The sequence below is a fragment of the Ruegeria sp. AB7 genome (assembly GCF_056542625.1).
This window is the reverse complement of sequence record NZ_JBQGAC010000001.1, coordinates 1-54,106: the sequence shown is the minus strand read 5'-3', so window position 1 is coordinate 54,106 and position 54,106 is coordinate 1. Positions and strand designations below refer to the sequence as shown.

Sequence of the window (54,106 nt, the reverse complement as noted above, 5' to 3'; positions counted from 1 at the left end):
ATCAGTTCTGCGCTATTACCTCGATCACGTGCCCGGCGCGTCCGAAAGCCATGTCGAGGATTTCCTGCTGACCGCCGCCGCCATCGGTGGTCTGGTCAAGTTCAACGCTTCGATCTCGGGCGCCGAAGCGGGCTGTCAGGCCGAGGTTGGCAGCGCGTCAGCCATGGCTGCGGCAGGCATGTGCGCCGTGATGGGCGGTACGCCTGAGCAGGTTGAAAACGCCGCCGAGATCGCGTTGGAACATCACCTTGGCATGACCTGCGACCCAGTCGCGGGCCTTGTGCAGGTGCCGTGTATCGAGCGCAACGGATTGGGCGCGATCAAGGCCGTTTCAGCCGCATCGCTGGCGCTTCGCGGCGACGGCAAGCACTTTATGCCTTTGGACGCGGCCATTGAAACGATGCGCCAGACCGGCGAGGATATGCACGAGAAATACAAAGAAACATCTTTGGGCGGGTTGGCCGTCAACGTGCCGAACTGCTGATCTGACAGCAAGAACAAGTGGGGTGACATGCGCGGACATTGCCTGTGCGGCAAGATTGGATACGAGGTTGACCCTCCGGTTCTGTCCTGTGTCACATGCCATTGCGACAGCTGCCGTCGCCAATGCGCCGCTCCGATGACCACCTATTTCGGCGTGCGCGACGGCAATTGGCGCTGGACCGGTGAGCAGCCGAAACGCTTCAATTCCTCACCTGGAGTCGAGCGCAGTTTCTGCCCCCATTGCGGCACGCCGATTTCCTTCCGGTCCACGGTGATGTCGGATGTGATGCACCTCTACGTCGCGACACTGGAAAATCCCGAAGTACTCAGCCCGACCTTGCATGTCGCGCACGAGGAAAAGCTTAGCTGGCTGCAGCTTGGTGACGGCCTGCCCACCTGCATCGGCCCGGATTACACCAAAGTCCAACCCCTGCCCGACACCTGAGATCAGAGCTTCCCCCTCTGCCGCGAAACCGCTAGCGTCGCGCACATGACTCAGGATCGCCCCGTTCTCGGCATCATATTGATGCTCGGTTTTTGCGTGCTCGCACCGCTTGGTGACGGGATGGCAAAGCTGTTGGGTGAAACCACAGCTTTGGGACTGCTGGTACTGGTTCGGTTTGCTGTTCAGGCGATGATCTTGATCCCACTGATCGCGATGACCGGCAAGCCATGGAAGATGACGCCGCGCGTTTTGCGCCTGACGATGATCCGCACCCTTCTGCACATCATTGGGATCGCAGCTATGTTCACAGCGCTGCAATATATGCCGCTGGCCGATACCGTGGCCATCGCCTTTGTAATGCCCTTCATCATGCTGCTTTTGGGCAAATACGTTCTGGGCGAACAGGTCGGCCCCCGACGTCTGGTCGCCTGTGTCGTAGGATTCATCGGCACCTTGCTGGTCATCCAACCCAGCTTTGCACAAGTGGGCGCGCCTGCCTTGTTGCCCTTGATCGTCGCAGTGGTCTTCGCCCTGTTCATGCTGGTTACGCGGCAGATCGCCAAGGAAACAGACCCGGTTGCACTGCAGGCGGTATCGGGGGCCATGGCTACCGTCTTTTTGCTTCCGATTGTCCTGCTGGGTTCCCAGATCGGCCTGCCAGCAATGTCCCTGACGATGCCCACGGCCGAGACGCTCTGGCTGCTACTGGGGATCGGTGTGCTGGGCACCGTGGCGCATCTACTTATGACATGGTCTCTGCGCTATGCGCCGTCTGCGACTCTGGCCCCGATGCAATATCTAGAGATTCCGGTCGCCACCCTGATCGGCTGGCTGATCTTCCACGATCTGCCAAACGGGCTGGCCGCGCTGGGCATCGGCATCACCATCGCCGCCGGGCTCTACGTTATCCTGCACGAGCGGGCCAACGCTCGGTCCGGCCCGACTGAAACGCCTGCATGACCTGATCCAACGCCGCGCGCGGCAGGATCGTCAGCAACCCGGGTCCATCGACCTCAAGCGTTAGCGCGCCTAGCGCTCGGTTTGAGGTTCCGACCTGCCCGTCCGGTTCTAGCACCAGATCATCAATCGGCCATTCCAGCCCCTCGCTGCGCCCGGTCACCCGCCGCAGCGGAAACAATGAAACCGTGTCTCCTGCTGTGAGCTCCAGACTGATCCTGGGTGGCGCATGAAAGACAATTTCTCGTGCGCCCAACAGGACACAAGGCCGATCCTGCAACCGAACCAGAGTATTGAACGCCACCAACTGATGATCCACCCGCGCGCCCAGAAATCCTGCTGCCAGCACCACAGGCGCATCCATATTGCGCAGCGCCTTGTCAAAATCGGTGCTGTTCTGCTCGGATATCCGGAACAACTGATCCTTGGGAATCCGGGCCCGATATTCTGCCGTAATCGAGTCCAAATCGCCGATCACTGCGTCCGGCATCCGTCCCGAATCAATCAACGCAGCCGCACCGCCATCCGCCGCAACGGCAGAATTGACGCGATTTAGCACCAGATTCACATCCTCTGAACAGATTTCGCCCCCACCAAACAGCCCGATTGGCCCGCCAGAGCGAACAATTGCCCCATTTTCCACAAGATTGACCATATTTTCCAGTTTTGGACATAATGAAACCACAAAATGATAGCTTCATGGCTAGAGTTTCGAGTCGGTTGCCCCTGCTGTGTCTGGTAATCGACCTGGTAGTTTGTAAAGGACATGCGTCTGATGGTACAGAACAACAAGGTACTCACCGTTTCATACGGCACCTTCTCGTGCACCCTCGAAGGCTTTGACGATTCATTTGAAACAATGAAGGCGATCGCCGAGTATTTCCGGGACCTTGCAGCGGATGACCGATACTTCGGATCGGAACCTCCTCAGCCTGACGCCGAGATGCTGACCCGGATCGCACAGCGGGACGCCGCACAGAAGGTTGAAGCCAGCCAGAACGAGACCGGCCTGTTGCTGCGCGCAACGGAAACCGCCCCGGTTGCAGCACCGACCCCCGCTGCAATTGCGCCAGCCACAGCACCTGAACCTGTTCAGCCTGTCGCGGATGTTGTTCCCCCTGCTCCGTCTGCTCCGCAATCCGAAGATGCTCCCGCCGCTGACAGCATCGCAGCCAAGCTGCAGCGAATCCGGGCTGTTGTTTCGCATTCCGATGCTGCCCCTGCCGGATACTCTGAAGACGAAGACGTCAGCTATCTGCAGCCCGTGAAGCCAAAGGTAGATGCAATTTCTGCCGCTTTTGAGTCCGGCGCGCTGAGCCCGGCCGATCTGGAAGACACTGCTACGGACGACGCTCCGGCAACGGCCCCACAGGTCGAACAGCCTGCCGAACCCGAGCAAATGGCAACCATCGCCGAGCTGCCCGTTCAGGACGAAGAACCTATCGCACCTGCCACCAACGAGCAGGACGAAGTCGAAGCAGCCCCGATCATCTCACCGGCGATTACTGCCGAACTTGAAGACGAGGACGAAGCGCCCGAACAGCCGGCAGCCGATGTCACGGACAAGGACGTGTTGTTCTCGGACCTCGACGACGAATCTGAAACTGAAGACGAAGGCCCCTCAAACATCCTGAATGACCAGGACAACACCGACGAAGATGAAACAACACCGGATCTTACCGGCCTCGCCCATGGCGTCATCTCGGCCGAGGATGAGGCGCTGCTGCTTGACGAAATGGCGCTGGTAGAAACCGAGCTGGCGGCAAACACGACGGCTGAGCTGCCCGATATGACGGGTCTGGATCAGGACGTCTCGCGCCTGATGGACGAAGCGGGCGCGCATATGGATGATCCTGCCACCAGCGGCCAGCGCGAAACATATTCTCACCTGCGCACTGCCGTTGCTGCAACCGAAGCAGACCGCGAAGATGGCGCAGACAAATCTCAGACCCCCGAGGATGATTATCGCGGTGATCTGGCCTCGGTCGTCAATCCACGCCGACCCGAGATCGAGGTCACCAGTGAACGCCCCACCCCTGATGCTGCGGCACCATTGAAATTGGTGGCTGAACAGCGGGTGGATACCGAAACGGCTGACACTGGCCCGGTGACACCGCGCCGTGTCACCTCGGCGGACGAGGAATCTGCAGATGAAGAAGGTGGTTTTGCAGCCTTTGCGCAAGAACAGGGTGCCCAATCACTACTCGACCTGCTGGAAGCTGCCGCAGCTTATTTGTCCTTCATCGAAGGTCAGGAGCAGTTCTCACGTCCACAGCTGATGAACAAAGTTCGCTCGCTCAAGCAGGACTCGTTCAACCGCGAAGAAAGCTTGCGCTCATTCGGTCAGTTGCTGCGGGACGGCAAGATCGAAAAGGCCGGAGGTGGCCGTTTCGCCGCCTCAACCCAAATCGGGTTCCGCCCGAACGACGACGAGCGTGCCGCTGGCTGACACCAAGATTCCCCAATACCCCCTCAAGACAAAATTGGGCCAGAGGAAACTCTGGCCCTTTTTCGTTCCGTGGCTGGCAGCCAAAAAGCCAATCAAGTTCAGAAGTTGAACGCCAGCGCCACGTAAGGGCCGGTCAGGATCAGATCAATCACATCGCGCCCGTCTTCAAACTCAACATCCAGATGGCGATACCCGCCCGCAACGTTGATATTCTCACGCCACTTCCAACTAGCCTGCACCAGCGCCTCCCACTGGAATTCCGAGCCATAACCGAAGCCGCCGATATTGCCCATCGCTGTGAGGCTCCAGCGGTCATTCAGCGCGTAGTTATAGCGTGCGCCGATCAACGGGTCGGTCCAGCTTTGATCTGTGCTGAAGGTGCGATCCAGCACGGTGGTCGAAACATCCAGGTCCCAATGGCGCAGCCCGGCCAACGCTTCCAACCGTGACTGATCATCCTGATAGACCGCATAGCTGGCCGCCAGTGAGACCATCGTGCCCTCAAGATCCCAACTGGCTGCATCGTCGAACCGACCGACCGAGACATCGTCACCCAAATTGAGATAATTGAACTCACCACCAATGGTCCAACGCCCATTTCGGGCCTGACCAGCGATCAGGAACGCGCCCTTCAGAATGTCGAAGATCGAGGTATCCCCGTTCACCGGCGGGTTTGGTCCCACGTCCAGTGAGGTTCTGAATTCCGGCCCCCAGAAATAAGGCGCAATGGTATAGCGCCAATCATCGGCCTGAGCGCTGCTCGCGATACATGTTGTGGTAACCGCCGCTAATACCCGGTTTTTCATGCCCTATCTGCCTCTGGTTGCCGCGAAAGAAAGTCGCAAACATCGTGCCACGCAGAAGACACCAAGACAATCGGGCGGCTTAGCTTTGATCTTGATCCGGGTCCTCTTTGCCCACCCCGCGGAAGACAAATTTGAACGGCAACGCCCAGACAATGCCAAGCGCGACATATACCAGAAGTTCCAGCCAGATCGGCGGGCGATCCAGCCAGTTCACGATTGTCACAACCGCAACGATATAGACGGGGAGCCCGATCAGCAGCAGCACCAATGACCACCGCCGACGTGCCTTATAGCTGAGGCCGGGTTTGTCGTTGCTGCTCATCAATCTGCAAACGGGTCGGTCACAAGAATGGTGTCCTCCCGCTCCGGGCTGGTGGACAAAAGGGCGACCGGACATTCGATCAATTCCTCGACGCGGCGCACGTATTTGATCGCGTTCGCAGGCAAGTCTGCCCAACTGCGCGCGCCTTCGGTGGATTCGCTCCAGCCCGGCATCTCTTCGTAAATCGGCGTGCAACGTGCTTGCTGGTCGGCGGCGGTCGGCAGATAGTCCAGACGATTGCCATCCAGCTCATACCCGACACAAATTTTCAGCGTCTCGAACCCGTCCAACACATCCAGCTTGGTCAGGGAGATGCCGTTCACACCGCTGGTCGCGCAGGTTTGGCGTACCAGACAGGCATCGAACCAACCACAACGGCGTTTGCGCCCCGTCGTGGTGCCGAACTCATGCCCCCGTTCGCCCAGGCGTTGGCCATCTTCGTCGTCTAATTCGGTTGGGAAAGGCCCCTCACCCACGCGGGTCGTGTACGCCTTGACGATGCCCAAAACGAAGTCGATCGAACCCGGTCCAATCCCAACGCCTGTCGAGGCCTGGCCCGCAATCACATTCGACGATGTCACAAACGGATAGGTCCCGAAATCGATATCCAGCAGCGCACCCTGTGCGCCTTCGAACAGGATTCGCTTGCCTGCCTTGCGCTTCTCGTTCAGCACCTTCCACACCGGTGCTGCGAAAGGCAAAATCTGCGGCGCGATCTCTTTCAACTGCGCGATCAACGCATCCCGGTCAATCGGCTCAAGCCCCAAACCATTGCGCAGCGCATTGTGATGGACCAAGGCCCGATCGACCCGCAGCGCCAGCGTCGCATCATCAGCCAGATCAGCCACCCGGATTACACGCCGACCAACCTTGTCTTCATAGCATGGACCGATCCCGCGACCGGTCGTGCCGATCTTGGCCACCGAGTTCTGGCTTTCGCGCGCACGATCCAGCTCGCCATGGAACGGTAGGATCAGCGGGGTGTTCTCGGCAATCATCAGCGTCTCGGGCGTGATATCGACACCCTGCGCGCGGATGGTACCGATCTCTTTGATCAGGTGCCAAGGGTCCAAAACGACCCCATTGCCGATCACGCTCAGCTTTCCACCGCGTACGACGCCCGAAGGTAGCGCATGCAGTTTGTAAACCTCACCCTCAATGACCAGCGTGTGCCCGGCATTATGTCCACCCTGAAAACGCGCGATCACATCCGCTCGCTCACTGAGCCAGTCGACGATCTTGCCTTTTCCTTCGTCGCCCCACTGGGCGCCGACAACAACCACGTTGGCCATATCCGGTCCTTTTGCGCTGAATATTCAAACCCGGCTCATATAGCCGGGCACAGACGGCAGGGAAACCGATATTTCGCCGCAGATACAAATCGTGCCGCTCGCGATGCCTCCGGCGGAGGTGTTTTTGGCCTGATGAAGAGCGGATCCCCTGCTTCATCTGGCCAAAAGTACCTCGGGGGAGTCGCCCGGACGGGCGGCGGGGGCAGCGCCCCCTCTGCTTTTAGCGCAAGTGTACGGGATGACCGTGGGGTGTTGTTAGGTAAGCCTCTTCCCATGCATTGCGAAGATCCTGGACATCATCAGTGGGCGCTTCCCCCTGCTCAGCCAGCAGCGCCTCCAAGGTCTCCAACCAAGCGTGAAAGTAATCGTCCCCACCATCCAGATCTTTTTTGAGGCCGTTCCGTTTCAAAGTATTGGAAAACCGTTCCGCCCAGTCCGGCCAATCAAACCGGCCCGCTTCGTTCAAGGCCACTGTGACCGCAAAAACCTGCGCGTGCCAGGGCTCGGCAAAAACCGGCTCGGGGGCCGAGTGAGTGATACAATCGCTCATGCGGGCTCCAAATAAGACTGCCAGAGGTCCAGCACGACTTCATCCGCCGGGTGCTCGGGGTTTGCCCAAAGTTCTGAGGCGGGAAACACGACCGCATATAGCGGCTCGGGGGCTTCACCCAACCCATGGGCGTTGGAATCCGGCAGGACATGAGTGCCATGCAGCCTGAGGATGCGACCCGTTGCACCCGCGGCATAGATCGGCAACCGGGTGTGGCCGCCATCAACCAGTCGATTGGCGCTGTGGCCCAGGGTTCGGACGGCCTGTCCAGCCTGAAACCGAACTTCGACGTTCGACGGGCGATCTGCGGGTCCACCTTTGGCCAAAGCGCCTGCGACGGCGTCAGCCATCAGGGTACGCTCAGTCAGAGGATGAACACCATCCCCGTCAACACCGCGCAAATCATCAAGCGTCAGGACACCCTTTTCGACCAGAAGATCAGCCAGACCAGACATCCATTTCTCATAGTAAGAAAACCGCGCGTAGTCCGTAGGAGACAACCTTTCCCGCGCGTGACGTGAGACATCGATATTCCATTGCCCCAGAAACCCCGCAGCGAGCGTTATCGCCAGCGCCCGACCGTGCCAGTCTTCGGCAAACACCGGCGCGTCTGCGGGTTCCGGGATTACCGGACCATCACCAAAGCGCCCTCCCATATCATGTACGCGCGTCATGACGGCACCTTGGGTAGCCCAGTGCCGATCATGCTGTCGCGGGTGACCAGCGTGGCCAGTTCATCCGCGTCCAATCCTTCTGTGCCCTCTGGGCGCATCGGCAGGACGAGGTAACGAATTTCGGCTGTCGAATCCCAGACGCGGACCGAAGCGCCTTCCGGCAGTGTCACTCCAAATTCGGCAAGAACCTTGCGCGGTTCGCGCACTGCGCGGGCGCGGTAGGCATCGGATTTGTACCAACCTGGCGGAATACCCAGCAGTGGCCACGGGTAACAACTGCACAAGGTGCAGACGACCATATTATGCTGTTCAGGCGTGTTCTCGACGACCACCATATGCTCGCCCTGACGACCGTAATAGCCCAGATCCGCCACGACTGATGTGGCGTCTGCCAGCAGTGAGGCTTTGAAATCGGGATCACTCCAAGCCTTTGCAACAACATGCGCGCCGTTCTGTGGCCCTATCTTGTTCTGATAGGTATCGATGATTTCATCCAGCGCTGCAGGATCAATCAGACCCTTGCGGGTCAGAATCGTCTCAAGCGCTTTGACGCGCAGCGCGGGTTCGGGAGGCAACAGAGCATGCGGGTGGTCGTGATCATCATGTGGCATGAGGCGCAGCCTGCGCGACAGAACAGCGCTCTGTCCAGTCTCTTTGGTGTGATATGAAACATCACCGCACGTGATGCCAACTCGTGACTTGCCCCCGCTGGCAAACTTGCATAAGTACCACGCGATACACGCCACGCTGTACAGGACCACCATGGAAAACGTCGTTCTCATCATCCACCTTCTTCTGGCCTTGGGCCTGATTGTCGTTGTGCTGATGCAACGTTCCGAAGGCGGCGGCCTTGGGATGGGTGGCGGTGGCGGCGGGGCCATGACGGGCCGCGCGGCAGCAACGGCGTTGGGAAAGCTGACATGGATCCTGGCCGCGTGCTTTATCGTCACCTCGATCACGCTGACGATTCTGGCGGCCCAGAAATCTTCTGGCAGCTCGGTGATTGACCGTTTGGGCGTGCCTGCCCCGGCCCCGGCTGAGGAAAGCGCTCCGGCAGTCCCATCGGCAGATGATTTGTTGCCGCCGGCGCAAGGCGACAATGCTCCGCTGATCCCGCAGGCGGCCGACTAAGCCACAAAACCTAGAAAATCATAAGGGAACTGCAACAGCATCTTGCGGTTCTCTTGCGCTATGTGCGCGAATCCTTTATACGTGAAGTCCCGTGATGCAGCGGTTTTTTCGAACCGCCGGGCAGCTAATAATGACGTCTCACGGGAGCAGCCGAAAAACATGGCGCGTTTTATTTTCATCACTGGTGGTGTGGTTTCGTCCTTGGGCAAAGGACTGGCTTCGGCGGCGTTGGGATCGCTGTTGCAGGCCCGGGGATATTCGGTGCGTCTGCGCAAGCTGGACCCCTATCTAAACGTCGATCCGGGCACCATGTCGCCCTTCGAACATGGCGAAGTATTCGTCACCGATGACGGCGCTGAAACCGATCTGGACCTTGGTCATTACGAACGCTTCACCGGTGTGGCGGCACGCAAGACCGACTCGGTCAGCTCGGGGCGGATTTATTCCAATGTGCTGGAGAAAGAGCGCCGTGGAGATTACCTCGGCAAAACCATTCAGGTGATCCCGCACGTCACCAATGAGATCAAGGATTTCATCGCGATTGGCGAGGATGAAGTTGATTTCATGCTCTGTGAAATCGGCGGCACCGTAGGTGATATTGAGGGCCTGCCCTTCTTTGAAGCGATCCGCCAGTTCAGTCAGGACAAGCCGCGCGGTCAGTGTATCTTCATGCACCTGACGTTGCTGCCCTATATCAAAGCCTCGGGCGAGTTGAAAACCAAGCCGACCCAGCATTCGGTGAAAGAGTTGCGCTCGATCGGTCTAGCCCCCGACATTCTGGTCTGCCGGTCCGAGGGACCGATTCCAACCAAAGAACGCGAAAAGCTGGCCCTTTTCTGCAATGTCCGCCCTGACAGCGTGATTGCCGCACAAGACCTCAGCACCATCTACGACGCCCCGCTGGCCTATCACCGTGAAGGTCTGGATCAGGCGGTTCTGGACGCATTCCAGATCAGCCCGGCCCCCAAGCCCGATCTGGCCAAATGGGAAGACGTCAGCGACCGCATCCACAACGCCGAAGGCGAAGTGAAAGTAGCCATCGTCGGCAAATACACCCAGCTTGAAGATGCCTACAAGTCAATTGCCGAGGCCCTGACCCATGGCGGCATGGCCAACCGCGTCCGCGTCAAGATCGAGTGGGTCGATGCCGAGGTGTTTGACAACGAAGACGCCGCACCTCATCTGGAAGGCTTCCACGCCATCCTGGTCCCCGGCGGCTTTGGCGAGCGTGGGACAGAAGGCAAGATCAAGGCCGCTCAATATGCGCGTGAACACAAAGTGCCCTATCTGGGCATCTGTCTGGGCATGCAGATGGCCGTGATCGAAGCCGCACGCAACGCGGCGGGAATCACCGAAGCCGGGTCCGAGGAATTCGACCACGAGGCTGGCAAAAAGCGTTTTGAACCCGTTGTTTACCACCTGAAAGAATGGGTGCAGGGCAACCACAAGGTCGAACGCAAAGTCGGAGACGACAAGGGCGGCACCATGCGTTTGGGCGCCTATAATGCGGTTCTGGCCGAAGGCTCGAAGGTCGCGGAAGTCTATGGCGGCACCCAGATTGAGGAACGCCACCGTCACCGCTACGAGGTCGACATCAAGTACCGCGACAAACTGGAAAAGGCAGGCCTGAATTTCTCGGGCATGTCCCCGGATGGTCGCCTGCCGGAAATCGTCGAATGGTCGGATCACCCATGGTTTATTGGTGTTCAGTATCACCCGGAACTGAAATCCAAACCCTTCGACCCGCACCCCCTGTTCCGCGAATTCGTGCGCGCCGCGAAAGACACCTCGCGACTGGTCTGATCACGGGCCGATAACAGATTTGTACCAGTCGGCGCGAAATATCTTTACGCGCCGGCGGTTTGCACGGTTAACTGCCGCCATAGCAGCGACAGGAGACCGGCCATGACCGATCAGATTACCCAAGCAGAAACATTTGCCGCCCTGCACAAGAAGGGTGATCCGGTCATCCTCTATAACATTTGGGACCCCGGCAGCGCCGTCGCTGTACGCGATGCAGGGGCCAAAGCGCTGGCGACTGGCAGTGCTCCGGTCGCGATGGCGCAGGGGTTTTCGGACGGCCAGAACATCCCGTTTGAGTTGGCGTTAGACAACGCTCGCCGCATTGTCGAGGCGGTTGATATACCGGTCACCATGGACCTCGAAGGCGCTTATGCCGAGGATACTTTTGGCATATCGGCCAATGTCAAACGCGCGCTGGAAACCGGTGTAATCGGCTTTAACTTCGAAGATCAGGTCGTTGGAACTAAAGATCTTTATGACATCGAAACACAGGCAGCGCGTGTCGCTGCGATGCGCGAAAGCTGTGACGTTGCCGGTGTTCCCGCCTTCATCAACGCCCGCACTGACATCTTCCTCAAAGCCGCTCCGGACACGCATGATCAAGCGATGCTGGATGACGCCATGGCCCGCGCGGCCGCCTACGCCGATGCCGGAGCCAGCGGGTTCTTCGCGCCGGGCCTGAAAGACGAATCCATGATCGGCCAGCTTTGCGCGGCCACCGACCTGCCGGTCAACATCATCGCCCTGCCCGGCACGCCTGACACGCCGACGCTGGCGAAACTCGGCGTGGCCCGGATCAGCTATGGCCCGGTTCCCTATCGGCAAATGACCGCTTGGTTACAGGATTCAGCACGCGCCGCGCTGCAATCCGGTGGATGATCCACTTTTAGGGGATTGCATTTCAACCTGTTCCTCCGCACCTTGCATCCGATACCAGCGGAGGACACCTTGTGGCCAAAGGATACTGGGTTGCCCATGTCGATGTAGACGACATTGAAACCTACAAATCTTACATTGCTGCCAATGCGGCCCCATTCGCCGATTACGGGGCCAAGTTTCTTGTACGCGGCGGCGAGAGGAGCGAGCCCGAAGGCAAGGCTCGCGCCCGCACAGTTGTCATCGAATTTCCCAGCTATGAACAGGCGCTGGCCTGCTATGAAAGCGATGCCTATCAAGCCGCCAAGTCCTTGCGCGATCCGGTTTCGACCGGCGATCTTGTGATTATTCAGGGCTATGAGGGCTAGCACCGCTTGGCGCGCCTCGAATTACGGAATATCCTGCCGATATGTTGAAAAAATTCTTCCAGGCCTTTCGGCCGCCGCAACATGACAAACTGCCCGATCCCGATGCCGAACTGGCCCTGGGGGCATTGCTGGTACGTGTCGCGCAGGCCGACCGCGACTACAAGCTGGAAGAGATCAGCCTGATCGACCGCATTCTTGCGCGACTTTACCAGCACAATGCGATCGAGGCCGCCAAGGTCCGCGCCACCTGCGAAAAATTGCACGCAGCTGCTCCGGAAACAGATACATTCGGCAAACTGATCCGCGAAACCACCGATCTTCAGGAACGCTTGGCCGCGCTTGACGCCCTGTGGGAGGTCGTGCTGGCCGATGGCAACTCGGACGAGGGCGAGGTCAAGATCGTCGAAGAAGCCCGCATTGCCATGGGCCTCAGCTTCAACGACAGCAAAGCGGCACGCGAGCGGATACAAAGCCGCTTGGAAGCGACCTAGGCTATCTCTATATAAACGCTTATGTTCAGTGATTTCCTGTCCCGGCTCACACAGCCGCAGCCCGACCCGCTTGTCGAAGATGATGCCCGTCTGGCCCTCACCGCCCTGTTGGTGCGTATCGCGCGGTCCGACAATGACTATGCCGATACCGAGATGGCCCGAATCGACCGCATCTCGGCCGAACGCTACGGCCTGTCGCCATTTGAGGCCGCAGCCCTGCGCGCCCGAGCCGAAGACCTTGAAGCCGAGGCGCCCGACACCGTCCGCTTTACTCGCGCCATCAAAGAGGCCATCGCCTATGACGACCGCCTGGCCGTTGTGCAGGCCATGTGGTCGGTCGCACTGGCGGATGGGCACCGCAGCGGTGAAGAGGATTCTCTGCTACGCCTTGTCGTCAGCCTGCTCGGCGTGAGCGATGTGGATTCGGCGCTTGCAAGACAAAAGGCGGCGAAGGTCTGATCAACCGGCAAGCCTTTGGGCGTTGTCAGCGCTATGAATCGCTGCCTTCAAGCTCATTCAGAAACTTGTAGTCTGTCGGCGGATCGTCACAGATGCCGGGCCCACACTCCAAAAGCGCCGAACCAGCGTTCGCGACGGCCAATGCCAAAATCAGGAAAAACGCTGTTTTGGCCAATGTACTTCCTCCGAAGCGTTCGGTTGCCCGAACGTCCGACGCAAGATCATACTGCTTCTCGAATACCAGCATGATTGCGGTGCCAAGGATGATCAAACCAAAGGCAACTCCCGCCCAGGTATAGAAGTGTAGGCCCAGAACCGGGGAGCCGTAGTGCCCTGTTCCGGGCACGATATGCAGCAGAATCTGCCGGATCGAAACACTGATCCCAAAGATCGCCGCCACCAGCACGATGCCATAGTTTCTGGCGCGCGTACCCCATAACAGGTTCAGAGCAAGCCCGAACCCAACGGCCACGAATCCCACGCGTTGGAGCAAACATAACGGACAGGGCAGTTCGTAAAGGACAAGCTGAAAGTAGAAGGCAAGCACCAGAACCAGGCAAACCGCCAGTGCACCAATCGCATTCATGTTACGAGCAAATTCAGGTGACATTGGACGACCTCACAGTTGAATCGTTAAGGGGGTCGTGGCGTGAAACTTCAGCCAGTAGGCACTCGCCAAAAGCGTCAGCACGAACAATGCGTATGAAATTCTGACCAGCTTAAAGTATGCCAGCACCATCGTGCCGGCGAACAATGCAAATAATAGCGCGATCACAAGAAGCCCCTTACGTGAATTGAATTCGTATATTTCAATCTTTAACTCAAAACGAATTATTCCCAAATTCAAACAGTTTTGGTGATTGGATCAAGCCAGTTCAATAAATTTGGTTTCGCTGAGGATCACCTCGGTTGATCCGGAATCCTGTGACCTGAATCTCTGGGCCGCAATCAAGAGATTGATCTGGCTGACCTGTCGATAATGGTGCATCGAGTCACAGAATGCGCCCAACAAACTGACAGTTTAGACAGCGCGACCGCCCGATTTGGCAATTTCGCTGCGTGAACTTGTCAATTGCGCATTGCATTAGCCCGATTTTTCAGCCCTATTACCGCACCAACACCAATCATATCTGGACTGCCCGTGACAGACGCCGCTCCCGTCATTGAGATCAAGAACCTGCACAAAAGCTTTGGCCAACTCGAGGTGCTCAAGGGCGTGGACATCACCGCGCATCGCGGCGACGTCGTGTCGCTGATCGGATCATCCGGTTCGGGGAAGTCTACCCTGCTGCGCTGCTGCAATCTGTTGGAAGACAGCCAAGAGGGCGAGATTCTGTTCAAAGGCGAGCCCGTCCGTTGGACTGGCAGCCACAATCATCGCCGTCCCGCCGATCCCAAGCAGGTGTTGCGCATCCGCACAAATCTGTCGATGGTGTTCCAGCAGTTCAATCTGTGGGCCCATATGACCATCCTGCAGAATGTGATGGAGGCTCCGGTCACTGTCATGGGCCGCGACAAGGCCGAGGTCGAAGACAGCGCGCGCAAATATCTGGAAAAGGTCGGCATCGGCGACAAATGCGACGTCTATCCGGCGCAACTATCGGGCGGACAGCAACAACGCGCCGCAATCGCACGTGGGCTGTGCATGGAACCTCAGGCGCTGCTGTTTGACGAACCGACCTCAGCGCTCGATCCCGAACTGGAACAGGAAGTGATCAAAGTGATCAAGGATCTGGCCGCAGAAGGCCGCACCATGATCATCGTGACCCATGACATGAAGATGGCTGCGGATATCTCCAGCCACGTTGTGTTCCTGCATCAGGGCCTGATCGAAGAAGAGGGTTCAGCCGAAGACATTTTCACTGCCCCTGAATCCGAACGGCTTCAGGGCTTTCTCTCCGCCACTCAGGCGGCTTAACCAACGGACAGAACCAATAAAGGGGAGTAACTCATGAAAAACCTGATTCTGACCACCGCAGCACTGGCGTTGACCGCCGGTATCGCAATGGCCGAAACTGTGCGCATGGGCACCGAGGGCGCCTACCCTCCGTACAACTTCATCAATGATGCTGGTGAGATCGACGGCTTCGAGCGTGAAGTCGGTGACGAGCTGTGCAAGCGCGCCGGTCTGGAGTGCGAATGGGTCAAGAATGACTGGGATTCGATTATTCCGAACCTGGTTTCGGGCAACTACGATACCATCATCGCCGGCATGTCGATCACTGACGAACGCGATGAGGTCATCGACTTTACCCAGAACTACTACCCGCCGACCGCCTCAGCTTACGTAGCTGCTTCAGATGGCGCTGACACGAAAGGTGGCATCGTCGCTGCACAGACCGCAACCATTCAGGCCGGTCACGTTGCTGAATCCGGCGCGACTCTGGTCGAATTCGCCACCCCCGAAGAAACCATCGCCGCCGTACGCAATGGCGAAGCGGATGCTGTGCTGGCTGACTATGACTTCCTGGTCCCGATTGTTGAGGAATCCGGTGGCGAGCTGGTCTTTGTCGGCGATCTTGTCCCGCTGGGCGGTGGCATCGGCATGGGCTTGCGCGAGAGCGACGCAGAACTGCGCGGCAAGTTCGATGACGCGATTTCTTCCATGAAGGCAGACGGCACGCTCAACGAGATGCTGGTCAAATGGTTTGGCGAAGGTATCGCTACATACAACACAGACGGCTCGGTCGTAACCAACTAAGCCCTCCGTCCAATTGTCCGGCGCGTGCGCGCGCCGGACCTGCCGGACCTGAGACCGGCCAGACGTTCGAAAGACGCCTTATGTTCTCCTACTGCGCTGATCCTGACACGCTGGGCACGTTCCGCTGGTTCTCGTGCTATCTGACCAATGGCGTCCACTGGTCGTTCTACTTGTCGTTCTTCAAGGTGCTGGGTCTGCTGGCCGTCACCGCCCCGGTCGCCCTGAGCTTCGGTTTTGCCGGCGCTATGGCAGCGCGATCGCATTTCCCGCCGCTTAGCTGGCTGGGTAAGGCCTATATCGCCATCGTGCGTGGCGTGCCTGATATCGCTTTCTTTCTGTTCTTCGTGATCGCTCTGGATCAGGGCTTTGAATGGCTGCGCCATAAAGTGCTCTGCCCCGAATGGACCGATCCGGTGCGGCAGGGCAACGACTTCATCGTCTGTCAGGCCGCCAAGCTGCCGCTGGGCACTGCACCCGAATGGGTGCATGAAACCTACGGCTTCTTCCTTGCCGTCGTCACATTCTCTATCGTGTTCGGCGCGTTTGCCGCCAACGTCCTGTTCGGCGGCATGCGCGCTGTACCACACGCCCAGCTTGAGACGGCCGCAGCCTACGGCATGACACGCCGCCAGACCTTTTGGCGTATCCTGGTGCCGCAAATGTGGGTCTACGCCCTACCCGGCCTATCGAACCTGTGGATGGTGCTGATCAAGGCCACGCCACTGCTTTTCTTGCTGGGCATCGAAGATATCGTCTATTGGGCGCGCGAGTTGGGTGGCACAAAAACATCCCGCTTTACCGATTACCCTCATGGCGACTGGCGCATGTGGTACTTCCTCGCCCTGCTGATCTTCTACCTCGGCATGACCCGCGTCTCGGAAATCGGGCTTGAGAAACTGATGCGCCGCCTGTCCCATGGTCAGGCCACATCGGGCGGAGAGCTTCTGCGCAAGGAGACCACCGCATGAGCTGCATCCAGACCATTCAGGACTACGGCCTCCGTTCGCTGGGCTTTGGCGAGCGCCTGCTGCCCAAAACCGATTTCACCCTGTGCGAGCACTTCACGCTGATCGGCTCGGGCATGATCTGGAATATCTATTTCGGGATCATGGCGATGGTCACGGGGTTCTTCCTCGCCACCGCGTTGGCCGTCGGCAAAGCCTCGTCGAATAAATGGCTGCGTAAACCGTCCGAGTGGTTCATCTTTTTGTTCCGCGGCTCGCCGCTGTTCATCCAGTTCTTCTTTGCCTATTTCTTCTTCCTTTCGCTGAAGAAGCCCTATCCGATGTTCGACGCCTTCACCTCGGCCTGGCTGGGGGCGCTGATCGTGCTGTTCCTGAATACTTCCGCCTATTCGGGTGAGATCTTCTATGGCGCCCTGCGTTCGATCCCCAAAGGCGATATTGAGGCGGCGGATGCCTATGGCATGTCGGGCTGGTCCCGCTTCCGACGTATCGTTTGGCCCACCATGCTGCGGCTGGCGTGGCCCGCCTATACGAACGAAGCGATCTTTGTCTTCCAGTCTACAACGTTGGTCTTCTTCTCGGCCTTCCCGGCCTGGCAACAACGCGGAGACGCGCTGTACTACGCCAGCTATTTCGCGGACAAGACGTTTAACCCCTTCATCCCCTACCCGATTCTGGCGTTCTATTTCATCCTGCTAACGCTGGTCATCGTTTGGGGCTTCGGAAGGGTCAACAAACGCCTGAACCGCCACCTGCCTGCCGAGCGGAAAGCCAAGATGCGCTTCCGACTAAATTTGGCGCGCTAAGCCCACTCCACCGGGTTCAGCCGGAACAGTTTCGAAAGCTGCTCATAGACCTCGGGCACCTCGTGCTTCAGCGCTTTCGGGCGCTCAAAGAACACTTCGACCGAGACGGCAAAGAACTCTTCATGCCCGGTTGCGCCATAGGGGTCGATAACCGTGTGCCGCCCGCTTTCAACCGCGTGAACATGCGCGTCATAGGCGGTCAGGAATACCTTTTCCCATTCGGCAAAGCTCTGCCCTTCACTCAGGATCGGTACGCCATTTGTACCCCCGGACAGATCATCGATCTGATGCGCAAATTCATGCAGCACTACGTTCTGCCCGTCGCGATCATCCAGAGCGCCCTGCTGGCTGTGTGCCCATGATAAAATGACCGGTCCGCGATCCCAGCTTTCCCCGGTCCGCACGATCTCTTTCTCGGACACGACATAGCCCGAGCGCCGCTGCTGCTTTGACTTGAACGCATTGGGATAGATCAGAATGGTCGTCAGATTGTCATACCAAATGTCGCTATTGATCACGAGCAAACAGGCCTGCGCCGCAATCGACAACTCCATCTCCTCAGTCACTTCCAACCCGTCGCAGCCGTAGAAGCTCACTTGATCCAGAAACAGGTTCACCTTGCCATCCAAGTGGCTGCGCAGCCCGGCGGGCAGCCGCCGGATGATGGGAACTTGCTGATCAATGATGTCCCGTTGATCCGAGGTCAGACGCGTCGCCAACAGCGCCGCGCGGGCCTGTCTCTTGGACCAGACGTAATAGCCGACCCCGCCTGCGATCAGTAACACTATGGTAAGAAAGATGAACATATCTGAGACTATAGGTATCGCTACGCCCGGCACAATCGGGCACCTGAATGTTGTACAACTCGGAAGACAGCGGTCTCGACCACTGTACAAGTCGGTTGATTTTCAACTTCGCGCCCCACCGGAAGCGACGCCTGCTCGTAATTTGATCAAATTTCGTGACAAGACGCTAATCCTGATTTAAACCTCTCGTGACTAGACCACGGAGCCCCCAATGGACCTGAGCGCCCTGCATACATTCCGCGTCGCCGCCTGTGACCTCAACGGTCAGATGCGTGGCAAACGCGTGCCGCCCTCATACGGTGCCAAGTTGGACAAAGGCGCCGTGCGCATGCCGTTCTCTGCGCTCAATGTCGATCTCTGGGGCGCTGATATCGAAGGCAGCCCGCTTGTCTTCGAAAGCGGTGATGCAGATGGTGTGTTGCGCCCCACCGGGCGTGATCCGGTTCCCATGCCCTGGCTTGATACACCCACCGCGCTGGTGCCCATGTGCCTGTACCACGATGACGGCACGCCTTTTGCGGGCGATCCGAGACACGCGCTTTCTGCGGTTCTAGATCGATTTTCCGAACGGGGCTGGTCGGTCATCGCCGCCACCGAACTCGAGTTCACTCTGCTTGACGCCTCAGGCGACCAACCGCAGCCTCCGATCAACCCGGTCACGCGCCGCAGGCTGCGGGACGAAGCCGTTCTGTCGATGGCCGAAATGGACGCGTTTGATGCGTTCTTCACCGACCTCTATGATGGTTGCGCCGCTATGGGTATTCCTGCTCAGACTGCAATATCTGAAAGCGGGATCGGTCAGTTCGAGATCAATCTGAACCATCAGGACGCCATGCGCTGCGCCGATGATACGTGGCTTTTCAAGACCTTGGCGCGTGGCGTGGCCCGCAAGCATGGCTTCACAGCAACCTTCATGTCCAAGCCCTATGCCGAGGATGCGGGCAACGGAATGCATGTGCATTTCTCGGTCGACGATGTCGATGGACGCAATGTCTTCGATGACGGAGGGGCCGAGGGAACCGATGAACTGCGCTCGGCGGTTGCTGGATGTCTGACCGCGATGCCCGGCTCTACGCTGATCTTCGCTCCTCATGGCAATTCTTACACGCGCCTGGTGCCTGGTGCCCACGCACCCACCGGAGCAAGCTGGGCCTATGAAAACCGCACGGCGGCCCTGCGCATTCCGGGTGGTGCCCCTGCCGCCCGACGGATCGAACATCGCGTTGCTGGCGGTGACATCAACCCCTATCTCATGCTGGCCGCAGTTCTGGGCGCGGCAATGGTTGGGATCGAGGATGGCCTGCGACCGCCCGGCCCGATTTCGGGCAATGCCTATGAGTTGACGGATCTGCCGCAACTGGCAGCCGACTGGCCGTCGGCCATCTCTGCTTTCGAAACTGACCCGGTAGTTGCGCGCATTTTCCCGGACGATCTGATCCGCAACCTGGTAATGACCAAACGGCAGGAAATTGCACGCTTCGCGTCCCACCCCCCTGACGAGCACTGGCTCAGCTATCTTGAGAGCGTTTGAACCTCTTGCCCAGCTCGCTTCGCTCCGTTAGAATAAATTTGATCAAATTTGGTGAACTATGAAAATCGGCATCCTTGTAACCGGCCACCCACCCGATGAATTGCATGAACAATTCGGGGAATATGATGGCATGTTTCGCGCATTACTGGGTGGGAACGGCTTTGAATTCCAATCTTACGCAGTGGTCGATGGTGAGTTTCCGGAAGACGCGCATCAGGCCGACGGGTGGATCATCACCGGATCTCGTCATGGCGCATACGAAGATCACGCTTGGATTCCCCCGCTTGAACAGCTGATCCGGGATATTCAGAAGACAGGGAACCCTTTGATTGGTGTTTGCTTTGGCCATCAGATCATCGCACAAGCGCTTGGTGGAAAAGTGGAAAAGTTTGATGGTGGCTGGGCTGTAGGACGCACGGAATACAGCTTTGGCGATCAGACCGTCACCTTGAATGCTTGGCATCAGGATCAAGTGACCAAACTGCCCGCAGGTGCGGTGGTCACCGGTACGAATGACTTTTGCCAAAACGCCATGGTCACCTATGGCGATACGATCTGGACCGTGCAGGCCCATCCTGAATATGGAAATGACTTCATACAGGGCTTGATGGAGACCCGAGGCAAAGGCGTGGTTCCCGATGCGTTGATGCAGGCGGCAGCGAACCGGAAAGACGCCCCGGATGATAATGCCAAAATCGGCCACCACATGGCAGAGTTCCTAAAGAAAGCGAGGGCCTGATGGCCGACTGGACAGATCAGCTGCCTGAGGCGGCGCGCACCTACTTTGAAGGCAAACGGCTGGATGAGGTTGAATGCATCATCTCTGACCTGCCCGGCATCGCCCGCGGCAAGGCGGTCCCGGCGTCAAAGTTTGCCAAGCAATCCTATTTTCACCTACCCGACAGCATTTTCTACCAGACCATCACAGGGGATTGGGGCGAAGCTGCAGGTGAGGACGGTTTCATCGAGCGGGACATGATCCTGAAACCCGATTTCTCAACTGCGTCGGCCGCTCCTTGGACGGGCGACTGGACCTTGCAGGTGATTCACGACGCGTTCGATCGAGATGGAGAGCCGATCCCTTTCAGCCCCCGCAATGTGCTCAAACGCGTTGTGAAGATGTATCACGACAAAGGTTGGAAGCCGGTTGTCGCTCCCGAGATGGAGTTTTTTCTTGTCGCGCCAAATGTAGACCCGGCGCAGGGTATCAAGCCGATGATGGGCCGCTCGGGCCGACCTGCGGCGGCGCGGCAGGCTTACTCGATGACAGCGGTGGATGAATTCGGGCCGGTGATCGACGACATCTACGACTTTGCCGAATTTCAGGGGTTTGAGATCGACGGGATCACGCAAGAAGGCGGTGCCGGACAACTAGAGATCAACCTGCGTCATGGCGATCCGGTGAAGCTGGCGGACGAGGTATTCTATTTCAAACGCCTGATCCGCGAAGCCGCGCTACGTCACAACTGCTTTGCTACGTTCATGGCAAAACCGATCGAAGATGAGCCGGGGTCGGCCATGCACATCCATCACTCGATCATCGAAAAAGAAACGGGACAGAACATCTTCTCCGGTCCACAAGGTGGCGAGACGGATGCGTTTTATCACTTCATCGCCGGCTTGCAGAATCACCTGCCCGCAGGGCTGGCGGTGATGGCACCGTATGTGAATTCTTATCGCCGCTACGTCAAAGACCATGCGGCCCCGATTAATCTGGAGTGGGCGCGCGACAATCGCACAACTGGCATTCGCGTACCTCTGTCCGGCCCCGAGGCGCGCCGGGTCGAAAACCGCATCGCAGGCATGGACTGCAACCCCTATCTGGGCATCGCATTGTCGTTGGCCTGCGGCTATTTGGGCCTGACTCAGCAAGAGCGCCCACGCCGCCAATTCTATGGCGACGCCTATGAAGGCGACGGCGACATCCCTCAGATCATGGGTGAAGCTCTGGATCTGTTTGATGAAGCCACTGCCCTGCACGAAGTTCTGGGTCCCGAGTTCGCCCGTGTCTACGGCATCGTCAAACGTGCTGAGTACGAAGAGTTCCTGCAGGTCATTTCCCCGTGGGAACGCGAGCATCTGCTGATGAACGTCTAGGGCAAAGACGCGATGAACCTGCTGTATTCTAATGACCGCAAGGCTGAGTACCCGCCAAGCTGGTATGCCGCGACGGCGCACGCCTTTGACCGCCACCCGGCGCTTGAAGGCGACCATACCGCAGACGTCTGCATTGTCGGAGGCGGATACACGGGCCTTTCGGCAGCATTGCACCTGGCTGAGGCTGGGTTCGATGTTGTCCTGCTGGAAGCTCATCGCGCGGGCTTTGGGGCTTCGGGTCGCAACGGAGGCCAACTGGGCAGCGCGCAGCGTTTGGATCAAGAGGATCTTGAACGGCTTGTCGGCGATGAAGATGCGTTAAAGCTTTGGGATCTGGCCGAAGAAGCCAAGGATCTGGTCAAATCTCTGATCTCAAAACATCAGATCGATTGCGACCTGAAGCCCGGCATTGCGGTTCTGGGCTTTAACAACTCGGAGCGCGCAGAGCTACATGATCACGCGGCGCATCTGTCGGGTAAATACAAATACGACCAAATCGAAACTTTAGATGCCGATGCCGCGCGCGGGCTTTGCCCCTCACCAGCCTATGCGGGTGGGTATCTGGACAATGGTGCCGCGCACCTACACCCGTTGAACTACGCCCTCGGCCTTGCGCGTGCCGCTGTCAGAGCCGGATTAAGACTGCATGAAGACACCGAAGTTCTTGGCATCGATCAGGGCGCTCGTGTCACTGTACGCACTGAAAAGGGCAAGATCACTGCCGATCACGTTATTCTGGCCTGCAACGGATACCTCGGAGATCTGAACCGGCAAGTTGCATCGCGCGTGATGCCCATCAACAATTTCATCGCGGCAACCGAACCTTTGGGCGCTGAAGTGCAAAAAGTTTTGGCCAAAGATATCGCCGTTGCTGACACCAAGTTCGTGATAAACTATTTCCGGCTAAGCGCCGATGGCAGGCTGCTGTTTGGGGGTGGCGAAAGTTATGGTTATCGTTTCCCCGAGGACATCGCCGCAAAAGTCCGTAAGCCGATGACCGAGATTTTTCCGCATCTGCGTGACGTCAAAATCGACTACGCATGGGGCGGAACACTGGGCATCACCATGCGGCGCATGCCCTATTTGACCCGGGTTGCGCCAAATATCCTGTCCGCCTCGGGTTATTCTGGCCACGGCGTCGGCACCGCGACCCATGCAGGGCAACTCATGGCGTTGGCGATCCAGGGGCAGGCTGAGGGGTTCGATACCATGGCCCGCGTTCCTGCAGTGCCCTTCCCGGGTGGTCCTGCTTTGCGGACGCCGTTGCTGATACTGGCCATGACTTGGTATGCGCTGCGTGACAGGCTGGGTATCTGAACACATTCTTTACGACGAATTGGTGAAATCTCGCTGACGATGCGAATTGGGACTTGGCTTGCCTGCACATCGAATTTATATTTCCCAAAGATAAAATTCGGGAAATCCAAATATGACGCTTGTACCCAACGTTCATGAAGCCGAACCCATCCCCGCAGCCGCCCGAGACGCAATCGACGCCCTGATGAAGTCAGGCGATCTGTTTCGCTATACCGCACCTCAGGATGCGCCCGTTGCTCTTCTGGAGGCAGAGTTTGCCGAACTGCTCGGCACAAAATACGCGCTGGCGGTCTCTTCCTGTTCTGCCGCGCTGTTTTTGTCGCTCAAGGCGCTTGGGTTGCCCCGCGATGCGCGGGTTCTGATCCCCGGATTTACCTTTGCCGCCGTGCCGTCATCGATTGTTCACGCGGATTGCATTCCGGTTCTGTGCGAAGTCGGGGACAATTATCGCGTCGATATGGCCGATTTCACGGCCAAGCTGGACAGCGTGCAGGCAGTGATCATCAGCCATATGCGCGGCCATACCTCGGACATGGACGCGATTATGGAGCTGTGTGAAGCTCGCGACATCCCGGTGATCGAAGACGCCGCCCACTCATTAGGCACAACCTGGCATGGGCGCAATATTGGCACCATCGGTAAGGTCGGCTGCTTCTCGTTCCAGTCCTATAAAATGATCAACGCAGGCGAAGGTGGCATTCTGGTCAGCGACGATGCGGATCTTGTGGCGCGGGCTGTCATCATGTCGGGCGCATACGAGCACAACTGGAAAAAGCACTCTGGCTCAACAGAGCTGGAACAGGCCTTTGCCAAATGGCAGAACCAGTTGCCACTGTATAACCTGCGCATGAGCAACCTCAGCGCCGCAGTCATTCGTCCGCAAATCCCCGAATTGGCACGCCGTGTCCGCGACGGGCTGGCAAACCATGACTATGTGGCTGATCGTCTGAACACATCGCCCTACATCGATGTCCCTGCCCCTCTGACACCCGAGCAGCGCGCACCGGATTCGATCCAATTCAATCTGGTTGACCTCAGCGACGATGAAATCCGCGCCTTTGCCGCCGCAGCCGAGGCACGCGGTGTCAAGGTGCAGGTCTTTGGACTGAGCCAGGATAACGCTCGTGCCTTCTGGAACTGGCAGTTCCTACCCGAACAGTTCGACCTGCCACAGACCCGTGCGATGCTGATGAAGGCCTGCGATGTACGTCTGCCCGTGCGTTTGAGGCGCGATGAACTGGACGTAATCTCGGACATCCTGCTGGCTTCTGTTGGCGAGGTTGTTGGCCCGGTGCCAGTCTACGGGACCTGATCGTCAGTACTATTGCAGATCAAGGTCATGAACTGAAAGTAACAATGCGTCGATCCCGTCAGGGGTTGGCGCGACGCGCGACAAAATCCCGGCAACGGCAAGCCCGGTTTCTGTTTGCATCAGAAACGGCGCACCGGAATCCCCCATCATGACGGGGCAGATCGCGCGCATCAGCCCTTGGCCGGCCTGTGCGGCATTACAGCTATCGGTGCGACTGAGCACGTGGGGCCGCAATCCGGGATAGCCCGCGAACGAGCCCATCTGCGGGACAGTCCGGGAAATATCGAAAAAACCAACCTGCTCTCCAATTGGCTCGGCCAACTCCAACACGGCCCAATCCAGATCGGCGCGATTGTTGAATACACCGTCGCGCCCCTGTTCCGAATCCAGCCGATAGGCCAACACATTGGACACGGCGGCAGCCTCGCCGCGCTGATACCCTGCGGCAAACCGGATACTGGCCGGAGGAATCCAGCGGTTGCGCGCGCTGTTGTACAAGCAATGTGCCGCGGTCAAAACCAGCCGCTCAGACACCAGCACGCCTGTACAATGGGACCGCTGACTGCGGCTGGCAAAATTGACCCGACCAATGGCGCGCCAGGGCGGGGTCGTTGCATCCAGAATTTCGCGCGCGCGAATCTCGTCGCAGCCCGCAGCCGTATCCCGACCCATTGTGCAGATAGGTTCCCACACGGATGTAAACTGGCCTTGGGCCTGTGCAGTCTGGGCCCAGATCAACGCGCCCAGAACAGACAGCCAGCGCATCGGTCAGGCTAGCTCAGCTTCGATAGTTTTTGCTGCAGCTCGGCAAGTTGCTTTTTGATGTCGTCCAAATCCTCTTTGGGTTCGGGCGATGTTTCTTGTTCATCATCCGGCCCCGACCAGTTTCCCGACAGACCACCGGTCATGGCTTTTAGAAAGGCCTTTTGCTGCGCCTGCATCGCCTCGAACCCCGGCATCTGGGACATTGGGTTCATGGCGTTCATGTTTTCCATCATCTTGGACTGGCTCTCGCGCAGCATGTCGAACGAGCTTTGCAGGAATTGCGGCATCATGCCCCCGCCCGGCACCATGTAGCTGCGCACCAGATCGTTCAGCACATTAATCGGCAAAACATTTTCGCCGCGGCTTTCGTGTTCGGCAATGATTTGAAGCAGATACTGACGAGTCAGGTCATCACCGGTTTTCAGGTCAATGATCTGAACCTCGCGCCCGTCGCGGATGAAACCGGCGATATCTTCAAGCGTCACGTAATCGCTGGTCTCGGTGTTATACAGCCGACGGCTGGCATAGCGCTTGATCAGCAGAGGTTTGTCTTGTTCCGACACCCTGTACCCTCCCCAAGGATGATGCGTTGCAGCGCAGGTTATGCGACTGCAGAACAAAAAGAAAGGGCAGGTCAAGCGACCTGCCCGCAGCGATTGCACCATTTGGGAGGAATGGGTGCTAAGTCGCAGTCTTATCTTACTTGGTGGTTGCTGCTTTCTTTGCTGCAGCGGTCACCTCGTTGGTGGCTTTTTTGACGGCTGCGGTTGCATCTTCTGCAGCGTCTTTGCCAGCCGCCATCAGCAGCTCAACTGTTTCGGTCTGAACTTTTTTCGCGATCTCAGCGAAAGCAGCCAGGTTTTCAGCAGCAACTTCAGCCGACGCGCTTGCGAAGTCGGTTGCAGCTTTTGCGTAATCCGCAGGCTCGGTTTTTGCTTTCGACATCTCGGTCAGTTTGGCCAGGGTTTCTTTGGTCCATTTGTTCGAGATTTCAGCCGATTTCTCAGCTGCGTCCAGAGCAACACCCGACAGCTTTTCGTTCAGAGAAGCGGTCGATTTGAATGCGTCTTCCAGAGCGGTTGTGTCAACCGGGAACGCGCCCATCATGTCTTTCAGGGTCGCGGTAAAGTCTTGGGTCTTTGCCATTGTCCTAAATCCTTCTAGCCGTTCCGGGCCCACCCCGGTTCTCATCAGCTTGAAGGCAATATGATTGCTGCATCGCAGCATTGCAAGTTTTTTCTTGCTGCAACGCAGAAATTTTTGAGTTTCAAAATGATATCAGCGGTTTGCCTTGACCAAAACATAGGTACCCGGAGCCAGGCAAAGGCGTGGATGATCCGAATCGCCGGTATCACGCGCGGGAACCTGCTTGCCTGATCGCTTCTTTAACCACGCTTCCCACATCGGCCACCACGAACCTTCGTGGAAGTCAGCCTCTTTCAGCCATGTATCGGCATCACACTTCAGCTCAGGATTGGTGTAATGGCCATATTTTTTCTTACTGGGCGGATTTACGATGCCCGCGATGTGGCCGGACTCGGACACCACAAAGGTCTTCGACTTCGCGCCCATCTGCTGCACCCCGCGATAGCAATCCTTCCATGCGGCAATATGATCCGTCTCGCAGGTGATCGCCATCAAAGGCACATCGACATCCTTGATATGCAGCTTATGGCCAAGCAATTCGAACCCGTCGTTGACGAAATCGTTGCTCTGACACAAACCGCGCAGATACTGGATCGCCATCCGGCCTGGCAGGTTGGCCCCGTCGCCGTTCCAGTACAACAGGTCAAACGCTGGCGGTGTTTCACCCATCATGTAGCTGCGGATCGCCGGCGTATAGATTAGATCTCTGGATCGCAGGAAAGACATCGTTCGCCCGATGATCCATGCCTTTAGAATACCATCCTTCGAGACCTGTTCTTCGATGCCATCCACAAAGTCATTTTGCAGGAACGGCGTGAACTCCCCCTGCTCACCAAAGTCTGTCAGGGTGGTGAAGAAGGTGGCAGATTTGATCGACTTGTCACCGCGCTGCTTCATCAGCGAAAGCGTCAGGCTAAGTGTCGTACCGGCGATGCAGTAACCCACTGCGTTGACCTGCTTGACCTTGCAGATTTTTTTCGCCTCTTCGACGGCGGTCAGGAACCCTTCCTGAATATAGTCCTCCATCCCAATATCGGCGTGCGAGCTATCGGCATTCACCCAGCTGACCACAAACAGGGTATAGCCCTGCTCGGTCACCCATTTGATCAGGCTGTTCTGAGCCTTCAGGTCCAAGATATAGAACTTGTTGATCCATGGCGGGAACAGAACGATCGGCGTTTCGTGCACCGTCTCGGTCACCGGTTTATACTGGATCAGTTCCATCATTCGGTTGCGATAGACGACGTCGCCGGGTGTAGTTGCGATATTCCCGCCAATCTCAAAGGCACTTTCGTCAGCAAGTCTGACAACCATTTCGCCGTCATTGGCCTCAAGGTCCGACACGAGGTTCTCCAGCCCCTGTATCAGGGACTGCCCTTCGGTCTCGATCGCCTTTTCCAGCGCATCGGGGTTGGTGGCCAGAAAATTCGTTGGCGCCATCATATCTATGATCTGTTGCGAGAAGTACTGCAGACGCTGCTTATCCTTGGTTTCCAGATCGTCAACCGATGCAACGGCCTGCGCGATCGCTTCGGCATTGGTTTGGTACTGCTGGCGAATGAGGCGAAAGTAGGGGTTGGTTTCCCACATTGGATTGGCAAACCGTTTATCTTTGGCAGCGGCTGAGGGTACATCCCCGTCGCTTTGGGTCATCGCTTTCTGCGCTTCCGCAAAGTTGAGAACCGATTTTCCCCAATACTCAATTTGCTGCTCCAACAGCTTTGTGGGGTTTTGAAACGCTTCAGCCCAATACGCAGTTGCTGCTTTTGCAAAAAGCTCTTGATTCGGGCCATCCAGAGCGGGGGTGTGCGGCGTTTTTCCGGCCATGACCTCGACCAGGCGTTTGGACAGTTCTTCTACTTTGTCCATATTTTCTTTAAGTCGTTCAATATGTTCTTCGGTCAGTTTTGGCGTCTGGTCTTCGGTAGTTGTCATTTTAACAATTCCCCCCTAGTCTCGCTGCTGTGCAGAATAACGTCGTTGGCGTCGGGGGGCAAAGCGGCGAATGGTCCGAATTCTCAGGCTGATACTCAGGAGGCACATTCGATGCGCTACATGATGACCTATGACCTGATGGAAACCATGCGTAACACCAACCAATGGCTTGGTGCAACCGCAAGCGCGATGGCATCCTACCCCCTGTTCTCGATGACACCCAACCCGGCCTTCAACTGGATGGCTGCATGGGGCGAAGTAACCGAGCGCACATTCCAGCGTATGGTCGTCAAGCCTGATTGGGGCATCCGCACCTTTACCTGCGAAGACGGCAAGGACCATCTGGTCGATATCACAACCGTGCTTGAGCGTCCTTTCGGCGACCTGATCCATTTCCGCGTTAATGGACGCAAAGAACAGCCACGCAAGGTGCTGCTGGTTGCACCGATGTCGGGGCATTACGCGACCCTGCTCCGCTCGACCGTCAAAAGCCTGCTTGTCAATTGTGAGGTCTACATTACTGATTGGCATAACGCGCGCGACATTCCCGTGTCCGAAGGCAAGTTCGATGTCGAGGATTACACGCTCTACCTTGTCGATTTTATGAAAGAGCTCGGCCCCGATACGCATGTTATTGCGGTTTGTCAGCCCGCACCGCTGACTCTGGCCGCAACTGCCTATCTGGCCGAGGTCGAGCCGAAGGCGCAGCCAAGTACCCTGACCCTGATCGGCGGTCCCGTCGACCCCGACGCAACTCCGACCGAGGTTACGGATTTTGGTCGCCGTGTAACGATGGGTCAGTTGGAAGAAACGATGATCCAGCGGGTTGGCTTCAAATACAAGGGCGTAGGCCGGATGGTGTATCCCGGCTTGCTACAACTGGCTTCGTTCATGTCAATGAATGCCGAACGTCACAGCAAGGCGTTCTCGGATCAGATCCAGCGCGTTATTCGTGACGAGGCATCCGACCACGATGCCCATAACCGGTTCTATGACGAATATCTGGCGGTGATGGACATGACTGCCGAGTTCTATCTTTCGACCGTTGAACGTGTCTTCAAAAACCGTGAGATCGCGCGCAACGAGTTCGTTGTAGCCGGCCACAAGGTAGATATCGGCAAGATCACTGATGTGGCTGTGAAATCGGTCGAAGGCACGAATGACGATATCTCAGCCCCCGGGCAATGCATCGCAGCGCTGGATTTATGCACGGGTCTGCCCGACAGCAAAAAGGCCAGCCATGTTGAACCCGGCGCGGGTCACTATGGCATTTTTGCGGGCCGCAGCTGGCGCGACAACATCCGTCCGCTAGTGATTGATTTCATGAATGAAAACAGCCGCAAACCCCGTCGACGAGCCGCCAATAGCAACAAAGTTGCATGAGCCGCGCAGCGGCAGGAGACCTTCCTTTCCGTTGCAATTGCGGCGCTCTTTCGGGGCGCATTACTGAACACGGCGTCGTATCCGGCACTCATGTCGTGTGTTTTTGCCATGACTGCCGCGCGGCTCAGCTTTATTTTGAACAGCCCGACCCTGCGCCCGACCCAGTCGAGGTGTTTCAGATGTCACCGGAAGACATCAAGATCGATGCAGGGGTCGAGCACTTGGCAGCTATGCAACTTAGCCCCAAGGGCATGTTGCGGTGGTATGCCAGATGCTGCAACGCGCCGCTGGCCACGACGCCGACAACTCCAAAAATTCCGTTCGCGGGTTTTATCGTCAAACGTATTCCCCACCCCAGCAGTTTGGGTCCCATTACTACGCGTGGATTTGTGCCAAGGGCTGACGGCAAGCAGTCTCATGAGAAAATCCGCTATGCCGCTATGGGTCTGCTTAAACGCGTACTAAAATCGCGTCTGTTCGGGAGCTGGAAGAAAACGCCATTCTTTGACTCTGAAACCGGTCGGCCGGTGGTGCAACCAACTGTTCTGACCAAGAACCAGCGCGCGGTTTTCTACGACTAGGTCAGCCGCAGTGGTTTCCGGAGCCAATCCTGCAGCATCGCAATCACGGATTCGGGTGCTTCCAGTGTCGGATAGTGCCCGGCCTCATCAATCACGCGCAACTCTGCATCCGGAATGAGATCAGCCATGAAGGAATTCTTGCGGACCGGATTCTCCGCATCATGGGCACCGCAAATGATCAGCGTGGGCATCCTGATCCGGCGCAGCGTGCCTTGTTGGTCCGGACGGCGTTGCAGGGTTCTTATCTGACGTACAAACACATTCGAGCCCAATTCCTCGGCCATCTGCAACACTTCGTTCAAAATCGGGATGCGTTGCGGACCGGGAGCCAACATGTCCGAGCCGATCAGCTTGCGCATCACTTCGTCCAACCTCCCCGCCTGCGCGCCAACGATCAGGTCTTCGCGACTCGCCGCGATATGAGGTGTGTCGGCCTGCGCATCCGTCGCCAGCAAGGCCAGTCGTGTCACCCTCTCAGGTGCTCGCCGCACGATCTCAAGCGCGACGCCACCACCCAGACCAAACCCGCACAAAGCAAACCGGTGCGGCAGTTGATCCAGCAAGCCCGACGCGATTTCTTCGAACCGTTCACCGCCGGTGATCGGTGCGACCATAACTGCACGTTCACGCGACAGCGCGGTGATCTGCGCCTGAAACAACCGTGCATCGCACATCAATCCGGGTAGCAAAACCAACGGCTCGATCACCTCGGTGCCCTCCGCTCGTTGTTATTGTTTTGTTACAGGATGAGAGGTTTGCCAACAGCGGGCAAGCAAAACTTCACGGATAGCTGATCGCCCGAAACGGTGGGAAATCCGCATAGCGTTCCTGCCTTTGGCCCAGCGGTTCATCTGGCTCAGCCCCGGCCCGCAACAAGCAGCCGCGCGGGGCGATATAGCTGTCGATCCGCCGTACAGGCTTGGGCCGCCAAACCAGATTGAACGCGCTTAATTTGGGAAAAAACCAAATCTCGGAATAATCCAGATGGTCATGCATCCACCACGCCAGATCGCGCCAATCGCGCCCCTGCGCATAGCGGTCTGCAAACCACGGAATTACCACCGACGCCCCTGCTACACGTGCGTCACCTTCGCCCCAATCCCAAATGTGGCACTCCAACGGGTTGTCATTGCGGGCACAGTTCAACCTGTTCTCGTTCCCGAACCGGTTCAGAGATCGCGAGCGATAGCCCGAGCGCACCGCGATACGACCAAAGGTTTCTTCCAGCGGATCCAGCAGGGTCTCGCAAAACGCGCGCCCGGTCTCGATCGCAAGATCAGGGTTGTCGGGAATATTTTGCAATGCGTGAAAGTTCCCGATCTCGGAATATAGGAAATCACGCATGAAAAAATGCCGGGATAGTCGCACGCGACCCAACGTCTCAAGGCTCCACATACTGCCCGGTCTACGCATATTCAGCCACCGCTTTGCCTCTGAATCCCCTGCTCTGACAGCCACTCCAATATGCCCGCGACCGCCGCGTCGGTCTGACCCGGTGACATCAGACGCCCCGCGACCACGTGTGAGGCCGGATCATCCCCGGGCCCCATTGTCACCAATGAAACCATCGCCTGACCACCCCAGGTCTTGGCCACCTCATGCATTTTTTCCGGACGCACCACCTGATCATCATCAGAAAACCAGAACAGCGCCGGAACCCGCGCGCCCGAGAAGTCCAGCGCATTGACCGCATCTACAAGGGCAAACATCGGCACGACCGCCTCCCACGGATAAACAGTTGTCCAAAAGATGTTCTTCTCGGGATCAGTGCTTGAGACATCCCGGTCCTGTCCCATCAATGGCGGCAGCCAATGCCGGGCCCACGGCAAGGATGGCACCCAGGAACCAGCCGAGTTTACGCCAAAGTTCGGCGATACCAAAACCAACGCAGCCACATCAGTGCTCAGTTCCGTATCCATCGCAGCCGCGGCGGCCAATGTCGCCCCCGTTGATGTTGCGATCACAATGACTTGCTCACCAACAGCCCTGGCGGCAGCCAACGCCTCGGCTGTATCCTGCATCCAGCCCGACGCTGTACCTTCGGCCATTGCGTCCCCATCGCGGCCATGCCCTTGAAGCCTTGTGTAGACAAGGTTGGCACCCAACGCGTCCGCAACGCGATCAGGTACTGGCCTGATCTCCTCGGACGTGGCGGAAAACCCATGAATGTAGAGCACCGCAAAAGCTGTCCGCTGTTCGACAAAACCATCTTGCCAGACCACGCGCTTTTCAACACCTGGCACGATGTCATCATAGGCGGATTCGATGCTTTCAAAGTAAACCTGAACGCCCTCGCCAAATTTGCGCGGATCGAAACGCGGATGCAGGTCCACTGGCTCGCGCGGGCCAAAGGCGTAGATCAACACACCAACCAGCGTCAAACCCACCAGCACCCGCCCCAAAACCCAGCCCAGGCGACGCATCAGGTGCCTTCCAGGACTTCTCGCAGAGCCTGCTCAATCAACCCGAGGCATCGCTCATCCGAGAACCTGTGATCCGCATCTTTGACCAGCAGCAGTTGCATGTCCGGACCAGTGGCATGATCCAGCAGGCGCACTGCCGTATCGGTCGAGACGGCCGTATCTGCTGTCCCCTGCAGGAGACGCACAGGGAAAGGCAGATCAAGCGAAGCGCGCAAAACCAACCGCTGCCGCCCATCCTCAATCATCCGCTTGGTGATGACGTAGGGCTCCATGTAGTCCGATGGCAGTTCTACATGTCCAACCGTCTCTAGTTCAGATTTTTGCTGGTCCGAAAACGACGCCCAATACCCGTCCTCGGTAAAATCTGGGGCCGCCGCAATTGTCACCATACCTGCGATCCGTTCGGGCATGACACGCGCCAGCAACAGCGCTTGCCACCCGCCCATCGACGATCCCACAACAACCAGCGGACCATCAGTTAACCGAGAAACTGCGGCCAGCGTATCCTCGTGCCAGTCCCCGATACACCCGTCAGTAAAGGCGCCCGAGCTTTCACCGTGCCCCGAATAGTCAAACCGAAGGAACCCCTGCCCGCGCGCGCGAGCCCACGCTTCCAGGTGCAGCGCCTTGGTGCCCTCCATATCTGATTTCAAGCCACCTAGAAAAACGATGGTCGGCCCGCGCCCATCACTCTTGTGATACGCCAGACGTCGTCCCTGCGCGGTTTCCAGAAATTCTGCCTCTGCCATGCTACCCTCATTGCTTGTCAGCCCATCATGCATGTCACGCACCTCTCTGCAATTGCCCGATCCTTCTTCATCTGGCTAAAAATACCTCGGGGAGTGCGAGGGGCTGGCCCCTCGCTCCTGCCCTTGACACCTGTGTCCCCACCTGCCACATGAGCCGAGCATACATAACCCGCAACCGGGCGTTCAGTGGGCGCCAAACCGACGAGGAGAGCCGATATGGCCCTGGACTCACAGTCAGTCTCCCTTACTTTTCCCGATGGCAATTCCCGATCCTATGAAGCAGGCGTTACGCCCGCACAGGTCGCCGCCGACATCTCGACCTCGCTGGCGAAAAAAGCCATTTCTGCCACGGTGAATGGACAGCATTGGGACCTGCAATGGCCAATCGAAGCCGACGCGCAAATCGCTATTCACACCATGAAGGACGAGGCGCAAGCCAATGAGCTGATCCGACACGATCTGGCGCATGTCATGGCCCGCGCCGTGCAAGAGATTTGGCCCGCAACCAAGGTCACCATTGGCCCCGTCATCGAAAACGGCTGGTACTATGACTTTGACCGTGAGGAACCGTTTACGCCCGAAGATCTCGGCCTCATCGAGAAAAAGATGAAAGAGATCATCAACAAGCGTGACCCGGTGACCACCGAGGTCTGGGATCGCGATCGCGCGATCGAGTTCTACAAGGCCAATAATGAGCCCTATAAAGTTGAGCTGATCGAATCCATCCCGGGTGATGAACCACTGCGCATGTATTGGCACGGTCACTGGCAGGATCTCTGCCGTGGCCCGCACTTGCAGCACACCGGTCAACTGCCAGGCGACGCGTTCAAGCTGATGTCAATCGCCGGGGCTTATTGGCGCGGCGACAGCGACCGCGCAATGCTACAGCGCATCTACGGCGTGGCCTTCACCGGCAAGGAAAAGCTTAAGGCTCATCTGCACATGTTGGAAGAAGCCGCCAAGCGCGACCACCGCAAGCTGGGTCGCGAGATGGATTTGTTCCACATGCAGGAAGAGGCCCCAGGGCAGATTTTCTGGCACCCTAATGGCTGGACCATCTACACTCTTCTGCAAGATTACATGCGTCGGCAACAGCGCAAAGGTGGCTATGTTGAGGTCAACACCCCTCAGGTCGTCGACCGCAAGCTGTGGGTAGCCTCGGGTCATTGGGACAAATACCAAGAGAACATGTTCATCGTCGAAGTGGACGAGGAACATGCACGGGAAAAGGCGGTCAACGCCCTGAAACCGATGAACTGCCCCTGCCACGTGCAGATTTTCAATCAGGGTCTCAAATCCTACCGCGACCTTCCTCTGCGCATGGCCGAGTTCGGATCGTGTAACCGGTACGAACCTTCGGGCGCGCTGCACGGCATCATGCGCGTGCGTGGCTTTACCCAGGATGATGGCCATATCTTCTGCACCGAAGACCAGATCGAATCCGAAACCGCTGAGTTCATTCGGTTCCTGTCCGGGATCTACAAAGACCTCGGGTTTGAGAACTTCTCGGTCAAATTCTCGGATCGGCCGGAAAAACGCTCAGGATCGGACGAGGTCTGGGACAAGGCTGAAGCCGCCCTGCTCAGCGCAACCCGCGCGGCTGGGATCGAGCCGGAACTCAACCCGGGTGAAGGGGCATTCTACGGCCCGAAACTCGAGTTTGTTCTGACCGATGCGATCGGGCGGGATTGGCAATGCGGCACGCATCAGGTGGACTTTGTTCTGCCCGAGCGACTGGACGCCACGTATATCGGCGCTGATGGTGGCAAACACCGCCCAGTTATGTTGCACCGCGCGACCTTGGGCTCGTTTGAACGTTTCATCGGCATTCTGATCGAAGAACACGCGGGCAAGCTGCCGTTCTGGCTGGCCCCGCGCCAGGTCGTTGTGGCCTCGATCACCTCCGAGGCCGATGAGTATGTGGCCGAAGTGGTCAGCACCCTTCGCGCGGCAGGCATCCGCGCCGAGGCGGATATTCGCAACGAGAAGATCAACTATAAAGTCCGCGAACATTCGGTCGGCAAAGTGCCGATCATTCTGGCCGTTGGTCACCGTGAAGTCGAAGATCGCACGGTCAGTGTCCGTCGCCTTGGCGAAAAACAGACGCAGGTCCAATCGCTTGAGGCTGTAACAAATGAGTTGAGCGTGGCTGCAACGCCCCCCGATCTGCTGTAACATTCGGCAGCAAACCGCTAGAAATCCGGCCCGGTATTTTGGGCCGGATTGAAACAAATATCATTTTTCAATTCAAAAACAATTTGTTAACGTTCAAGGGTGCATGACGACCTTTGACGGGGTTGTGAGACACGGGCTCGTGAATTCAACTGCTGCCCCTGAACCATTACCTTGTCGTTGTCACAAGCAGACATACGCAGTCATTAACAAGGATTACCAAGATGTCGAACACCGCAAAAACACTGGTTATCGCAAGCGCAGTTGCTGCAGCTGTTTCCGGCGCGGCCACAACCGCAACTGCTCAGGCCAAAGAAAAGTGCTATGGCGTTTCTCTGGCAGGTCAGAACGACTGTGCAGCCGGCCCCGGCACAACTTGCGCGGGCACTTCGACCGTCGACTATCAGGGCAACGCATGGACCCTGGTTGACGCAGGCACTTGCGCCGACATCGAGCTGCCTAAAACAGCGGACGGTGCAGATCGCAAAGGTTCGCTTGAGCCGCTGGAGCGTGACCTGCCTGCATAAGGCTTTTCCGAATGAACCAGAAAGGGCGGGCAGGATCGCCCGCCCTTTCCACGTGATCAGGGGATTTGCAAATGTTGGACAATGCGCTCAGATCGAACCGGCTGCCTGCAGCACCGGGCGTTGGTTACAAACCACAGCATTTCTCGCAGATTCTTGAACAGGCCAAGCCTGTGGCGTGGCTAGAGATTCATGCCGAAAACTATATGGGCGATGGTGGCAGACCTCTGGCACAACTGCGTCACCTGTCCGAACAATTCCCCATTTCAGTGCATGGTGTCGGGCTGTCGATCGGCGGCGAAACGCCACTTGACCCAGATCACCTGGACCGCCTGAAGCATCTTGTCGGCTGGTTGAACCCGGCCAGCTTTTCGGAGCATTTGGCCTGGTCGACCCATGACAGCCACTTCCTGAACGATCTACTTCCTCTGCCCTATACTGATGCCACTCTCGACCGTGTTTGCGACCATATCGATCAGGTGCAAGAGGTGGTCGGGCGGCAAATGCTGTTAGAGAACCCCTCAAGCTATTTGGCTTTCGAGGAAAGCACATGGTCCGAACCTGATTTCTTGCGAGAAATCACCCGGCGCACCGGATGTGGGTTGCTGCTGGACGTGAACAACGTCTTTGTTTCAGCCACCAATCTGGATTTCTCACCGCAGGGCTATATTGATGCCTACCCGTTGGACCAAGTAGGTGAGATTCACCTGGGCGGTCATGACGAAGACGAAGACGATCATGGGCATCCTTTGCTGATCGACAGCCACGGGCGCGAGGTCGTTGATCCGGTCTGGTCCCTGCTGGACTACGTTCTGGACAAATCCGGCCCCAAACCCCTGTTGATTGAATGGGACACCGATGTGCCAGACTGGCCGGTGTTACGGGCCGAAGCCGAGCGCGCGCAAAAAGCGCTGGATCGCGTGCCCGCATGAGCGTGTCGCAAACGACATTCCACATGGCACTGCTAGATGCCAACAAGCCCATTCCCGATGGGTTGCTGGACGCCGAGGCGCAGCCGGCCGGTCGTCGCTTCAGCGTCTATCGCAACAACGTCGCCGTCTCACTGACCGAGGCGATGCGTCAGGCCTTCCCGGTCATCACAAAACTGTTGGGACCGCAGAATATGGACGGGCTGGCTGGAATATTCTTACGCCAGCACCCGCCCTCCTCACCCCTGATGATGTTTTATGGCGAGGAATTCCCTAAATTTCTGGAAGGAATGGAGCAGTTGTCGCATCTGGGCTACCTGCCGGATGTTGCCCGTCTGGAACTGGCGCTGCGTAGGGCTTACCACGCCGCTGATCGACAACCCATAGATACCGAAGTGCTCAGCTTGCCACCGGAAGATTTGATGCAAGCCAAACTGACCCTCGCGCCGTCGGTGCAGGTGTTGCGTTCAAGCTGGCCCGTACATGCGATCTGGCTATATAACACCGAAGAAGGCGCGCCGAAACCTGAGGCGGGCGCTCAGGATACTTTGATCATGCGTCCCGAATACGACCCTGCCCCACACCCATTGCCACCCGGTGGTGCGGCATGGATCGCGCTGATTCAAGATGGCAAATCCATCGGTGAGGCATTTGAATCCACCATGGCCGAAACACCCGAATTTGATCTTGGAACCACTCTGGCACTGCTTTTGCAGGGCGGTGCAATAACTTCTGTGACTATCGAAAGGCTGGACACATGACTGCCCTGATCTCAACTTACAATAATGCGATGGAAAAAGCGGATCACGCGTCCGGTTGGCTGACACCAACCCTGGCTCGGGTGGTCTTTATCGCCGTGTTGTTCGTCTACTACTGGAACTCGGCCACGCTGAAAATCGACGGCTCAATCTTTTCGCCATCGGCCGGAGCCTTCGGCCAGATCTTTCCCAAAGCTGCAGAGGCGGTGCTGTATGATGTGACTCAGATGACCTTTTTCCAGCGGGTCGTCATCTTCTTTGGCACAGTGGCCGAATTTGTCCTGCCTGTGCTTTTGCTGGTCGGCCTGCTGACGCGCCTTGCCGCGCTTGGCATGATCGGATTTGTCTGGGTTCAAACACTGACCGATGTCACCGGACATGGCGTCAAACTAGGTAGCTTATTCGACAACGCAATTACGTTGATGGATCAGCGCGTGATGTGGACATTCCTGCTGCTGGTGATTGTGATCAACGGCGCGGGTCCGCTGTCTCTGGATCGATTATTACGCCTGAAGTGACCTAGAAATGTGCCTTGGGCTCGTCCGGTTTTCCTGCGGCGAGCCCAAGCAACCCTGCTACGCCTGCAAAGGCAATCGGGAACATGGTGAAAACACCGAAGCCAAAGGCGTAGTACATCCCAGCGGCAGAAATCAGCAGCAAAATGCCTGCAATCAGAGCCCGCGAATGGGCCATCGCCCCGCCAACGATTGCCAACAAAGGCGCCACGATCGAAGCCGTCTGGATCAACTCGGGGTTCTCTACCTGCTCGGCAATGCCTTCGATCTCACCAAACTGGTCGATCAGTTCCACAAAGCCGTAGCCAAAAAAACCGACGATCATCCCGATCAGCCCGGCAATGACGCCTAAAATCATGGCAGCGTTTCGCATTCACAGGTCTCCGCTTGTTGCCCGTGTCACATAAGCAGTTCTTCAGGCAACACCAAGGGCCTGACGGGTTTCAGGCGTCCAGCCCAGATACATCTGACCATCGGATACTATCAATGGGCGTTTCATCAGGGTCGGATGATCAGCCAACAGCGCGAGCACCGGTCGATTGCGTGTGTCATCATCCAATCCCCGCCAGGTTGTTGATCGCGTATTGAGCAAGGCTTTGCCGAAAGTCTCGTACGCCTCGGACAGCACATTTTCGGGAACCCCTTGCGCGCGCACATCAACAAGAACCGCATCTGGAAGCAGTTTCAATGCCTTACGGCACGTATCGCAAGTTTTTAACCCATATAGCTGCATTATCTAACTAATCCTGTAATCGCTGCAAATTTAGACAAACCCATCAGGCTGCCCCAGTTATTCTTGATTTTTTACTTCACCGTGTAATGTTGAAAAAGGCGAAACACGCGACCCGGGCTGTATCGTGAGGGCGAACAGTGACGTGTGGCGGTTTTGCCAGCCAAGGCCCCCACCAATTTGTGGGACAACTTGTAAGTAGAAGGAGACACGGGAAATGCCAACCGGCACCGTGAAATGGTTTAATACAACCAAAGGCTATGGTTTTATTGCGCCCGACGAAGGGGGCAAAGATGTGTTTGTTCATATCTCGGCCGTAGAACGATCCGGTCTGACCGGACTCGCTGACAATCAGAAAGTCTCGTACGAGTTGCAGGACGGACGTGACGGCCGCCAAATGGCTGCTGATTTGAAGCCGCTGTAAGGCACAGCCCGCCCCGGCGGGAAAGATAAAAGAAGGTTGACGGCCAATTTCAGGCCGTTAACCGCAAAAACCCTAGTGAACGCGCCCACCTTGGGACGTGCGCGGTTTTCTTTTGATTCAACCCTCTCGGATAACAGCCTCAAACTCACGCCATTCCCGTGCGGTCATGCCTGAGTTTTCTTGAGTGACATCTTCACCGCTGAGCATCCGACGCAAGCAGGTCACCATCTGCGCCGAGAGGTTGACTGCGCCAAGGCGGTAGTCCTCAAACGCGCGGTAGGCAAACGGTACCCAGTCGGCGACAATCTTGCACATGGTATCTGCGTAAACGCGGATTTCGTACTGCGCGTGCGGGTCGGCACGCAGACGCAAGAAGTGGAACAAGTTGTGCAAGTCCACCTTCCAATACCATTGCGTATAAATGTTGGCTGGAAGGTTCATCCGCGCCAGTTCACGCGCAAGCCCTTGCTGGCCGTCCTGACCGATCATCGCCTCGTAGTTGTCATAGCAGCGCGCACTGTCCGCTTTCAGTATCTCCAACACACGCGCGGCCTCTTCGCCTTGCAATGAGTCTCCACGGCCCTGATGGTTAACCTCGGATTGCGCGGCGACATGTTCGGGTGCCGGGATATAGAACTCTCGATCCAGTATCGAATACCGCGCCGAATATTCGTTCACATTCGCCGTGCGGTGGCGGATCCACTGGCGGGCTACGAATACGGGCAGTTTGACGTGCAACTTGATCTCGCACATTTCAAACGGGGTCGAATGCCAGTGGCGCATCAGATAGCGGATCAGACCTTCATCATTTTGCACCGACTTGGTGCCTTTGCCGTAGGAAACACGCGCGGCCTGACAGATCGCAGCATCGTCGCCCATATAGTCGATAACGCGGACAAACCCGTGATCCAGAACCTGATGTGCCGTGTACAGATGATCTTCCATACCTTCGGCAACGACGCGGTGGGTCGGGCTCGACTGTGCGCGCTGAGCTTCGATCTCGGCCAGTTGGTCGGCAGACAGAGGCATGAAATTATCCTTTCCAGCAATGAGTCGCCGACCACTATATATCGGCAAGCTTGCCATCGGAACCGCGATATGTGCGGCGCATTGCGCTAAATCGGAATTGTGTCCGGCCAGCCCCTCGACATGGGATGAAGGCGCGCTAAGGTGCTTGGCATCACAACCAATGCAAGGAAAGTCGCGATGGGGCTGACATATCTCCACACCATGGTCCGCGTGAAGGATCTTGAGAAATCCATAGCGTTTTATGAACTATTGGGCCTGAAGGAAACGCGTCGTTATGAAAGCGAGGCTGCGCGGTTCACACTGGTATTCCTCGCCCCACCGGGACAAGAGGACGCGCCCATTGAACTTACATACAACTGGGATGGCGACGACGCACTGCCAAGCGACAGCCGCCATTTCGGGCACCTCGCCTATGGCGTCGACAACATTTACGAGACCTGCCAGCATCTTCAGGACAATGGCGTCGTGATCAACCGCCCGCCACGCGACGGGCGTATGGCGTTCGTTCGCTCGCCCGACAATGTCTCGATCGAGTTGCTGCAAAATGGTGAAGCGTTAGCCCCGGCAGAGCCTTGGTCTAGCATGGAAAGCACCGGCCACTGGTGATCCGCTGGCTGGGAGCACTGGGGCTGGCTGTCACGGGCAGCCCCCTTTGGGCCGAGACCTGCCGCCTGGCGCTGGCGCTGGCCATGGACATCTCGACCTCGGTGGACGCGACCGAGGATGCGCTGCAACGACAGGGGCTGGCCAACGCATTGATTGCGCCCGAGGTGCAGGAGGCTTTCTTCCTTTCACCTCAACCGGTTGCATTAGCCGTCTATGAATGGTCCGGCAGTTTCAACCAGACATTGCTTTTGGATTGGACGATAATCGATACTCGGGCCAATTTGATCTCCGCCGCGCATCGGATCGGGACATCGAAGCGATCGGAAGACGAGTTCCCGACTGCGATGGGTCACGCACTGGCTTTTGGGGCGACCCTGATGGAGAGCGCCCCGAATTGTCTGTTCCAAACCATTGATATCTCGGGCGATGGCAAGAATAACGATGGCTACGGGCCACAGATCGCCTACAAGCACTTTCCATTCGAAAACACGACCGTGAATGGTCTGGTGATCAATGCAGCTGATTTCGAAGGAGAAATCGACTTGATCCCGTTCTTTCAGAAAAGTGTACTACACGGACCCGGTGCTTTTCTTGAGATCGCCGCCGGGTTCGAAGATTTTGAGCGTGCCATGCGTCGCAAACTGGAACGGGAATTGAAAGGGTTGGAACTTAGTGCGTTGCAACCGGATAATGCGAAATGATCCGCCTGTGTGCGACACTTCTTTGCCTGCTGGCCAACCCGCTTTCAGCGCAATGTCGACAGGCTTTGGCGTTGGGAATTGATGTCTCTGGTTCGGTCGACAGTCGTGAGTACAGGTTGCAACTTAGTGGCCTTGCGGCGGCGTTGCGCCATCCCGAGGTGGTTCAACTGATCCTTTCAAACCCGTCTACCTTTATACGGATCGCTATCTATGAATGGAGCGAACCTGGCCACCAACGCCTCTTGCTTGGTTGGACAGATGTTCGCTCGACTGCTGATCTGCGTCGAATTCAGCAACATTTAGAAAGCACAACACGCTCATCAGCGCCGCAGGGAACGGCGGTCGGGTCGGCCATGTTGTACGGTGCTGAGATGTTGGAGAGCCAAAGCGATTGCTGGCGGCGAACACTGGATCTGTCCGGTGATGGTAAACACAATCTCGGACATCACCCGCGGGACATAAAAGCCGCTTTGCAAAACACTGATATTACAATCAATGCCCTTGTAATCGGTATCGACGACCCCAATCCAGGAGACACCCGCCAGGTAGAGATTGGGGAGCTATCCGCCTATTACCACGCGTGGGTCATCCGAGGCCCCGATGCTTTCGTCGAAGTCGCCCTTGGCTTCGAAGCCTATGAAGATGCGATGACACGTAAACTGATCCGTGAGCTTGAGGGTCTGTCGCTCTCCCAAACTCAGCCATCAAAGCTATCAGTAGATATACCGAATCTGATCGGTCCAATATCGTTCGACACGACGCAGTGAACCGGTAATCTCTTCAATCCCATCGGTCCCGATCACGCCGCGGTTTTGCAGCCCTTCTGCATGGCGTGCGAACAGGTCTGACACGATGTCACGAATCTCACGCCCGCGCGGGGTCAGGCGTACCCGTACCGAGCGGCGGTCGATCTCGCATCGCTGATGGTGCATATAGCCCATCTCGACCAGTTTCTTAAGATTGTAGCTGACATTGCTGCCTTGATAGTAACCACGGCTCTTCAACTCTCCGGCGGTTACTTCATGGTCGCCTATGTTGAACAACAGCAGGGCCTGCACCGCGTTGATCTCAAGTACGCCGACACGCTCGAATTCATCCTTGATGACGTCCAGAAGCAAGCGATGCAGACGCTCGACCAGCGCCAACGCCTCAAGATAGCTCGTCATGAACCCCTTGGTCCCGGGCGCGGTGACCTGTAACTCCATACTCATTCAATCCTCCGATTCATCGCGCTGTTTCTGAAAACATGACGCGAATTCCCGAAAAATCGGTTAAGCCTGATGATTGCTTATTTTTGAAAGGTTTGCGCGATATCCGCGATCAATTCGGCCAGCGGTTCCGGCGGGCTGGCCTGACCAGTGACCCATTGATAAAGGTCCTGATCATTTTCATGCAGCAAGGCATCGTATGTGTCCAATCCCGCCTCGTCCATCGAAGACAGATTGCGATCGGCATATGCCGTCAGGATCAAATCCATCTCTTTGATGCCCCGCCGCATCGAACGCATTTTCATGCGCTTGATCCGGGTCTCGCGCGGCTCGGTCATTGATTGCGTTCCAATTTCAGACGCAGCGCTTTTTCGACGCGGGCCAGACGCTCGGAGTTGGCTCGCATCTCACCTCGGATCGTGCGGAGCTCTGCAACAAGATCGCGCAATTCCGAGTCCGTATCGCCATGCAGGCTTGTTTCGTCCATGCCGTCGCCCTCGCCCGTCAGAAGCCACATGATCGAGACATTCAGTAGCCCCGCCATCATCGACAGCTTGTTCGCGCGGGGTTCCGACAAATCATCTTCCCACGAAGTGATCGTGGCTTTTTTGACACCAAGCCTGCGGGCCAATTGGGTCTGCGTCATGCCTGCGGCTTCGCGTGCGCCAGCAACGCGATCCCCGAAGGTTGCGGTGTCCGGTCCGAACCAGTCTGTTTCGTCGTTCATCGGGGTCTCCAAAGGGTAAAACTCAATTGGCTTGATCGTTATTTCGGCGCACCCTATGACAGTCGGGCTGAACATACAAACCGAGGCCGACCATGAGTTTCCTGTCTGCGACACTGTCACGCGTAAAACCCTCGCCCACCATCGCGATGACGTCCAAAGCAGCCGAGCTGAAGGCCGCCGGGCGCGATGTGATCGGGCTGAGCGCAGGCGAGCCCGATTTCGACACGCCGCAGAACATCAAGGACGCCGCCGTGGCCGCCATTGCTGCGGGCAAGACCAAATACACTGCTCCGGACGGCATCCCCGAGCTGAAACAGGCGGTTTGCGCCAAGATGAAGCGTGACCACGGATTGGACTATACGCCCGCTCAGGTCTCGGTCGGGACCGGGGGTAAGCAGACGCTTTACAACGCGCTGATGGCTACGCTGAACGAGGGCGATGAGGTCCTCATCCCCGCGCCCTATTGGGTCAGCTACCCGGACATGGTGTTGCTGGCCGGTGGCACACCAGTGATCGTCGAAACTTCGCTGCAGACCAATTTCAAACTGACAGCGGATCAACTGGAAGCCGCAATCACACCTAAAACGAAATGGTTCATCTTCAACTCACCCTCGAATCCCACCGGGGCGGGCTATAGCCGTTCTGAACTAAAAGAACTGACTGATGTCCTGATGCGACATCCGCATGTCTGGGTGATGACCGATGATATGTATGAGCACCTGGCCTATGACGGGTTCGAGTTCTGCACGCCCGCACAGGTGGAACCGAGACTTTATGATCGGACGCTGACCTGCAATGGCGTCTCCAAAGCCTATGCCATGACCGGTTGGCGTATTGGCTATGCGGCAGGCCCGGTCGAGTTGATCGCCGCGATGCGCAAGGTGCAATCTCAATCAACTTCGAATCCCAGTTCGGTCAGCCAATGGGCAGCAGTCGAGGCTCTGAATGGAACTCAAGCATTCCTTGCGCCGAATAATGAGATATTCAAACGCCGTCGCGATCTGGTCGTCGACATGCTCAGCCAAATCAACGGTATCTCGTGCCCGACACCCGAAGGCGCGTTCTACGTCTATCCATCAATTGCAGGCTTGATCGGGAAAACCACACCCGCGGGCACTGTGATAGATTCGGACGAAACCTTCGCAATCGCCCTGCTGGAAGAGGCCGACGTGGCGGTTGTGTTTGGCGCAGCTTTTGGTCTGTCCCCCAATTTCCGCGTCAGCTATGCGACCTCTGATGAAGCCCTGACTGAAGCCTGCACACGCATCCAACGTTTTTGCGCCGCGCTCACCTGATACCGGAGTTTTTTATGTCCACAGCCCTGCCTGAATACTATTTCCGCGTGCGCGAAAATGGGGCAGCGGTGTTCAGGATCGACACGGAAAATCGCCATCGCCGGATCGAGATGGAACAGATCGCGGTCATCAACATCCGCAATGGCGAGGTCAAACCGCAGGGCCAGCGTGTACTAAGCGACGCCGACAACGATGAAATCGCGCGCTGGATGGAAGAGCGCAAAGCCCTGCTATCCCGCCGCGATATGGATGATATACACCGTGCGGTTGACTACCTGAATCTGACCACGCAATGGGCTCAGTCTAAAGCAACGGATGCGCAATTAGAGGACGTGACCGACCCATTGCTGATGGCAATGCACGACTTGCGGTCGGTACTTGTTCGAAAGAAATCCGACCGGATGAGCAAAGAATGATCCCCTAGGCGGGAACTTCTCCTACATCGCGCACCGACCTTAGCCAGAAGCGCGCCATCAACAATACGGCAGCACAAGCGAGGCCAATCACGAGGCCAAGCCAGACTCCGATCCCCTCCATACCTCGAACAAAGCCGAAATAGTACGAAGCGGGGATACCGATCACCCAATAGCTGAGTGCGGCCATCACCATCGGTATTTTTGCATCCTGCAAACCTCGCAACAGGCCTAGTGCGATGACCTGCGCCCCATCGACCAGCTGGAACAACGCAGCCATCGCCAGCAGGCCAGTGCCGATTAGCAGGATCTGTGGCCGCTGCGGATCATCGGCCTCCATAAACAGCGAGATCAGGGGCTCAGCGCATGTCAGGAATAGAACAATCGTCAAGACCGACACGATCAACGACATCCCGGTCACCGTAATCGCGCCTTTCTCAAGATGCGCCCGATCCCGTCGACCCAACGCGTTGCCCGCCCGAATAGTCGCCACATTAGACAGGCCCAAATGAACCATGAACGTCGCTGAGGCGAGGTTCAACGCAATCCCGTGAGCTGCCAGCGGCACTGGACCCAACCAGCCCATCATGACAGCAGAGATCGCGAATAACGACACCTCCGCCAGTGTCGTCAGACCGATGGGAACGCCCAAACGCAGCACGCTCATGAACATCTCCCAATCCGGGCGCCAAAACCGCTGAAACAAGCTGTGTTCCGGCAACGCACGCACCGCATAGATCACGACCGCCACCAATGATACGATCTGCGTCACCACTGACGCGATAGCCGCACCAATCACCCCAAGTTCGGGCGCGCCCCAGTTTCCGAAGATCAGCGCATAGTTGGTCACGCCATTGACCACAGCTGCAACAATCGTGATCCACAGCACAATCTGCGTCCGCTCAAGCGCGGCCAAATAGGACTTCAGGACCATCACCAACAGCGCCGGGAACAAGCCCCACCCCGCGACCCGCAGGTATACTGACGCAGTTTCAGCAACTTGCGGCTCTTGCTTCAAAGCAATCAGGATCGGATGGGACCACCACAAAAGAGGCATCATCACCGTCGCATAGATCAGTGATAGCCACAGACCCATGCGAGTGGAGCGACGAATGCTGGTCTCATTCTCCTCGGCGGCAGCGGTCGCCACCATCGGCATTACAGCCCACCCAAACCCGGCACCAAACAGGAACAGGACGAAATAATAGCTGTTGGCCAGCGTCACGGCAGCCAACGCCTCGACACCGTACCAGCCCAGCATGACTGTATCGGTCAAACCAATCGCATACTGTGCCAGATGCCCGCCAATCAACGGCAGGCCCAGCACCGCGATTGCGCGCAAATGGCCGGGATATGTCATCACCTTGTTCATTCCGCCAGCCTTAGGCTTGCGCGCTGCCCGAGACAAGAGCGGAACAAACTTATTTCATAATGAGACTAACGAGAACAAAGCGACGCAAGCCATCACCTTTGGTGCAACTGCTTTACAGTTTATCGATTTTCAGCCGATCTTCGCGTCAGGATGCAGCGCTGTCCCCAGAATATGGTCCGAGTTATGAATTACGTGATGCGCCTGCCCAACTATCAACGGATCAGGCTCACCAACGATCCTGAGGTCTTTGTCCGGGTAGTCCAGCGTCGACAGGAAATGCCGCATGCAGTTCAGACGCGCGCGTTTCTTGTCGTTGGATTTGACAATCGTCCAGGGCGCATCAGCGGTGTCGGTGTAGAAGAACATCGCCTCTTTCGCCTCGGTATAGTCATCCCATTTGCTCAGGCTAGCCTTGTCAATCGGTGACAGTTTCCATTGCTTCAACGGATCAGTTTCACGACTCCCAAAGCGCCGCTGCTGCTCTTCCTGCGTGACCGAGAACCAGTACTTATAAAGTTGAATGCCCGAACGCACCAGCATCCGCTCCAACTCGGGCGTCTGCCGCATGAATTCCAGATACTCATTGGGTGAGCAGAAGCCCATCACCCGCTCGACGCCCGCACGGTTGTACCAGGACCGATCATAAAACACCATCTCGCCCACGGTGGGCAGCTGCTGCACATAACGCTGGTAATACCACTGCCCCTTCTCCTCATCCGTCGGCTTGTTCAATGCGACCACACGCGCCTGACGCGGGTTCAGATGCTCCATGAACCGCTTGATGGTCCCACCCTTGCCGGCGGCGTCGCGGCCCTCGAACAACAGCACAAACCGCTGCCCGGTCTCCTGCGCCCACAATTGAACCTTCAGCAACTCTGCCTGCAGCTCGGCCTTTTGCGCCTCGTAATCCTTGCGTGCCATCTTGCGGCCATAGGGGTACTTGCCGCTCTCAAAAGCTTGCCGGATTTTCTCGGATGTTGGTGCCGAGGCATCCGCCTTCAGGTCAGTTACAGCTTTGATCTGAGATGATTTTTGTTTGATCTGGGGTGCCGCATCCATACATGTTCTCCTCGGTTTCACTGTCGAGGAGATGCTTAGCCGATTGTCACACGGCGCGCTTTGATTGGTGTCAAATTGACATAGGTTTTATCGGGGCGTCAAAGAACAGGCCTATGCCCGTTCTTTACATGACCCCAAAATACATAGGGAAGCGGCCAGCCCCGCACTTACCGATGTCCCCAATCATCAGGATTGTCCGAGTTGTTCGGCGACAAGCCCAAAACGTCTCCGTCAGTCGAACACCCCAACCCCAAAACGGTTCTGTTCGCATAGGAGAAATACGAACACACCTGATTGATCTCCAGAATCTCGCCATCTTCCCACCCCGCCTCTCGCAGAGCGATCACGTCCGCCTCAGTCAGATCGCCGGGTGCCTCGGTCAGCTTGCGCGCATATCTCATCGCTTCGACCTGTGCCGCGTCCAGCGGGGCCGAGGCCGGATCATGCGCCTCAATCGCCGCACGGATCGCATTGCCGCGCGCCTCATCATGCAGCAACCGCTGCAATCCGGAAAAGTGATGTACTACGCAGTATCCACACTTGTTCAGAGAGCTGACCCACACGCCCAGCACCTCAAGAAACCACTTCGGTATCTTGTTGCCCGAGTGATGCAGCACGGCCTTATACATCGCCATATGGCCTTCCATCGAATGCGGCCGCAGGCTGTGCGCCATCATGATATTGTCCACATTGTTGTCCGGCCCGGTGACCCGGTCATAAAGCCTCCTCAGCTTTCCCGTCGCCTCTTCGAATGGAATGGTTCTGATCCAGCTCAATTCTTCTGCTCCCTAATTTCTGCTTCCGGAACAAAGCCTAAACGGGATTTCGAAACATGACGAGACCTTGGAAAGCTCGCGGTTTAATATCAATCTGTTTTGCATCACTGATATATGCTGGGCAGCCACCCCTACTGTCTGCTACGTCCCTATTGAAACAACTTTCTGACCAAAGACTTTTCAACTGTGTGCCCTCTCATCTGTATTTTTGCCCTGTCTTGTTTTGGCTCTGCTATAGCTATGTTCAATCCAGCGTTCTCAGATTGGTTATTGCTGACAGGACCGTGCGCATTGGCAAGTTTGCTGCTGCTGTTCGGAAAAAGGCTACGCCGGCTCAAAACTTCAAAAAACTGGGCTGTCGTCGATGGATCAAATGTTTTGCACTGGAAAGGCGGTGTTCCTAATATCGCCACAGTGCGCGAGGTTGTCGACGAGTTGAAGACAAAGGGGCGGACACCGGGCGTCGTCTTTGATGCCAATGTAGGATACAAAATCTCAGATCGCTATATGAACGACAGTTCCCTTGCGGCTTTGCTTGGGTTGCCATGCAGCCACGTGATGGTTGCGCCGAAGGGTACTCCTGCCGACCCGCTAGTCCTTCAGGTAGCGCGGGATCTCGGCGCTGCTATCGTCACAAATGACCGGTTCCGTGATTGGGATGACGAATATTCGGATGTGCTTGAGAAAAGTTCTCTTGTTCGAGGTGGCTTTAAAGACAAAACTCTCTGGCTGTCATTGTAGTCTGTCATTGTAAACGCGCTGCAATACAGCGCTGAAATTCGCTCCGGTTCCGGTGACCCCGACAAACCGGATACAACACCTCGCGTCCCTCTTCCCCCGGACCACATCACCTGCCATAATGGGGGAAACTCAAAAACAAGAGCAGCACCCATGCCCGACGATCTGTTGACGCCAGAAGCGACTAATACCTATGACGCCTCCTCGATCGAGGTGCTCGAAGGGCTGGAACCCGTTCGCAAACGCCCCGGCATGTATATCGGCGGCACCGATGAACGGGCGCTGCACCACATGGTGGCCGAAATCCTAGACAACTCGATGGACGAAGCGGTCGCAGGCCATGCCAACCGGATCGAGGTGGAACTGCACGCAGATTACGCTCTGACCGTGCGCGACAACGGGCGCGGTATTCCGATCGATCCGCACCCCAAGTTTCCCGACAAGTCCGCGCTAGAGGTGATCCTGTGTACCCTGCACGCGGGCGGCAAGTTCTCGGGCAAGGCGTATCAGACTTCGGGCGGTCTGCACGGTGTGGGTGCATCGGTGGTGAATGCCCTGTCGGATTCGATGGTCGTGCAGGTGGCACGCGACAAGCAGCTGTTCGAACAACGGTTCTCGCGTGGTATCCCTCTAGGACCGGTGGAAAAAGTAGGCGCAGCGCCCAACCGGCGCGGTACAACCGTCACGTTCCACGCCGACGCCGACATCTTCGGCCACCACAAGTTCAAACCCGCGCGCCTATTCAAATCCATCCGTTCAAAGGCCTACCTGTTCTCTGGCGTGGAAATCCGCTGGAAATCCGCCATCGACGACGGTGAAACCCCGACCGAGGCGACCTTTCACTTCCCCGGCGGTCTTTCGGATTACCTGAAGGAGACGATGAACGGCTCGTCGACCTATGCCGAGCAGCCCTTTGCCGGCACCGTGGACTTTAACGAGAAGTTCGGCACCCCCGGCAAAGTCGAATGGGCGATCAATTGGACACCTTCGCGCGACGGGTTCATCCAGTCCTACTGTAACACCGTCCCAACCCCCGAAGGCGGCACACATGTCGCCGGTTTCTGGGCTGCGGTCCTCAAGGGGATCAAGGCCTATGGCGAGCTGATCAACAACAAAAAGGCCGGTCAGATCACCCGCGACGACCTAATCACCGGAGGCTGTGCGCTGGTGTCGTGCTTCATCAGTGAACCGGAGTTCGTCGGCCAGACAAAAGACCGCCTCGCCACAGTCGAGGCGCAGCGGCTGGTCGAAAACTCGGTCCGCGACCATTTCGATAACTGGCTGGCGGCTGATACGAAATCCGCCGGGGCGATCCTCGACTTCCTCATCCTGAGGGCCGAAGAACGCCTGCGCCGACGGGCCGAGAAGGAAACACAACGCAAGTCCGCCACTAAGAAACTTCGTCTCCCCGGCAAGTTGGTGGACTGTAGTAGTTCAACACGGGACGGCACGGAATTATTCATCGTCGAGGGCGACTCGGCAGGTGGCTCTGCCAAAATGGGCCGCGACCGAAAGACCCAAGCCCTACTGCCGCTGCGCGGCAAAATCCTGAACGTGTTGGGCGCGGCCAGTTCGAAACTGGGCACCAATGCCGAAATCAACGACCTGACCCAAGCGCTGGGTGTTGGCCTTGGCACCAAGTTCAACGTCGACGACCTGCGCTATGACAAGGTCATCATCATGACCGACGCGGATGTGGACGGGGCGCATATCGCCTCGCTGCTGATGACGTTCTTCTTTACCCAGATGCGACCCATGATTGATGCAGGTCACCTCTACCTCGCCTGCCCGCCTCTCTATCGCCTGACCCAGGGCGCCAAACGCGTCTATTGTCTGGACGAGGCCGAGCGCGACGAATGGCTCGAAAAAGGTCTGGGCGGCAAAGGCAAGATCGACGTCTCGCGCTTCAAAGGTCTGGGTGAAATGGACGCCAAGGACCTGAAAGAGACCACCATGGACCCCGCCTCCCGCAAACTGATCCGCGTCACCATAGACGAGGACGAACCCGGCGAGACCGGCGATCTGGTCGAGCGCCTGATGGGCAAAAAACCCGAACTGCGGTTCCAGTATATCCAGGAGAACGCGCGGTTTGTTGAGGAGTTGGATGTATAGAGAAATTGCTTTGAAAAAAAATTCAGTTTCACGAAGGTTTTGCTTTTGGCCTTTTTGTAGCCGCGATGTGTTCAGCAGTTACCTTTGCTGCAGTTGTTGACTGGAAACTGAACCAAGAAACATTTGTAGATATTCTGTCGGCGATTTCCGCACTTGGTGCAGCAGCATTGACGATTCAATAGATCCGAAAGCAGATGCAACAAGAACGCGAGCTGACGATCGAACAACTGCTCAGAAAACTCAATGCAGATCGAGCGCTGTTGGGTTTTGCTTTGCATGATCTTCACGATATTTTTCTAAACGCTTCAAGACAAGCAATATACCCAAAAGCTGGTTACAATCTGGATTGGGGCAAAATTGTCAATTGTTGTGAAGCGGTCGGGAAATGCGTGGAAAACGCGGACCCTGAAAGCTCTAAAGTGCTGGCCGGTTTAATGTCAAAGGCTCAATATTTAACTGCTAGACACAAAGAGGCATTAGAAAGCGAAGCGCTTTTGTCTTCCGATGACACCTGCGATGATTTTTTCATGGACACGCTGATAGTTTCCAAATCCGAAGTAGCGGTCCAAATGCTGGAATTTGTGCTACTTTGTGCTGCAGGTTTCAATTACGCTAGGCTCAATGCTGATACATTTGAAGAGCCACAATTTGATGGTCAGGGTTTAGCCGCGTCTTTCTGCAACTATGTTTCTCACAAAGCGGAAGGCCACCCGCTTTGGCATAAAATACAATACCACTGTAATCAGCAAGCGTAGGATGGGTGCTCGCACCCATCAGATTTCCCGCGTCCTGTGGTAGGTTTAAGCCCCAATCCTACTTGATTACACCTGTCGCGTCAGCCTATACGGGCGAATTGGGTGCTTGCTTGATGCATTGCATCGAGCATTTGGTGGATAGCGCGGAACGTGTCCCCAACCCGTGGGCCATGCTTCAGCCCGGCACACCGCAACCCCCTTGCCTAACCCGTTGATCTCGTTCACACTTACCCTCAACCCGTCATCCAAGAACGACATTTGAGGTTCTGAGCGTCCAAGACCCAATTTAACCACGAACAATTTTCCGAACGGGAGGACGACATGAAAACACTAACCCTAGGGCTGGCCCTGACCCTGCTGGCCTCGGCAGCCCCCGCGCAGCAGATGCTCAGCACTGCATCCCCAATCCCAGACGGCGCCGAGACGCGGTTTTGCTACTATGACGGCATGGCCTATTCGCCAGACGCCTTCATCCTGCTGACCGGTGACAACACCGTAACCTCAACCATCAGCACGCGCGAGGAACGCTTGCTGCGGTGTCATCGCAATGACGATGGCTCTCTGGTCTGGAAACCGCAGAGCACGTTTCAAACCAACAACTGACGTAGGATGGGTTTCCAACCCATCAAAGCGGAGCGGGGACGATGGGGTAAAACCCCATCTTACCCAACATTCCGATCCAACCAGTCGGCAATCTGTTCGGCTGGGCCTTCCCAGTCCGGCTCCATGAACAGAAAATGCGCGTGGTTCTCGACGGGCAGGAAAGTCGCGCGGTCTCCATAAAGCTTCGCCAGAGCACGGCAGGTGTTGGGGTTCACGGCCCGGTCCTCGGTGCCTGAAACGATCAGCACCCGGCAGTCGACCTTGTCGATGTCCACCTTCATCGCGTGGTGATCGTCGAACATCCAGAAGAACATCTCGAACATAACCCGCCCGCTTTCGGGGCCAAGCTGGTCGAACACTTCGTGCTGCTGCGCCTCGGGCATCTTGTTAAGCGCAAAAGGGGCCATCAGTTCGAAATCGACGCGCATGGGCTGTTTCCAGAACGCCCCACCCTCCATCAACGCGCGCGGCACAGCGCGTTCGTCGTCGGTTTCCGGCAATGTGCCCCAAGCCGCGTTTGGGTTGATCAGGACAATTGCGCTGGCCACCCCCCGAGACGCCACCTTCTGCGCCACTACCCCCGCAATCGCATGGCCCAGTAGCACGGGTTCGCTATCCAACCCCTGCACGAAGTCCGAAATGTCATTGGCGTAATCTAGGACGCTTGTGTCGGTGAGGCCGGGATCGGGATCTGCCTTGGGGTCGCCACCATGGTAGCGTAGCGCGGGCGTATGCACCGTCCAGCCACGTGCACGAAAGAAGCCCGCATAATCCTCCATACACCACGGTCCGGCAAAAGCACCGTGGATCAGAACAATCTCTTTCGTCATGAAAATCTCCCTCACCTCCGACCAGTATGAGAGGTGAGGGATGGGTTCGGCAAGCCTGTTAGTGTGCTGCGTTGAAGAGCGTTGTCAGGTTTTCTTCGGTCAATTCGATTGGGTTACCTCCGCATGAGGGGTCGATGATTGCGCCTTGGACCAGTTCGGGGATGGCGGCTTTGGTGACGCCGAGGTCGGAGAGATTGCGGGGGATGG

Annotated in this window: 64 protein-coding genes and 1 pseudogene (1 of these 65 cut by a window edge); 36 read left to right on the top strand and 29 right to left on the bottom strand. The window is 57.0% G+C overall.

Annotated elements, in window-relative coordinates; genetic code table 11:
* The 3 genes in view from ACR0EN_RS00325 to ACR0EN_RS00315 are tightly spaced (at most 45 nt apart) and all read left to right on the top strand, a layout consistent with a single transcriptional unit that may run on beyond the window.
* A protein-coding gene (locus ACR0EN_RS00325; protein WP_170511074.1) for an L-serine ammonia-lyase crosses the window boundary here: on the top strand, window positions 1-484 show its end. It extends 890 nt beyond the left edge of the window; 484 of the gene's 1,374 nt are visible here — the last part of the coding sequence; its start codon lies off the left edge, out of view; its stop codon occupies window positions 482-484.
* Window positions 485-511: 27 nt separating this feature from the next.
* Window positions 512-928: a GFA family protein gene (locus tag ACR0EN_RS00320; protein WP_170421044.1), complete on the top strand. Its 417-nt coding sequence runs from the start codon at window positions 512-514 to the stop codon at window positions 926-928.
* Window positions 929-973: 45 nt separating this feature from the next.
* Window positions 974-1,888: a DMT family transporter gene (locus tag ACR0EN_RS00315; protein ID WP_170563387.1), complete on the top strand. Its 915-nt coding sequence runs from the start codon at window positions 974-976 to the stop codon at window positions 1,886-1,888.
* Here ACR0EN_RS00315 and ACR0EN_RS00310 read toward each other — a convergent pair.
* Window positions 1,833-2,540 (bottom strand): thiamine diphosphokinase, encoded by a 708-nt coding sequence (locus tag ACR0EN_RS00310; RefSeq protein WP_480584674.1) that lies wholly within the window; start codon window positions 2,538-2,540, stop codon window positions 1,833-1,835. The genes ACR0EN_RS00315 and ACR0EN_RS00310 overlap by 56 nt on opposite strands.
* A gap of 120 nt (window positions 2,541-2,660) precedes the next feature.
* Here ACR0EN_RS00310 and ACR0EN_RS00305 point away from each other — a divergent pair, with 120 nt between their 5' ends.
* Window positions 2,661-4,334, top strand: a complete 1,674-nt coding sequence (locus ACR0EN_RS00305; RefSeq protein WP_170817873.1) for a hypothetical protein — start codon at window positions 2,661-2,663, stop codon at window positions 4,332-4,334.
* Window positions 4,335-4,432: 98 nt separating this feature from the next.
* Here the strand turns inward: ACR0EN_RS00305 and ACR0EN_RS00300 are convergent, their stop codons facing one another.
* The 6 genes from ACR0EN_RS00300 to nthA all read right to left on the bottom strand — a co-directional run bounded on the left by ACR0EN_RS00300 (window position 4,433) and on the right by nthA (window position 8,589).
* Window positions 4,433-5,140, bottom strand: a complete 708-nt coding sequence (locus ACR0EN_RS00300; RefSeq protein ID WP_170626079.1) for a YfaZ family protein — start codon at window positions 5,138-5,140, stop codon at window positions 4,433-4,435.
* 79 nt (window positions 5,141-5,219) lie between these two features.
* Window positions 5,220-5,462, bottom strand: coding sequence for a DUF2842 domain-containing protein (locus tag ACR0EN_RS00295; RefSeq protein WP_170510671.1), 243 nt, complete (start codon window positions 5,460-5,462; stop codon window positions 5,220-5,222).
* The gene (locus ACR0EN_RS00290) at window positions 5,462-6,754 is read right to left on the bottom strand and encodes an adenylosuccinate synthase (RefSeq protein ID WP_170465502.1); all 1,293 of its coding nucleotides are present in this window, start codon (window positions 6,752-6,754) and stop codon (window positions 5,462-5,464) included. Before ACR0EN_RS00290 ends, ACR0EN_RS00295 begins: the two co-directional genes overlap by 1 nt.
* Before the next feature lie 220 nt (window positions 6,755-6,974).
* Window positions 6,975-7,304 (bottom strand): nitrile hydratase accessory protein, encoded by a 330-nt coding sequence (locus ACR0EN_RS00285; RefSeq protein ID WP_170563403.1) that lies wholly within the window; start codon window positions 7,302-7,304, stop codon window positions 6,975-6,977.
* Window positions 7,301-7,978 (bottom strand): nitrile hydratase subunit beta, encoded by a 678-nt coding sequence (gene nthB / locus ACR0EN_RS00280; RefSeq protein ID WP_480584670.1) that lies wholly within the window; start codon window positions 7,976-7,978, stop codon window positions 7,301-7,303. The genes ACR0EN_RS00285 and nthB overlap by 4 nt, the downstream gene beginning before the upstream one ends.
* Window positions 7,975-8,589, bottom strand: a complete 615-nt coding sequence (gene nthA / locus ACR0EN_RS00275) for a nitrile hydratase subunit alpha (RefSeq protein WP_170510681.1) — start codon at window positions 8,587-8,589, stop codon at window positions 7,975-7,977. Before nthA ends, nthB begins: the two co-directional genes overlap by 4 nt.
* 151 nt (window positions 8,590-8,740) lie before the next feature.
* Here nthA and secG point away from each other — a divergent pair, with 151 nt between their 5' ends.
* From secG to ACR0EN_RS00245, 6 genes are all read left to right on the top strand, one after another.
* Window positions 8,741-9,109 (top strand): preprotein translocase subunit SecG, encoded by a 369-nt coding sequence (gene secG / locus ACR0EN_RS00270; protein WP_480584667.1) that lies wholly within the window; start codon window positions 8,741-8,743, stop codon window positions 9,107-9,109.
* A 159-nt stretch (window positions 9,110-9,268) separates the two neighbouring features.
* A complete protein-coding gene (locus ACR0EN_RS00265; RefSeq protein WP_170421030.1) occupies window positions 9,269-10,912 on the top strand; it encodes a CTP synthase in 1,644 nt (547 codons plus the stop codon).
* A 102-nt stretch (window positions 10,913-11,014) separates the two neighbouring features.
* Window positions 11,015-11,791 (top strand): isocitrate lyase/PEP mutase family protein, encoded by a 777-nt coding sequence (locus tag ACR0EN_RS00260; protein ID WP_170393586.1) that lies wholly within the window; start codon window positions 11,015-11,017, stop codon window positions 11,789-11,791.
* A gap of 71 nt (window positions 11,792-11,862) precedes the next feature.
* Entirely contained in the window at window positions 11,863-12,156 is a 294-nt protein-coding gene (locus ACR0EN_RS00255) for a DUF1330 domain-containing protein (RefSeq protein ID WP_170563411.1), read from the top strand.
* 41 nt (window positions 12,157-12,197) lie between these two features.
* Entirely contained in the window at window positions 12,198-12,647 is a 450-nt protein-coding gene (locus ACR0EN_RS00250) for a tellurite resistance TerB family protein (protein WP_170393590.1), read from the top strand.
* A 21-nt stretch (window positions 12,648-12,668) separates the two neighbouring features.
* Window positions 12,669-13,106 carry a tellurite resistance TerB family protein gene (locus ACR0EN_RS00245; RefSeq protein WP_170393592.1) on the top strand — a complete coding sequence of 146 codons (438 nt, stop codon included), beginning with the start codon at window positions 12,669-12,671 and terminating at the stop codon, window positions 13,104-13,106.
* A 31-nt stretch (window positions 13,107-13,137) separates the two neighbouring features.
* Here ACR0EN_RS00245 and ACR0EN_RS00240 read toward each other — a convergent pair whose 3' ends face one another.
* Together ACR0EN_RS00240 and ACR0EN_RS00235 are read right to left on the bottom strand one after the other, a co-directional pair.
* Window positions 13,138-13,716, bottom strand: coding sequence for a disulfide bond formation protein B (locus ACR0EN_RS00240; protein ID WP_170393594.1), 579 nt, complete (start codon window positions 13,714-13,716; stop codon window positions 13,138-13,140).
* Window positions 13,717-13,725: 9 nt separating this feature from the next.
* Window positions 13,726-13,881 (bottom strand): DUF5993 family protein, encoded by a 156-nt coding sequence (locus tag ACR0EN_RS00235; protein ID WP_223118239.1) that lies wholly within the window; start codon window positions 13,879-13,881, stop codon window positions 13,726-13,728.
* 366 nt (window positions 13,882-14,247) lie between these two features.
* Between ACR0EN_RS00235 and ACR0EN_RS00230 the strand changes: the two genes are divergently transcribed.
* The 4 genes from ACR0EN_RS00230 (at window position 14,248) to ACR0EN_RS00215 (ending at window position 17,578) form a co-directional block, all read left to right on the top strand.
* Window positions 14,248-15,024 carry an ABC transporter ATP-binding protein gene (locus tag ACR0EN_RS00230; protein WP_170393596.1) on the top strand — a complete coding sequence of 259 codons (777 nt, stop codon included), beginning with the start codon at window positions 14,248-14,250 and terminating at the stop codon, window positions 15,022-15,024.
* A gap of 33 nt (window positions 15,025-15,057) precedes the next feature.
* Window positions 15,058-15,807, top strand: a complete 750-nt coding sequence (locus ACR0EN_RS00225) for a transporter substrate-binding domain-containing protein (protein ID WP_170393598.1) — start codon at window positions 15,058-15,060, stop codon at window positions 15,805-15,807.
* Between the two features lie 80 nt (window positions 15,808-15,887).
* Window positions 15,888-16,775 carry an ABC transporter permease gene (locus ACR0EN_RS00220; protein WP_170393600.1) on the top strand — a complete coding sequence of 296 codons (888 nt, stop codon included), beginning with the start codon at window positions 15,888-15,890 and terminating at the stop codon, window positions 16,773-16,775.
* Window positions 16,772-17,578, top strand: a complete 807-nt coding sequence (locus ACR0EN_RS00215) for an ABC transporter permease (protein ID WP_170393602.1) — start codon at window positions 16,772-16,774, stop codon at window positions 17,576-17,578. Before ACR0EN_RS00220 ends, ACR0EN_RS00215 begins: the two co-directional genes overlap by 4 nt.
* On the opposite strand, the gene ACR0EN_RS00210 is transcribed toward ACR0EN_RS00215, so the two are convergent.
* The gene (locus tag ACR0EN_RS00210) at window positions 17,575-18,384 is read right to left on the bottom strand and encodes a M90 family metallopeptidase (RefSeq protein ID WP_170817603.1); all 810 of its coding nucleotides are present in this window, start codon (window positions 18,382-18,384) and stop codon (window positions 17,575-17,577) included. The genes ACR0EN_RS00215 and ACR0EN_RS00210 overlap by 4 nt on opposite strands.
* Window positions 18,385-18,595: 211 nt before the next feature.
* On the opposite strand from ACR0EN_RS00210, the gene ACR0EN_RS00205 reads away from it, so the two are divergent.
* The 5 genes from ACR0EN_RS00205 to ACR0EN_RS00185 all read left to right on the top strand — a co-directional run bounded on the left by ACR0EN_RS00205 (window position 18,596) and on the right by ACR0EN_RS00185 (window position 24,641).
* Entirely contained in the window at window positions 18,596-19,915 is a 1,320-nt protein-coding gene (locus ACR0EN_RS00205; protein WP_480584663.1) for a glutamine synthetase family protein, read from the top strand.
* Window positions 19,916-19,973: 58 nt separating this feature from the next.
* Window positions 19,974-20,654, top strand: coding sequence for a type 1 glutamine amidotransferase (locus ACR0EN_RS00200; protein ID WP_480584660.1), 681 nt, complete (start codon window positions 19,974-19,976; stop codon window positions 20,652-20,654).
* Complete coding sequence (locus tag ACR0EN_RS00195; RefSeq protein ID WP_170393610.1) at window positions 20,654-22,012, top strand: glutamine synthetase family protein; 1,359 nt, start codon at window positions 20,654-20,656, stop codon at window positions 22,010-22,012. Before ACR0EN_RS00200 ends, ACR0EN_RS00195 begins: the two co-directional genes overlap by 1 nt.
* A gap of 12 nt (window positions 22,013-22,024) precedes the next feature.
* Window positions 22,025-23,329 (top strand): NAD(P)/FAD-dependent oxidoreductase, encoded by a 1,305-nt coding sequence (locus ACR0EN_RS00190; protein ID WP_170393612.1) that lies wholly within the window; start codon window positions 22,025-22,027, stop codon window positions 23,327-23,329.
* A 112-nt stretch (window positions 23,330-23,441) separates the two neighbouring features.
* Entirely contained in the window at window positions 23,442-24,641 is a 1,200-nt protein-coding gene (locus ACR0EN_RS00185; RefSeq protein WP_170817599.1) for an aminotransferase class I/II-fold pyridoxal phosphate-dependent enzyme, read from the top strand.
* 9 nt (window positions 24,642-24,650) lie between these two features.
* Here ACR0EN_RS00185 and ACR0EN_RS00180 read toward each other — a convergent pair whose 3' ends face one another.
* The 4 genes from ACR0EN_RS00180 to ACR0EN_RS00165 all read right to left on the bottom strand — a co-directional run bounded on the left by ACR0EN_RS00180 (window position 24,651) and on the right by ACR0EN_RS00165 (window position 28,487).
* On the bottom strand, window positions 24,651-25,406 hold the full coding sequence (locus ACR0EN_RS00180; RefSeq protein ID WP_170393616.1) for a trypsin-like serine protease: 756 nt from the start codon (window positions 25,404-25,406) through the stop codon (window positions 24,651-24,653).
* A gap of 8 nt (window positions 25,407-25,414) precedes the next feature.
* Window positions 25,415-25,969: a polyhydroxyalkanoate synthesis repressor PhaR gene (gene phaR / locus ACR0EN_RS00175; protein WP_170404880.1), complete on the bottom strand. Its 555-nt coding sequence runs from the start codon at window positions 25,967-25,969 to the stop codon at window positions 25,415-25,417.
* A 136-nt stretch (window positions 25,970-26,105) separates the two neighbouring features.
* Window positions 26,106-26,552 (bottom strand): phasin family protein, encoded by a 447-nt coding sequence (locus ACR0EN_RS00170; protein WP_170393620.1) that lies wholly within the window; start codon window positions 26,550-26,552, stop codon window positions 26,106-26,108.
* A 132-nt stretch (window positions 26,553-26,684) separates the two neighbouring features.
* Window positions 26,685-28,487 carry a PHA/PHB synthase family protein gene (locus tag ACR0EN_RS00165; RefSeq protein ID WP_480584656.1) on the bottom strand — a complete coding sequence of 601 codons (1,803 nt, stop codon included), beginning with the start codon at window positions 28,485-28,487 and terminating at the stop codon, window positions 26,685-26,687.
* 111 nt (window positions 28,488-28,598) lie between these two features.
* Between ACR0EN_RS00165 and phaZ the strand changes: the two genes are divergently transcribed.
* Both phaZ and ACR0EN_RS00155 read left to right on the top strand, forming a co-directional pair.
* Entirely contained in the window at window positions 28,599-29,870 is a 1,272-nt protein-coding gene (phaZ, locus tag ACR0EN_RS00160) for a polyhydroxyalkanoate depolymerase (protein ID WP_170626086.1), read from the top strand.
* The gene (locus ACR0EN_RS00155) at window positions 29,867-30,451 is read left to right on the top strand and encodes a DUF6151 family protein (protein WP_480584653.1); all 585 of its coding nucleotides are present in this window, start codon (window positions 29,867-29,869) and stop codon (window positions 30,449-30,451) included. The genes phaZ and ACR0EN_RS00155 overlap by 4 nt, the downstream gene beginning before the upstream one ends.
* On the opposite strand, the gene ACR0EN_RS00150 is transcribed toward ACR0EN_RS00155, so the two are convergent.
* The 4 genes from ACR0EN_RS00150 to ACR0EN_RS00135 form a co-directional block, all read right to left on the bottom strand.
* On the bottom strand, window positions 30,448-31,158 hold the full coding sequence (locus ACR0EN_RS00150) for an alpha/beta fold hydrolase (RefSeq protein WP_480584650.1): 711 nt from the start codon (window positions 31,156-31,158) through the stop codon (window positions 30,448-30,450). The genes ACR0EN_RS00155 and ACR0EN_RS00150 overlap by 4 nt on opposite strands.
* Window positions 31,159-31,231: 73 nt before the next feature.
* Window positions 31,232-31,846 (bottom strand): hypothetical protein, encoded by a 615-nt coding sequence (locus ACR0EN_RS00145; protein WP_170510826.1) that lies wholly within the window; start codon window positions 31,844-31,846, stop codon window positions 31,232-31,234.
* Window positions 31,847-31,866: 20 nt separating this feature from the next.
* Entirely contained in the window at window positions 31,867-32,874 is a 1,008-nt protein-coding gene (locus ACR0EN_RS00140; protein ID WP_170817595.1) for an alpha/beta fold hydrolase, read from the bottom strand.
* Window positions 32,874-33,623, bottom strand: a complete 750-nt coding sequence (locus tag ACR0EN_RS00135; protein WP_170817594.1) for an alpha/beta fold hydrolase — start codon at window positions 33,621-33,623, stop codon at window positions 32,874-32,876. Before ACR0EN_RS00135 ends, ACR0EN_RS00140 begins: the two co-directional genes overlap by 1 nt.
* Before the next feature lie 216 nt (window positions 33,624-33,839).
* On the opposite strand from ACR0EN_RS00135, the gene thrS reads away from it, so the two are divergent.
* The 5 genes from thrS (at window position 33,840) to ACR0EN_RS00110 (ending at window position 38,524) form a co-directional block, all read left to right on the top strand.
* Entirely contained in the window at window positions 33,840-35,798 is a 1,959-nt protein-coding gene (gene thrS, locus ACR0EN_RS00130; RefSeq protein WP_170421002.1) for a threonine--tRNA ligase, read from the top strand.
* Window positions 35,799-36,019: 221 nt separating this feature from the next.
* Complete coding sequence (locus ACR0EN_RS00125; RefSeq protein WP_010439128.1) at window positions 36,020-36,322, top strand: BufA1 family periplasmic bufferin-type metallophore; 303 nt, start codon at window positions 36,020-36,022, stop codon at window positions 36,320-36,322.
* Window positions 36,323-36,393: 71 nt separating this feature from the next.
* Window positions 36,394-37,251, top strand: a complete 858-nt coding sequence (gene bufB, locus ACR0EN_RS00120; protein WP_170817593.1) for an MNIO family bufferin maturase — start codon at window positions 36,394-36,396, stop codon at window positions 37,249-37,251.
* Window positions 37,248-38,009: an HvfC/BufC family peptide modification chaperone gene (locus ACR0EN_RS00115; protein WP_480584644.1), complete on the top strand. Its 762-nt coding sequence runs from the start codon at window positions 37,248-37,250 to the stop codon at window positions 38,007-38,009. Before bufB ends, ACR0EN_RS00115 begins: the two co-directional genes overlap by 4 nt.
* Window positions 38,006-38,524, top strand: a complete 519-nt coding sequence (locus ACR0EN_RS00110) for a DoxX family membrane protein (RefSeq protein ID WP_170404850.1) — start codon at window positions 38,006-38,008, stop codon at window positions 38,522-38,524. The genes ACR0EN_RS00115 and ACR0EN_RS00110 overlap by 4 nt, the downstream gene beginning before the upstream one ends.
* Window position 38,525: 1 nt before the next feature.
* Here ACR0EN_RS00110 and ACR0EN_RS00105 read toward each other — a convergent pair whose 3' ends face one another.
* The gene (locus tag ACR0EN_RS00105; protein ID WP_170393641.1) at window positions 38,526-38,894 is read right to left on the bottom strand and encodes a hypothetical protein; all 369 of its coding nucleotides are present in this window, start codon (window positions 38,892-38,894) and stop codon (window positions 38,526-38,528) included.
* Between the two features lie 42 nt (window positions 38,895-38,936).
* Window positions 38,937-39,254, bottom strand: coding sequence for an arsenate reductase family protein (locus tag ACR0EN_RS00100; protein ID WP_480584641.1), 318 nt, complete (start codon window positions 39,252-39,254; stop codon window positions 38,937-38,939).
* A gap of 214 nt (window positions 39,255-39,468) precedes the next feature.
* On the opposite strand from ACR0EN_RS00100, the gene ACR0EN_RS00095 reads away from it, so the two are divergent.
* Window positions 39,469-39,675: a cold-shock protein gene (locus tag ACR0EN_RS00095; protein ID WP_008758035.1), complete on the top strand. Its 207-nt coding sequence runs from the start codon at window positions 39,469-39,471 to the stop codon at window positions 39,673-39,675.
* A gap of 117 nt (window positions 39,676-39,792) precedes the next feature.
* Here the strand turns inward: ACR0EN_RS00095 and thyX are convergent, their stop codons facing one another.
* A complete protein-coding gene (gene thyX, locus ACR0EN_RS00090) occupies window positions 39,793-40,704 on the bottom strand; it encodes an FAD-dependent thymidylate synthase (RefSeq protein ID WP_480584638.1) in 912 nt (303 codons plus the stop codon).
* A 177-nt stretch (window positions 40,705-40,881) separates the two neighbouring features.
* Between thyX and ACR0EN_RS00085 the strand changes: the two genes are divergently transcribed.
* The 3 genes from ACR0EN_RS00085 to ACR0EN_RS00075 are packed head-to-tail and all read left to right on the top strand — an operon-like array spanning window position 40,882 to window position 42,778.
* Window positions 40,882-41,310 carry a VOC family protein gene (locus ACR0EN_RS00085; protein ID WP_170393645.1) on the top strand — a complete coding sequence of 143 codons (429 nt, stop codon included), beginning with the start codon at window positions 40,882-40,884 and terminating at the stop codon, window positions 41,308-41,310.
* Window positions 41,307-42,011 carry a DUF1194 domain-containing protein gene (locus tag ACR0EN_RS00080; RefSeq protein ID WP_480584635.1) on the top strand — a complete coding sequence of 235 codons (705 nt, stop codon included), beginning with the start codon at window positions 41,307-41,309 and terminating at the stop codon, window positions 42,009-42,011. The genes ACR0EN_RS00085 and ACR0EN_RS00080 overlap by 4 nt, the downstream gene beginning before the upstream one ends.
* The gene (locus ACR0EN_RS00075; RefSeq protein WP_170817586.1) at window positions 42,008-42,778 is read left to right on the top strand and encodes a DUF1194 domain-containing protein; all 771 of its coding nucleotides are present in this window, start codon (window positions 42,008-42,010) and stop codon (window positions 42,776-42,778) included. Before ACR0EN_RS00080 ends, ACR0EN_RS00075 begins: the two co-directional genes overlap by 4 nt.
* Here ACR0EN_RS00075 and ACR0EN_RS00070 read toward each other — a convergent pair.
* The 3 genes from ACR0EN_RS00070 to ACR0EN_RS00060 form a co-directional block, all read right to left on the bottom strand.
* On the bottom strand, window positions 42,725-43,222 hold the full coding sequence (locus ACR0EN_RS00070) for a MarR family winged helix-turn-helix transcriptional regulator (protein WP_170393651.1): 498 nt from the start codon (window positions 43,220-43,222) through the stop codon (window positions 42,725-42,727). The two genes, ACR0EN_RS00075 and ACR0EN_RS00070, sit on opposite strands and share 54 nt — an antisense overlap.
* Window positions 43,223-43,299: 77 nt before the next feature.
* Complete coding sequence (locus tag ACR0EN_RS00065; protein ID WP_170393653.1) at window positions 43,300-43,557, bottom strand: succinate dehydrogenase assembly factor 2; 258 nt, start codon at window positions 43,555-43,557, stop codon at window positions 43,300-43,302.
* Window positions 43,554-43,946, bottom strand: coding sequence for a helix-turn-helix domain-containing protein (locus ACR0EN_RS00060; protein WP_170393655.1), 393 nt, complete (start codon window positions 43,944-43,946; stop codon window positions 43,554-43,556). Before ACR0EN_RS00060 ends, ACR0EN_RS00065 begins: the two co-directional genes overlap by 4 nt.
* Window positions 43,947-44,038: 92 nt before the next feature.
* Between ACR0EN_RS00060 and ACR0EN_RS00055 the strand changes: the two genes are divergently transcribed.
* Together ACR0EN_RS00055 and ACR0EN_RS00050 are read left to right on the top strand one after the other, a co-directional pair.
* Entirely contained in the window at window positions 44,039-45,241 is a 1,203-nt protein-coding gene (locus tag ACR0EN_RS00055; RefSeq protein ID WP_480584631.1) for a pyridoxal phosphate-dependent aminotransferase, read from the top strand.
* Between the two features lie 14 nt (window positions 45,242-45,255).
* Window positions 45,256-45,657: a hypothetical protein gene (locus ACR0EN_RS00050; RefSeq protein ID WP_170404825.1), complete on the top strand. Its 402-nt coding sequence runs from the start codon at window positions 45,256-45,258 to the stop codon at window positions 45,655-45,657.
* Window positions 45,658-45,661: 4 nt separating this feature from the next.
* Here the strand turns inward: ACR0EN_RS00050 and ACR0EN_RS00045 are convergent, their stop codons facing one another.
* From ACR0EN_RS00045 to ACR0EN_RS00035, 3 genes are all read right to left on the bottom strand, one after another.
* Window positions 45,662-47,026 carry an MATE family efflux transporter gene (locus ACR0EN_RS00045; protein WP_170645810.1) on the bottom strand — a complete coding sequence of 455 codons (1,365 nt, stop codon included), beginning with the start codon at window positions 47,024-47,026 and terminating at the stop codon, window positions 45,662-45,664.
* Window positions 47,027-47,155: 129 nt separating this feature from the next.
* The gene (gene ppk2, locus ACR0EN_RS00040) at window positions 47,156-48,085 is read right to left on the bottom strand and encodes a polyphosphate kinase 2 (protein ID WP_170404818.1); all 930 of its coding nucleotides are present in this window, start codon (window positions 48,083-48,085) and stop codon (window positions 47,156-47,158) included.
* Window positions 48,086-48,252: 167 nt separating this feature from the next.
* Complete coding sequence (locus tag ACR0EN_RS00035) at window positions 48,253-48,861, bottom strand: carboxymuconolactone decarboxylase family protein (RefSeq protein ID WP_480584628.1); 609 nt, start codon at window positions 48,859-48,861, stop codon at window positions 48,253-48,255.
* 291 nt (window positions 48,862-49,152) lie between these two features.
* On the opposite strand from ACR0EN_RS00035, the gene ACR0EN_RS00030 reads away from it, so the two are divergent.
* The 4 genes from ACR0EN_RS00030 (at window position 49,153) to ACR0EN_RS00015 (ending at window position 53,069) form a co-directional block, all read left to right on the top strand.
* Complete coding sequence (locus tag ACR0EN_RS00030; RefSeq protein ID WP_480584625.1) at window positions 49,153-49,602, top strand: NYN domain-containing protein; 450 nt, start codon at window positions 49,153-49,155, stop codon at window positions 49,600-49,602.
* Between the two features lie 150 nt (window positions 49,603-49,752).
* Window positions 49,753-51,711 (top strand): DNA topoisomerase IV subunit B, encoded by a 1,959-nt coding sequence (gene parE / locus ACR0EN_RS00025; RefSeq protein WP_170817581.1) that lies wholly within the window; start codon window positions 49,753-49,755, stop codon window positions 51,709-51,711.
* A gap of 194 nt (window positions 51,712-51,905) precedes the next feature.
* A complete protein-coding gene (locus tag ACR0EN_RS00020) occupies window positions 51,906-52,466 on the top strand; it encodes a hypothetical protein (RefSeq protein ID WP_170817577.1) in 561 nt (186 codons plus the stop codon).
* Between the two features lie 321 nt (window positions 52,467-52,787).
* Entirely contained in the window at window positions 52,788-53,069 is a 282-nt protein-coding gene (locus ACR0EN_RS00015) for a hypothetical protein (protein WP_170420982.1), read from the top strand.
* A gap of 59 nt (window positions 53,070-53,128) precedes the next feature.
* Here the strand turns inward: ACR0EN_RS00015 and ACR0EN_RS00010 are convergent, their stop codons facing one another.
* Together ACR0EN_RS00010 and ACR0EN_RS00005 are read right to left on the bottom strand one after the other, a co-directional pair.
* A complete protein-coding gene (locus tag ACR0EN_RS00010; protein ID WP_170817576.1) occupies window positions 53,129-53,899 on the bottom strand; it encodes an alpha/beta fold hydrolase in 771 nt (256 codons plus the stop codon).
* 58 nt (window positions 53,900-53,957) lie between these two features.
* Window positions 53,958-54,106, bottom strand: a pseudogene (locus ACR0EN_RS00005) (iron-containing alcohol dehydrogenase); the annotation flags it as partial.

Excerpts from the sequence above, each read along its gene's own strand:
- ACR0EN_RS00250 (WP_170393590.1), top strand. The coding sequence starts at position 12,198 with ATGTTGAAAAAATTCTTCCAGGCCTTTCGGCCGCCGCAACATGACAAA.
- ACR0EN_RS00020 (WP_170817577.1), top strand. The coding sequence starts at position 51,906 with ATGCAACAAGAACGCGAGCTGACGATCGAACAACTGCTCAGAAAACTC.
- ACR0EN_RS00065 (WP_170393653.1), bottom strand. The coding sequence starts at position 43,557 with ATGACCGAGCCGCGCGAGACCCGGATCAAGCGCATGAAAATGCGTTCG.
- ACR0EN_RS00050 (WP_170404825.1), top strand. The coding sequence starts at position 45,256 with ATGTCCACAGCCCTGCCTGAATACTATTTCCGCGTGCGCGAAAATGGG.
- ACR0EN_RS00215 (WP_170393602.1), top strand. The coding sequence starts at position 16,772 with ATGAGCTGCATCCAGACCATTCAGGACTACGGCCTCCGTTCGCTGGGC.
- ACR0EN_RS00075 (WP_170817586.1), top strand. The coding sequence starts at position 42,008 with ATGATCCGCCTGTGTGCGACACTTCTTTGCCTGCTGGCCAACCCGCTT.
- ACR0EN_RS00225 (WP_170393598.1), top strand. The coding sequence starts at position 15,058 with ATGAAAAACCTGATTCTGACCACCGCAGCACTGGCGTTGACCGCCGGT.
- phaZ (WP_170626086.1), top strand. The coding sequence starts at position 28,599 with ATGCGCTACATGATGACCTATGACCTGATGGAAACCATGCGTAACACC.
- ACR0EN_RS00200 (WP_480584660.1), top strand. The coding sequence starts at position 19,974 with ATGAAAATCGGCATCCTTGTAACCGGCCACCCACCCGATGAATTGCAT.
- ACR0EN_RS00155 (WP_480584653.1), top strand. The coding sequence starts at position 29,867 with ATGAGCCGCGCAGCGGCAGGAGACCTTCCTTTCCGTTGCAATTGCGGC.
- ACR0EN_RS00015 (WP_170420982.1), top strand. The coding sequence starts at position 52,788 with ATGAAAACACTAACCCTAGGGCTGGCCCTGACCCTGCTGGCCTCGGCA.
- ACR0EN_RS00095 (WP_008758035.1), top strand. The coding sequence starts at position 39,469 with ATGCCAACCGGCACCGTGAAATGGTTTAATACAACCAAAGGCTATGGT.
- ACR0EN_RS00170 (WP_170393620.1), bottom strand. The coding sequence starts at position 26,552 with ATGGCAAAGACCCAAGACTTTACCGCGACCCTGAAAGACATGATGGGC.
- bufB (WP_170817593.1), top strand. The coding sequence starts at position 36,394 with ATGTTGGACAATGCGCTCAGATCGAACCGGCTGCCTGCAGCACCGGGC.
- ACR0EN_RS00045 (WP_170645810.1), bottom strand. The coding sequence starts at position 47,026 with ATGAACAAGGTGATGACATATCCCGGCCATTTGCGCGCAATCGCGGTG.
- ACR0EN_RS00180 (WP_170393616.1), bottom strand. The coding sequence starts at position 25,406 with ATGCGCTGGCTGTCTGTTCTGGGCGCGTTGATCTGGGCCCAGACTGCA.
- ACR0EN_RS00205 (WP_480584663.1), top strand. The coding sequence starts at position 18,596 with ATGGACCTGAGCGCCCTGCATACATTCCGCGTCGCCGCCTGTGACCTC.
- ACR0EN_RS00110 (WP_170404850.1), top strand. The coding sequence starts at position 38,006 with ATGACTGCCCTGATCTCAACTTACAATAATGCGATGGAAAAAGCGGAT.
- ACR0EN_RS00240 (WP_170393594.1), bottom strand. The coding sequence starts at position 13,716 with ATGTCACCTGAATTTGCTCGTAACATGAATGCGATTGGTGCACTGGCG.
- ACR0EN_RS00135 (WP_170817594.1), bottom strand. The coding sequence starts at position 33,623 with ATGGCAGAGGCAGAATTTCTGGAAACCGCGCAGGGACGACGTCTGGCG.
- ACR0EN_RS00300 (WP_170626079.1), bottom strand. The coding sequence starts at position 5,140 with ATGAAAAACCGGGTATTAGCGGCGGTTACCACAACATGTATCGCGAGC.
- ACR0EN_RS00070 (WP_170393651.1), bottom strand. The coding sequence starts at position 43,222 with ATGAGTATGGAGTTACAGGTCACCGCGCCCGGGACCAAGGGGTTCATG.
- ACR0EN_RS00185 (WP_170817599.1), top strand. The coding sequence starts at position 23,442 with ATGACGCTTGTACCCAACGTTCATGAAGCCGAACCCATCCCCGCAGCC.
- ACR0EN_RS00220 (WP_170393600.1), top strand. The coding sequence starts at position 15,888 with ATGTTCTCCTACTGCGCTGATCCTGACACGCTGGGCACGTTCCGCTGG.
- nthA (WP_170510681.1), bottom strand. The coding sequence starts at position 8,589 with ATGCCACATGATGATCACGACCACCCGCATGCTCTGTTGCCTCCCGAA.
- ACR0EN_RS00100 (WP_480584641.1), bottom strand. The coding sequence starts at position 39,254 with ATGCAGCTATATGGGTTAAAAACTTGCGATACGTGCCGTAAGGCATTG.
- nthB (WP_480584670.1), bottom strand. The coding sequence starts at position 7,978 with ATGACGCGCGTACATGATATGGGAGGGCGCTTTGGTGATGGTCCGGTA.
- ACR0EN_RS00265 (WP_170421030.1), top strand. The coding sequence starts at position 9,269 with ATGGCGCGTTTTATTTTCATCACTGGTGGTGTGGTTTCGTCCTTGGGC.
- thrS (WP_170421002.1), top strand. The coding sequence starts at position 33,840 with ATGGCCCTGGACTCACAGTCAGTCTCCCTTACTTTTCCCGATGGCAAT.
- ACR0EN_RS00195 (WP_170393610.1), top strand. The coding sequence starts at position 20,654 with ATGGCCGACTGGACAGATCAGCTGCCTGAGGCGGCGCGCACCTACTTT.
- ACR0EN_RS00060 (WP_170393655.1), bottom strand. The coding sequence starts at position 43,946 with ATGAACGACGAAACAGACTGGTTCGGACCGGACACCGCAACCTTCGGG.
- thyX (WP_480584638.1), bottom strand. The coding sequence starts at position 40,704 with ATGCCTCTGTCTGCCGACCAACTGGCCGAGATCGAAGCTCAGCGCGCA.
- ACR0EN_RS00310 (WP_480584674.1), bottom strand. The coding sequence starts at position 2,540 with ATGGTCAATCTTGTGGAAAATGGGGCAATTGTTCGCTCTGGCGGGCCA.
- ACR0EN_RS00315 (WP_170563387.1), top strand. The coding sequence starts at position 974 with ATGACTCAGGATCGCCCCGTTCTCGGCATCATATTGATGCTCGGTTTT.
- ACR0EN_RS00190 (WP_170393612.1), top strand. The coding sequence starts at position 22,025 with ATGAACCTGCTGTATTCTAATGACCGCAAGGCTGAGTACCCGCCAAGC.
- ACR0EN_RS00165 (WP_480584656.1), bottom strand. The coding sequence starts at position 28,487 with ATGACAACTACCGAAGACCAGACGCCAAAACTGACCGAAGAACATATT.
- ACR0EN_RS00295 (WP_170510671.1), bottom strand. The coding sequence starts at position 5,462 with ATGAGCAGCAACGACAAACCCGGCCTCAGCTATAAGGCACGTCGGCGG.
- ACR0EN_RS00245 (WP_170393592.1), top strand. The coding sequence starts at position 12,669 with ATGTTCAGTGATTTCCTGTCCCGGCTCACACAGCCGCAGCCCGACCCG.
- secG (WP_480584667.1), top strand. The coding sequence starts at position 8,741 with ATGGAAAACGTCGTTCTCATCATCCACCTTCTTCTGGCCTTGGGCCTG.
- ACR0EN_RS00260 (WP_170393586.1), top strand. The coding sequence starts at position 11,015 with ATGACCGATCAGATTACCCAAGCAGAAACATTTGCCGCCCTGCACAAG.
- ACR0EN_RS00010 (WP_170817576.1), bottom strand. The coding sequence starts at position 53,899 with ATGACGAAAGAGATTGTTCTGATCCACGGTGCTTTTGCCGGACCGTGG.
- ACR0EN_RS00210 (WP_170817603.1), bottom strand. The coding sequence starts at position 18,384 with ATGTTCATCTTTCTTACCATAGTGTTACTGATCGCAGGCGGGGTCGGC.
- ACR0EN_RS00105 (WP_170393641.1), bottom strand. The coding sequence starts at position 38,894 with ATGCGAAACGCTGCCATGATTTTAGGCGTCATTGCCGGGCTGATCGGG.
- parE (WP_170817581.1), top strand. The coding sequence starts at position 49,753 with ATGCCCGACGATCTGTTGACGCCAGAAGCGACTAATACCTATGACGCC.
- ACR0EN_RS00305 (WP_170817873.1), top strand. The coding sequence starts at position 2,661 with ATGGTACAGAACAACAAGGTACTCACCGTTTCATACGGCACCTTCTCG.
- ACR0EN_RS00290 (WP_170465502.1), bottom strand. The coding sequence starts at position 6,754 with ATGGCCAACGTGGTTGTTGTCGGCGCCCAGTGGGGCGACGAAGGAAAA.
- ppk2 (WP_170404818.1), bottom strand. The coding sequence starts at position 48,085 with ATGGATGCGGCACCCCAGATCAAACAAAAATCATCTCAGATCAAAGCT.
- ACR0EN_RS00085 (WP_170393645.1), top strand. The coding sequence starts at position 40,882 with ATGGGGCTGACATATCTCCACACCATGGTCCGCGTGAAGGATCTTGAG.
- ACR0EN_RS00115 (WP_480584644.1), top strand. The coding sequence starts at position 37,248 with ATGAGCGTGTCGCAAACGACATTCCACATGGCACTGCTAGATGCCAAC.
- ACR0EN_RS00055 (WP_480584631.1), top strand. The coding sequence starts at position 44,039 with ATGAGTTTCCTGTCTGCGACACTGTCACGCGTAAAACCCTCGCCCACC.
- ACR0EN_RS00320 (WP_170421044.1), top strand. The coding sequence starts at position 512 with ATGCGCGGACATTGCCTGTGCGGCAAGATTGGATACGAGGTTGACCCT.
- ACR0EN_RS00125 (WP_010439128.1), top strand. The coding sequence starts at position 36,020 with ATGTCGAACACCGCAAAAACACTGGTTATCGCAAGCGCAGTTGCTGCA.
- ACR0EN_RS00140 (WP_170817595.1), bottom strand. The coding sequence starts at position 32,874 with ATGCGTCGCCTGGGCTGGGTTTTGGGGCGGGTGCTGGTGGGTTTGACG.
- ACR0EN_RS00285 (WP_170563403.1), bottom strand. The coding sequence starts at position 7,304 with ATGAGCGATTGTATCACTCACTCGGCCCCCGAGCCGGTTTTTGCCGAG.
- ACR0EN_RS00145 (WP_170510826.1), bottom strand. The coding sequence starts at position 31,846 with ATGTGGAGCCTTGAGACGTTGGGTCGCGTGCGACTATCCCGGCATTTT.